This window comes from Devosia naphthalenivorans (assembly GCF_003056355.1).
Classification (GTDB): Bacteria; Pseudomonadota; Alphaproteobacteria; order Rhizobiales; family Devosiaceae; genus Devosia; species Devosia naphthalenivorans.
The window spans coordinates 224,324-279,637 of sequence record NZ_PYVW01000004.1; the positions used below are offsets into that span (position 1 = coordinate 224,324).

Annotated in this window: 59 protein-coding genes (2 of these 59 only partly in view); 28 read left to right on the forward strand and 31 right to left on the reverse strand. The window is 60.8% G+C overall.

Annotation, left to right across the window (positions count from 1 at the left end; all coding sequences use genetic code 11):
* Window positions 1-41, reverse strand: partial view of a hypothetical protein gene (locus C8264_RS08425; protein ID WP_108460527.1) — the start only. It extends 1,993 nt beyond the left edge of the window; only the first 41 of its 2,034 coding nucleotides appear in the window; the start codon lies at window positions 39-41; its stop codon lies beyond the left edge, outside the window.
* Between the two features lie 96 nt (window positions 42-137).
* Window positions 138-1,814, reverse strand: a complete 1,677-nt coding sequence (locus C8264_RS08430) for a hypothetical protein (protein ID WP_108460528.1) — start codon at window positions 1,812-1,814, stop codon at window positions 138-140.
* Between the two features lie 452 nt (window positions 1,815-2,266).
* Between C8264_RS08430 and C8264_RS08435 the strand changes: the two genes are divergently transcribed.
* The 3 genes from C8264_RS08435 (at window position 2,267) to C8264_RS08445 (ending at window position 4,407) form a co-directional block, all read left to right on the forward strand.
* Window positions 2,267-3,043, forward strand: coding sequence for a helix-turn-helix domain-containing protein (locus tag C8264_RS08435; RefSeq protein ID WP_108460529.1), 777 nt, complete (start codon window positions 2,267-2,269; stop codon window positions 3,041-3,043).
* Complete coding sequence (locus C8264_RS08440) at window positions 3,043-3,528, forward strand: hypothetical protein (protein ID WP_108460530.1); 486 nt, start codon at window positions 3,043-3,045, stop codon at window positions 3,526-3,528. Before C8264_RS08435 ends, C8264_RS08440 begins: the two co-directional genes overlap by 1 nt.
* A gap of 132 nt (window positions 3,529-3,660) precedes the next feature.
* Window positions 3,661-4,407 carry an AfsR/SARP family transcriptional regulator gene (locus tag C8264_RS08445; protein ID WP_108460531.1) on the forward strand — a complete coding sequence of 249 codons (747 nt, stop codon included), beginning with the start codon at window positions 3,661-3,663 and terminating at the stop codon, window positions 4,405-4,407.
* Between the two features lie 49 nt (window positions 4,408-4,456).
* Here the strand turns inward: C8264_RS08445 and C8264_RS08450 are convergent, their stop codons facing one another.
* Window positions 4,457-4,663, reverse strand: a complete 207-nt coding sequence (locus C8264_RS08450; RefSeq protein WP_108460532.1) for a hypothetical protein — start codon at window positions 4,661-4,663, stop codon at window positions 4,457-4,459.
* Window positions 4,664-5,252: 589 nt separating this feature from the next.
* Here C8264_RS08450 and C8264_RS08455 point away from each other — a divergent pair.
* A complete protein-coding gene (locus tag C8264_RS08455) occupies window positions 5,253-6,005 on the forward strand; it encodes an ABC transporter permease (protein ID WP_245892987.1) in 753 nt (250 codons plus the stop codon).
* On the opposite strand, the gene C8264_RS08460 is transcribed toward C8264_RS08455, so the two are convergent.
* From C8264_RS08460 to C8264_RS08470, 3 genes are all read right to left on the reverse strand, one after another.
* A complete protein-coding gene (locus C8264_RS08460) occupies window positions 6,002-6,808 on the reverse strand; it encodes an ABC transporter ATP-binding protein (RefSeq protein ID WP_108460534.1) in 807 nt (268 codons plus the stop codon). The genes C8264_RS08455 and C8264_RS08460 overlap by 4 nt on opposite strands.
* The gene (locus C8264_RS08465; RefSeq protein WP_245892988.1) at window positions 6,805-7,812 is read right to left on the reverse strand and encodes an ABC transporter substrate-binding protein; all 1,008 of its coding nucleotides are present in this window, start codon (window positions 7,810-7,812) and stop codon (window positions 6,805-6,807) included. Before C8264_RS08465 ends, C8264_RS08460 begins: the two co-directional genes overlap by 4 nt.
* A gap of 158 nt (window positions 7,813-7,970) precedes the next feature.
* Window positions 7,971-8,375 carry a pseudoazurin gene (locus tag C8264_RS08470; RefSeq protein ID WP_108460625.1) on the reverse strand — a complete coding sequence of 135 codons (405 nt, stop codon included), beginning with the start codon at window positions 8,373-8,375 and terminating at the stop codon, window positions 7,971-7,973.
* Window positions 8,376-8,642: 267 nt separating this feature from the next.
* Here C8264_RS08470 and C8264_RS08475 point away from each other — a divergent pair, with 267 nt between their 5' ends.
* The 6 genes from C8264_RS08475 to C8264_RS08500 all read left to right on the forward strand — a co-directional run bounded on the left by C8264_RS08475 (window position 8,643) and on the right by C8264_RS08500 (window position 14,714).
* On the forward strand, window positions 8,643-9,617 hold the full coding sequence (locus C8264_RS08475) for an ATP-binding cassette domain-containing protein (protein ID WP_108460536.1): 975 nt from the start codon (window positions 8,643-8,645) through the stop codon (window positions 9,615-9,617).
* Complete coding sequence (locus tag C8264_RS08480) at window positions 9,617-10,426, forward strand: ABC transporter permease (RefSeq protein WP_245892989.1); 810 nt, start codon at window positions 9,617-9,619, stop codon at window positions 10,424-10,426. Before C8264_RS08475 ends, C8264_RS08480 begins: the two co-directional genes overlap by 1 nt.
* Window positions 10,423-11,280, forward strand: coding sequence for a substrate-binding periplasmic protein (locus C8264_RS08485; protein ID WP_108460537.1), 858 nt, complete (start codon window positions 10,423-10,425; stop codon window positions 11,278-11,280). Before C8264_RS08480 ends, C8264_RS08485 begins: the two co-directional genes overlap by 4 nt.
* A gap of 142 nt (window positions 11,281-11,422) precedes the next feature.
* Window positions 11,423-12,031, forward strand: a complete 609-nt coding sequence (locus C8264_RS08490; RefSeq protein WP_162783519.1) for a c-type cytochrome — start codon at window positions 11,423-11,425, stop codon at window positions 12,029-12,031.
* Window positions 12,032-12,069: 38 nt separating this feature from the next.
* Window positions 12,070-13,833: a pyrroloquinoline quinone-dependent dehydrogenase gene (locus C8264_RS08495; RefSeq protein WP_108460539.1), complete on the forward strand. Its 1,764-nt coding sequence runs from the start codon at window positions 12,070-12,072 to the stop codon at window positions 13,831-13,833.
* Between the two features lie 59 nt (window positions 13,834-13,892).
* Window positions 13,893-14,714: a substrate-binding periplasmic protein gene (locus C8264_RS08500; protein ID WP_108460540.1), complete on the forward strand. Its 822-nt coding sequence runs from the start codon at window positions 13,893-13,895 to the stop codon at window positions 14,712-14,714.
* 235 nt (window positions 14,715-14,949) lie between these two features.
* On the opposite strand, the gene C8264_RS08505 is transcribed toward C8264_RS08500, so the two are convergent.
* A complete protein-coding gene (locus C8264_RS08505; protein WP_162783520.1) occupies window positions 14,950-15,555 on the reverse strand; it encodes a zinc metalloprotease in 606 nt (201 codons plus the stop codon).
* A gap of 145 nt (window positions 15,556-15,700) precedes the next feature.
* Here C8264_RS08505 and C8264_RS08510 point away from each other — a divergent pair, with 145 nt between their 5' ends.
* On the forward strand, window positions 15,701-16,018 hold the full coding sequence (locus tag C8264_RS08510; RefSeq protein WP_162783521.1) for a hypothetical protein: 318 nt from the start codon (window positions 15,701-15,703) through the stop codon (window positions 16,016-16,018).
* A gap of 195 nt (window positions 16,019-16,213) precedes the next feature.
* On the opposite strand, the gene C8264_RS08515 is transcribed toward C8264_RS08510, so the two are convergent.
* Window positions 16,214-16,564: a DUF2200 domain-containing protein gene (locus tag C8264_RS08515; RefSeq protein ID WP_108460543.1), complete on the reverse strand. Its 351-nt coding sequence runs from the start codon at window positions 16,562-16,564 to the stop codon at window positions 16,214-16,216.
* A gap of 238 nt (window positions 16,565-16,802) precedes the next feature.
* On the opposite strand from C8264_RS08515, the gene C8264_RS08520 reads away from it, so the two are divergent.
* The 3 genes from C8264_RS08520 (at window position 16,803) to C8264_RS08530 (ending at window position 19,078) form a co-directional block, all read left to right on the forward strand.
* Window positions 16,803-18,149, forward strand: coding sequence for an MFS transporter (locus C8264_RS08520; RefSeq protein ID WP_108460544.1), 1,347 nt, complete (start codon window positions 16,803-16,805; stop codon window positions 18,147-18,149).
* Window positions 18,130-18,603 carry a DUF983 domain-containing protein gene (locus C8264_RS08525; protein WP_108460545.1) on the forward strand — a complete coding sequence of 158 codons (474 nt, stop codon included), beginning with the start codon at window positions 18,130-18,132 and terminating at the stop codon, window positions 18,601-18,603. Before C8264_RS08520 ends, C8264_RS08525 begins: the two co-directional genes overlap by 20 nt.
* Window positions 18,604-18,727: 124 nt before the next feature.
* Complete coding sequence (locus C8264_RS08530) at window positions 18,728-19,078, forward strand: hypothetical protein (RefSeq protein WP_108460546.1); 351 nt, start codon at window positions 18,728-18,730, stop codon at window positions 19,076-19,078.
* A gap of 71 nt (window positions 19,079-19,149) precedes the next feature.
* Here C8264_RS08530 and C8264_RS08535 read toward each other — a convergent pair whose 3' ends face one another.
* Genes C8264_RS08535 through C8264_RS08545 form a run of 3 tightly spaced genes read right to left on the reverse strand, consistent with a single transcriptional unit; the run spans window position 19,150 to window position 20,676 of the window.
* Window positions 19,150-19,617, reverse strand: a complete 468-nt coding sequence (locus tag C8264_RS08535; RefSeq protein ID WP_108460547.1) for a hypothetical protein — start codon at window positions 19,615-19,617, stop codon at window positions 19,150-19,152.
* Window positions 19,598-20,443, reverse strand: coding sequence for a hypothetical protein (locus C8264_RS08540; RefSeq protein WP_108460548.1), 846 nt, complete (start codon window positions 20,441-20,443; stop codon window positions 19,598-19,600). The genes C8264_RS08535 and C8264_RS08540 overlap by 20 nt, the downstream gene beginning before the upstream one ends.
* Complete coding sequence (locus C8264_RS08545) at window positions 20,440-20,676, reverse strand: hypothetical protein (protein ID WP_108460549.1); 237 nt, start codon at window positions 20,674-20,676, stop codon at window positions 20,440-20,442. The genes C8264_RS08540 and C8264_RS08545 overlap by 4 nt, the downstream gene beginning before the upstream one ends.
* 224 nt (window positions 20,677-20,900) lie before the next feature.
* On the opposite strand from C8264_RS08545, the gene C8264_RS08550 reads away from it, so the two are divergent.
* A complete protein-coding gene (locus tag C8264_RS08550; RefSeq protein WP_162783522.1) occupies window positions 20,901-21,272 on the forward strand; it encodes a nuclear transport factor 2 family protein in 372 nt (123 codons plus the stop codon).
* 5 nt (window positions 21,273-21,277) lie between these two features.
* Here C8264_RS08550 and C8264_RS08555 read toward each other — a convergent pair whose 3' ends face one another.
* From C8264_RS08555 to C8264_RS08565, 3 genes are read right to left on the reverse strand one after another with little or no spacing between them, the layout of a single operon-like run.
* Window positions 21,278-22,240 carry an SDR family oxidoreductase gene (locus C8264_RS08555; protein WP_108460551.1) on the reverse strand — a complete coding sequence of 321 codons (963 nt, stop codon included), beginning with the start codon at window positions 22,238-22,240 and terminating at the stop codon, window positions 21,278-21,280.
* A 10-nt stretch (window positions 22,241-22,250) separates the two neighbouring features.
* Window positions 22,251-22,694 (reverse strand): DUF421 domain-containing protein, encoded by a 444-nt coding sequence (locus tag C8264_RS08560; RefSeq protein WP_108460552.1) that lies wholly within the window; start codon window positions 22,692-22,694, stop codon window positions 22,251-22,253.
* 9 nt (window positions 22,695-22,703) lie between these two features.
* Entirely contained in the window at window positions 22,704-23,219 is a 516-nt protein-coding gene (locus C8264_RS08565) for a hypothetical protein (protein ID WP_245892990.1), read from the reverse strand.
* 148 nt (window positions 23,220-23,367) lie between these two features.
* On the opposite strand from C8264_RS08565, the gene C8264_RS08570 reads away from it, so the two are divergent.
* The gene (locus C8264_RS08570) at window positions 23,368-25,872 is read left to right on the forward strand and encodes an NAD-dependent epimerase/dehydratase family protein (RefSeq protein ID WP_108460553.1); all 2,505 of its coding nucleotides are present in this window, start codon (window positions 23,368-23,370) and stop codon (window positions 25,870-25,872) included.
* 65 nt (window positions 25,873-25,937) lie between these two features.
* Here C8264_RS08570 and C8264_RS08575 read toward each other — a convergent pair whose 3' ends face one another.
* From C8264_RS08575 to C8264_RS08595, 5 genes are all read right to left on the reverse strand, one after another.
* Window positions 25,938-26,816 (reverse strand): manganese catalase, encoded by an 879-nt coding sequence (locus C8264_RS08575; RefSeq protein ID WP_108460554.1) that lies wholly within the window; start codon window positions 26,814-26,816, stop codon window positions 25,938-25,940.
* A gap of 137 nt (window positions 26,817-26,953) precedes the next feature.
* Window positions 26,954-27,682: an ATP-binding cassette domain-containing protein gene (locus C8264_RS08580; RefSeq protein WP_108460555.1), complete on the reverse strand. Its 729-nt coding sequence runs from the start codon at window positions 27,680-27,682 to the stop codon at window positions 26,954-26,956.
* Window positions 27,679-28,623 carry an ABC transporter permease gene (locus C8264_RS08585; protein WP_425430671.1) on the reverse strand — a complete coding sequence of 315 codons (945 nt, stop codon included), beginning with the start codon at window positions 28,621-28,623 and terminating at the stop codon, window positions 27,679-27,681. Before C8264_RS08585 ends, C8264_RS08580 begins: the two co-directional genes overlap by 4 nt.
* A gap of 131 nt (window positions 28,624-28,754) precedes the next feature.
* The gene (locus C8264_RS08590; protein ID WP_108460557.1) at window positions 28,755-29,711 is read right to left on the reverse strand and encodes a sugar ABC transporter substrate-binding protein; all 957 of its coding nucleotides are present in this window, start codon (window positions 29,709-29,711) and stop codon (window positions 28,755-28,757) included.
* 146 nt (window positions 29,712-29,857) lie between these two features.
* Entirely contained in the window at window positions 29,858-31,387 is a 1,530-nt protein-coding gene (locus C8264_RS08595; protein ID WP_245892991.1) for an aldehyde dehydrogenase family protein, read from the reverse strand.
* A 129-nt stretch (window positions 31,388-31,516) separates the two neighbouring features.
* Here C8264_RS08595 and C8264_RS08600 point away from each other — a divergent pair, with 129 nt between their 5' ends.
* Complete coding sequence (locus C8264_RS08600) at window positions 31,517-32,200, forward strand: GntR family transcriptional regulator (RefSeq protein ID WP_108460558.1); 684 nt, start codon at window positions 31,517-31,519, stop codon at window positions 32,198-32,200.
* Window positions 32,201-32,221: 21 nt separating this feature from the next.
* Here the strand turns inward: C8264_RS08600 and C8264_RS08605 are convergent, their stop codons facing one another.
* The 6 genes from C8264_RS08605 to C8264_RS08630 all read right to left on the reverse strand — a co-directional run bounded on the left by C8264_RS08605 (window position 32,222) and on the right by C8264_RS08630 (window position 38,790).
* The gene (locus C8264_RS08605; protein ID WP_108460559.1) at window positions 32,222-33,121 is read right to left on the reverse strand and encodes a carbohydrate kinase family protein; all 900 of its coding nucleotides are present in this window, start codon (window positions 33,119-33,121) and stop codon (window positions 32,222-32,224) included.
* Complete coding sequence (locus C8264_RS08610) at window positions 33,118-34,188, reverse strand: ABC transporter ATP-binding protein (RefSeq protein ID WP_108460560.1); 1,071 nt, start codon at window positions 34,186-34,188, stop codon at window positions 33,118-33,120. The genes C8264_RS08605 and C8264_RS08610 overlap by 4 nt, the downstream gene beginning before the upstream one ends.
* Window positions 34,188-35,696, reverse strand: a complete 1,509-nt coding sequence (gene argH, locus C8264_RS08615; RefSeq protein ID WP_108460561.1) for an argininosuccinate lyase — start codon at window positions 35,694-35,696, stop codon at window positions 34,188-34,190. The genes C8264_RS08610 and argH overlap by 1 nt, the downstream gene beginning before the upstream one ends.
* Window positions 35,697-35,700: 4 nt before the next feature.
* Window positions 35,701-36,555 (reverse strand): carbohydrate ABC transporter permease, encoded by an 855-nt coding sequence (locus tag C8264_RS08620; RefSeq protein WP_108460562.1) that lies wholly within the window; start codon window positions 36,553-36,555, stop codon window positions 35,701-35,703.
* Entirely contained in the window at window positions 36,552-37,484 is a 933-nt protein-coding gene (locus C8264_RS08625; RefSeq protein WP_108460563.1) for a carbohydrate ABC transporter permease, read from the reverse strand. The genes C8264_RS08620 and C8264_RS08625 overlap by 4 nt, the downstream gene beginning before the upstream one ends.
* A gap of 67 nt (window positions 37,485-37,551) precedes the next feature.
* A complete protein-coding gene (locus tag C8264_RS08630) occupies window positions 37,552-38,790 on the reverse strand; it encodes a sugar ABC transporter substrate-binding protein (RefSeq protein WP_108460564.1) in 1,239 nt (412 codons plus the stop codon).
* A gap of 191 nt (window positions 38,791-38,981) precedes the next feature.
* On the opposite strand from C8264_RS08630, the gene C8264_RS08635 reads away from it, so the two are divergent.
* From C8264_RS08635 to C8264_RS08645, 3 genes are read left to right on the forward strand one after another with little or no spacing between them, the layout of a single operon-like run.
* Window positions 38,982-40,205, forward strand: a complete 1,224-nt coding sequence (locus C8264_RS08635; protein ID WP_108460565.1) for an ROK family transcriptional regulator — start codon at window positions 38,982-38,984, stop codon at window positions 40,203-40,205.
* Window positions 40,206-40,230: 25 nt separating this feature from the next.
* Window positions 40,231-42,573 carry a PIG-L family deacetylase gene (locus C8264_RS08640; protein ID WP_108460566.1) on the forward strand — a complete coding sequence of 781 codons (2,343 nt, stop codon included), beginning with the start codon at window positions 40,231-40,233 and terminating at the stop codon, window positions 42,571-42,573.
* Between the two features lies 1 nt (window position 42,574).
* A complete protein-coding gene (locus C8264_RS08645) occupies window positions 42,575-43,060 on the forward strand; it encodes a DMT family transporter (protein ID WP_108460567.1) in 486 nt (161 codons plus the stop codon).
* Window positions 43,061-43,146: 86 nt separating this feature from the next.
* On the opposite strand, the gene C8264_RS08650 is transcribed toward C8264_RS08645, so the two are convergent.
* The 5 genes from C8264_RS08650 to C8264_RS08670 all read right to left on the reverse strand — a co-directional run bounded on the left by C8264_RS08650 (window position 43,147) and on the right by C8264_RS08670 (window position 46,543).
* Window positions 43,147-43,767 carry a dihydrofolate reductase family protein gene (locus C8264_RS08650; RefSeq protein WP_108460568.1) on the reverse strand — a complete coding sequence of 207 codons (621 nt, stop codon included), beginning with the start codon at window positions 43,765-43,767 and terminating at the stop codon, window positions 43,147-43,149.
* Between the two features lie 71 nt (window positions 43,768-43,838).
* Window positions 43,839-44,303 carry an SRPBCC domain-containing protein gene (locus C8264_RS08655; protein ID WP_108460569.1) on the reverse strand — a complete coding sequence of 155 codons (465 nt, stop codon included), beginning with the start codon at window positions 44,301-44,303 and terminating at the stop codon, window positions 43,839-43,841.
* Complete coding sequence (locus C8264_RS08660) at window positions 44,300-44,632, reverse strand: ArsR/SmtB family transcription factor (RefSeq protein ID WP_108460570.1); 333 nt, start codon at window positions 44,630-44,632, stop codon at window positions 44,300-44,302. The genes C8264_RS08655 and C8264_RS08660 overlap by 4 nt, the downstream gene beginning before the upstream one ends.
* 103 nt (window positions 44,633-44,735) lie before the next feature.
* Window positions 44,736-45,638, reverse strand: coding sequence for an AraC family transcriptional regulator (locus tag C8264_RS08665; RefSeq protein WP_205245641.1), 903 nt, complete (start codon window positions 45,636-45,638; stop codon window positions 44,736-44,738).
* A gap of 161 nt (window positions 45,639-45,799) precedes the next feature.
* The gene (locus tag C8264_RS08670) at window positions 45,800-46,543 is read right to left on the reverse strand and encodes an SDR family oxidoreductase (protein ID WP_108460571.1); all 744 of its coding nucleotides are present in this window, start codon (window positions 46,541-46,543) and stop codon (window positions 45,800-45,802) included.
* Window positions 46,544-46,875: 332 nt separating this feature from the next.
* On the opposite strand from C8264_RS08670, the gene C8264_RS08675 reads away from it, so the two are divergent.
* From C8264_RS08675 to C8264_RS08695, 5 genes are all read left to right on the forward strand, one after another.
* A complete protein-coding gene (locus tag C8264_RS08675) occupies window positions 46,876-47,247 on the forward strand; it encodes an ArsR/SmtB family transcription factor (protein WP_108460572.1) in 372 nt (123 codons plus the stop codon).
* Window positions 47,248-47,322: 75 nt separating this feature from the next.
* Entirely contained in the window at window positions 47,323-48,384 is a 1,062-nt protein-coding gene (arsB, locus tag C8264_RS08680; protein WP_108460573.1) for an ACR3 family arsenite efflux transporter, read from the forward strand.
* Window positions 48,381-48,803 carry an arsenate reductase (glutaredoxin) gene (gene arsC, locus C8264_RS08685; protein WP_108460574.1) on the forward strand — a complete coding sequence of 141 codons (423 nt, stop codon included), beginning with the start codon at window positions 48,381-48,383 and terminating at the stop codon, window positions 48,801-48,803. Before arsB ends, arsC begins: the two co-directional genes overlap by 4 nt.
* Window positions 48,804-48,983: 180 nt before the next feature.
* Window positions 48,984-50,207 (forward strand): MFS transporter, encoded by a 1,224-nt coding sequence (locus tag C8264_RS08690; RefSeq protein ID WP_108460575.1) that lies wholly within the window; start codon window positions 48,984-48,986, stop codon window positions 50,205-50,207.
* Between the two features lie 26 nt (window positions 50,208-50,233).
* Window positions 50,234-51,226 carry a serine hydrolase domain-containing protein gene (locus tag C8264_RS08695; RefSeq protein ID WP_108460576.1) on the forward strand — a complete coding sequence of 331 codons (993 nt, stop codon included), beginning with the start codon at window positions 50,234-50,236 and terminating at the stop codon, window positions 51,224-51,226.
* A gap of 9 nt (window positions 51,227-51,235) precedes the next feature.
* Here the strand turns inward: C8264_RS08695 and murQ are convergent, their stop codons facing one another.
* A complete protein-coding gene (murQ, locus tag C8264_RS08700; RefSeq protein WP_108460577.1) occupies window positions 51,236-52,171 on the reverse strand; it encodes an N-acetylmuramic acid 6-phosphate etherase in 936 nt (311 codons plus the stop codon).
* Between the two features lie 105 nt (window positions 52,172-52,276).
* On the opposite strand from murQ, the gene C8264_RS08705 reads away from it, so the two are divergent.
* From C8264_RS08705 to C8264_RS08715, 3 genes are all read left to right on the forward strand, one after another.
* Window positions 52,277-53,125, forward strand: coding sequence for a MurR/RpiR family transcriptional regulator (locus C8264_RS08705; RefSeq protein WP_108460578.1), 849 nt, complete (start codon window positions 52,277-52,279; stop codon window positions 53,123-53,125).
* A gap of 154 nt (window positions 53,126-53,279) precedes the next feature.
* Window positions 53,280-54,344: an ABC transporter ATP-binding protein gene (locus C8264_RS08710; RefSeq protein WP_108460579.1), complete on the forward strand. Its 1,065-nt coding sequence runs from the start codon at window positions 53,280-53,282 to the stop codon at window positions 54,342-54,344.
* A 51-nt stretch (window positions 54,345-54,395) separates the two neighbouring features.
* Window positions 54,396-55,314, forward strand: partial view of an extracellular solute-binding protein gene (locus tag C8264_RS08715; RefSeq protein WP_108460580.1) — the 5' portion only. The gene runs 323 nt beyond the window's last position; only the first 919 of its 1,242 coding nucleotides appear in the window; it begins with the start codon at window positions 54,396-54,398; the stop codon falls past the right edge of the window.

Genomic DNA, 55,314 nt, shown 5'->3' on the forward strand with positions numbered 1-55,314 from the left:
TGCGCAATGGCTTCTGAAACGCTGTCGCTGGGCAAGAACACCGCGACCCCTCCCTATTGCCGTTGGCGTTTGTGCGCTCAACGGTTGGTCTGCGCGCGGTGCGCGCAGACCGGATTTGCCGATTGGAGGACCGGAACCTAGTGGTTGTCGCCGCTGGAGTCGGTGCTGTCGTTGTCCATGTTGCCGCCGACCACAGTCATATCGACCGCATTCTGCTGCAGGTTGGCACCGAGCACGATATCCATGTTGAAGGCCGAACCCGTGACCGTGGCATCGGCATCGGCAGCGGCCGTAATGTCGCCGGCCACACCGTCCCAAGCGCCGCCGGCATTCATCGTCGCATCGCCAGCATCGGCGGTGAGCGTGAAGGTGCCATAGTTGTTCTGAGTCACGCCGCTCAGGGAGTCGTTGTCGACAATGTCGGCTACCTGGTTGATGGCGAAGCCCATGGCATCACCGTCGCCCGAGAAGGCACCGTTAAACACATTGTCGAAATCAACGTCCATCGTGCCGAAGTTGGTGCTGGAGTCGTTGAAGGCATCAGCAATGTCGTCGTCGCTCGAATTGAACGAATCCTCGATAGCAACGTCGAGATCAAGGTCGGTCGTGGTCGAGCTGTCATTGTTGGAGTCATTGACCGAGTTGTTCGAGTTGTCGTTGAAGGCGTTGTCGAAGCTCTGGTTGGTATTGTTCGAGTCGTTCGTCGAGCTGTCCTTGAAGGCGTCGGTGATGGCGACGTCAACATTGGTCGAATTGTCGGAGTTATCGGAATTGTCCGAGTTATCGGAGTTGTCCGAATTGTCCGAGTTGTCGTTGTAGCTGTCGTTGGTGGAGTTGTCGGAGTTGTCCGAATTATCGGAGTTGTCCGAATTGTCGGAATTGTCCGAGTTGTCCGAGTTATCATTGTAGCTATCGGTGATGTCGGTATCCGTATTGCCTGAATCGGCGACATCGGTGTTGAACGAGTCAGTTGCCGAAGCATCCCAGCTGAAAGTCTGCTGGTTGGTCCAGGTTCTGGAATTATCGGAGTTATCCGAGTTATCGGAATTGTCCGTATTGAGGCTGTCGGCGATATCGACATCAACATCGGTCGAGTTATCGGAATTGTCGGAATTGTCCGAGTTATCGGAATTATCCGAATTGTCCGAGTTATCCGTGTTCAGGCTGTCTTCGATATCGACGTCCACGTCGGTGTCGGTGTTAGTTGAATTGTCGGAGTTATCCGAGTTGTCAGTGTTGAGGCTATCCTCGATATCGACATCAACATCGGTCTCTGTCGAATTATCGGAATTGTCCGAGTTATCGGAATTATCCGAGTTGTCCGAGTTATCGGAGTTGTCGGTGTTGAGGCTGTCTTCGATATCGACATCCAGGTCGGTCTCGGTCGAATTATCCGAGTTGTCAGAGTTGTCCGTGTTCAGACTATCCTCGACATCGACGTCTACATCGGTGTCGGCCGAATTATCGGAATTATTCGAATTGTCCGAGTTATCCGAATTGTCGGTGTTCAGGCTGTCTTCGACATCGACATCCACGTCGGTCTCGGTCGAATTATCCGAGTTATCCGAGTTGTCCGTGTTCAGGCTGTCTTCGACATCGACATCCACGTCCGTCTCGGTGGAATTATCGGAGTTGTCGGAGTTGTCCGTGTTCAGGCTATCCTCGACGTCGAGGTCCACATCGGTGTCGGTCGAGTTGTCGGTGTTGCCGCTATCCTCGACGACCAGGGTGTTGTCGTCGATGGAATAGTCTTCCTGGTTGGAACTCGAGCCAAAGGCGTTGAGGGCCTGGTTGCCGGAATTCTTTTCGCTCATGTCGTGCACTCCTGTTTGAAGGAGGCGAAAGCTGCCGGCCTCTATACATTTCCAACGAGGCAAGTGGCTGCTTCGCCAAGACTTCCCGCAATCGGGGAAGCTCGCATGACACTGCTGCCGGCGGCGGCGAGAAATAAGACAGCAGTTCGAGCTAATTCCTGCTTACGAATTAATTCCTTGGGCAATAGCGGGCGACGATGCCGGCGCGGGATTCTGACTATTCAAACAAGAAAGCACCGCATCAACAGCCGGTTAGCGAAAGTCCGGCAGGACCAATGAGTAACGCGGCAACGGCAACCACGAGATGCACCTACCTCTTTTGATCCCACGAAGTGGTAGCGCTGGGGGCTCGATGTAACGGCACCGTAACGCCCCGGTCACGCCCATAGTGCTAACGTTTCGTTAACACACAGGCCACCTATCCACAGAACTGGCCGAATCGGGAGGGTGAAATGATCAACTCAGGAAATGGTGCGGCCGTTGCAGGCGATGACCCGGGCTCCAGTGCCAATGCGATTGTTTTCTGCGCCAGCCATGGCGCCATGTACCAAGGCCTCGTGCAAGCCATACAGGCGCATTTTCCGGACCATGAAGTGGTTCTTCTGGAGCACCTGCCGGAGCCGGATATTTTCGGCTCGAAGGTACGCCTGCTATTGCTCGATCATAAATCTGCGGGAGCTTTCGCGAGCACCGTCGCGTCTTGCCGGGAGCATTTTCCCCATACCGCCATTGGCGTGGTGATGCGCGATGCGGAACAGGGTTCTGCCGAATGCGAGGGCCTGTTCGATAGTGGTGAGATACAAGGGCTTTTGCCGCTCGACCTGAAGCTGGAAGTCTGGCTTGCGGCGATGTCTCTTCTATTGCAGGGGGGTGAATATTGTCCGCCGGCACTGGCGCGCCGCGCGCACCACAAGCGGCCGGTGTCGCATAGCGCGTTCGATCAGATGGCGGCGTTCCGGATTCCCGTTGCAGAGGCTATCCATCTGACAAGGCGGGAGCGGCAGGTGCTTGAGCTGCTGTCGGAGGGGTACCAGAACAAGCTGATCGCCGATCGCATGGCCCTCTCCGAGCACACGGTCAAGGTTCACGTGCACAACCTCATTACCAAGATGCGCGTCAGCAACCGCACCCAGGCGGCTGCCGCCTACCGGTCCGGACGGTACGCCACGCCGATGCCTCTCAACGGTCAATCGCTACTTGGCGCCTACCAATTTCGTGGCCGGCACTGATGGGCCGGATCGATGTCCTGCTGCCCTTGATCGGCAAGCTGAACTATTGCTGGACCAATACCGAGAGCCTGCTGATCTACCTGATCGTTCACATGATGGACTGCAGCAAGGAAGCGGCCATAGTGGTCTTTCTGACCCTGAACACGACGAGGGCACGGCTCGATCTCGTCGAACGGCTCGCCAAGATGAACGCGACCCTGCCCGCGGACCGCAATGAGGTGCTCGACATAACGGGGCGGATGAAGCGTGAAGCAAAGGTGCGGAACAAGTATAATCATTCCGTCTATGACTTCGATGAAAACGGGGAGCTTGAAAGCACCCAGTTGTTGCGCATTGCGGAGTTCGGGAACGAGCTGAAATACGGCAAGGTCGAAGAAATCGACAATTCGGAGTTTCAGCGGCTCGCGGACACAATCGAAAACATCATTGGGATCAATGAAGACATGTGGCGTTTCATTCGCGCCAAAGGCATCAAGGATCTGTGATGCAGTTGCTAGACCTTTGGAGCCATGACCCCGAACCGGAATTGTCCGCATAACTCTGCCCTAGTCTGCACCAGTTGCCCGTTTCACCTATGAGCGGGTCGACGTCAGGTGCTTTGATGGGCGAGTGAGCAGATGAGGCCGGCCAGTATCAGCATCCTGGGCAGTTGCAGCGTAAGCGTTGCCGGCGAAATACTGCCTGGTGCGCCGTCCAGCCTGTTCCGCATCGCAGCTTTCCTCGCCTTGTCGGGTCACAGCTTCTCGGCCTCCCGGCAGCGGCTTGGAGCCCTGCTCTGGCCTGACAGCGTCGCTGCCAAATCAGCGGGGAATTTGCGCCAGGCACTCTCGCGCATCCGCCATTTTCAGGCCGATCACAACTTTACCTTGCTTGATGGCAATGCCGTTGCCGTCTTCATCGATGCCAGCAGATCGGTCCAATTCGATGTGCTGGTTTTGCTGGACCGATTGTCCGATCCGGCACCGCGTGCGGCACTGGACCTCTGCACCATTTATGCGGGCGAATTCCTAGCGGATCTGCCCTATTCCGGGAGCGAATTCGAAGACTGGCTGGCGCTGCAGCGGGCGCAATTGCGCGACCGGTGCGCCGATCGGCTTTCCGCGGCACTTGCTGAAACCAGCGGCCTGTCGGACACCGAGCGCGTGACCTGCGCCCAGAAGCTGCTGGAACTCGATCCCTGCAATGAAGAGGCCTATTGCTGCCTGATGCTGTACGCTGCCGAGCACGGGCACCGGTCCCGCATCCATGCGCTGTTCGACAGTTGCCAGCGACAGCTGATGCGTGAGCTGGGGGTGCGGCCGTCCGCACGAACCGTGCATGCTTTCCAGGATCTGCTCGACCGCCTGAATGCCATGACGGCGTAGCGGCATTTGCCGCCGGCCCCAGTGGAGTCCGGCGGCGGCGCCTATAGTGCTAAGGCCTGACCTCGGCGAGCTTCTGGAGGAGGCTCTGCCGATCATCGAGCGACTTAAGGCGGATCGTCATCGTCTCGGTCTTGATCGGGGTCTGTGGGGGTAGGCTGAACTCTACGCCCGGCGCGTGTTCGGAGGCCCATTTTTCGAAGCGCTGCAGTTTGTGGCTGCCGCTGATCGGGATGGTAAAGCTGTATTTGAAGGTCATTTGATTGGTCCAGGAATTGACCGGCAGTCAGGCGGCGCAAAGAAGCGCGGCGCTCGCCGGTGCATGCATGCTGTCATGTTGTGAAAAATCGTCCCTGGTGCAGCTTTGCTACGGCAAGTGCTACACCAGGCAATCAGCCTATGAGGAGGCTGCCCTTGCGAACTGGACTTATGGCAAAGGAAAATGCTTGCATGCCCGATATGTCGGACAGTGTAGCGACTTTGTCAAGGCGGACACCCAAAGACCCGCGATGAAACGCCGAAACTTACGAGAAAATACGCCATAAAACGGGAACACTCGTCGTTGTAATTTTAGTTACTAACGAAACTCACGTCGTGATTATTGATATCTAGATATTCCCCATGGCTCGCTAGATCTCCATTTTTACTATTTCCCCCGACATCAATCTTTCGGAAAATCTAGCCATTTAGATCCAGCGTCAGCAAAATCTTGCCGAACGCTATCCTCGGGCGCGTCGATACAATCGCCATTGAACAGACGGCCCATGCAGCGCCGCGGCTGGCTCATTGATACCGGTGGCCGCTATGCTCTATGACCTTGGCCATGACCTCCACGAAAAGGCTGAGCCGTGAGTGAGCGCAAATTGGTGTGGTTGTATCGCGCCGTAGCGGTTGTGGTCCTGGTTTGTGCATGGTGGCTCGCCGCCTCGGTCATTGGCCGCAACCTGATCCCCACCCCGCTGGCGACTTGGCAATCAGCCACGACGCTCTTTGCCGAGCCAGAGATCTACGAGGCCGTCTGGAACTCGCTTTACGTGTATCTGGGCGGCATGCTCATCGCGGTGACCATTGGCTTGCCGCTCGGCCTGCTTGCCGGTGGCATTCCGATCGTCGGCAAGACGTTGGACCCGTTCTTCAACGCCCTGATGGCGACGCCGCGGGTCGCTTTCATACCGCTCATCATCGTGCTGCTCGGCCTGGGCTTTCAGGCCAAGATCAGCATCGTGGCGCTGGGCGCGGTGATGCCCATTCTGATCAACACCTATGCCGGCGTGCGCAATGGTGACGCCGAACTGGTGGAAATGGCTCGCTCCGCCGGAGCGACGCCCATGCAGGTGTTCATCAAGATCCTGATGCCCGGCGCGGCGCCGTTTATTGTGGTTGGGCTGCGGCTGGGCGCAACGATCGGGCTCATCAATACCGTGGTTGCCGAACTCTATACGGCGGTGCAAGGGCTGGGCGGCCTGCTCGCCACCTACGGAAACACGTTCCGGATGGGTCCTTATTTCGTCGTGGTGCTGACGCTGGCGGTGCTGGGCGTCAGCGTGACCGAGTTGCTGCGGCTGTTCGAAAGGCGGCTTGACCGCTGGCGGCGGCCCTAGGCGCGATTGAAGAATGGCGAGTTGGGGTCCTGCGTGATCATCTCGCGGATCGTGCCGGTCAGATAGGTTCGCAATTCGATGAATTGCGGGCTGGTCCGGACCTCATCCAGGCGCGGTCGCGGCAGATCGATCGGAACGATCTCGCGCAGCGAACGCGGCGCCGGGCCCATCACGACCACGCGGTCGGCGAGAAGAATCGCTTCCTCCACGCTATGAGTCACGAACAGTGCCGTGAGCTTGCGCCGCTCCCAGAGCCGCAGCAGTTCCAGTTGCATGATCTCTCGGGTTTGTGCATCCAGGCTGGCGAATGGCTCGTCGAGCAGCAGGATATCGGGGTCCGTCGCCAGCGCCCGCGCCAGCGCCACGCGCTGTTTCATTCCGCCAGATAGTTCGGCCGGATAGCTATCTGCAAAGCGCAAAAGGCCGACGCGATCCAGCCAGAGGCGGACCGTCTCTTCTACCTGCGCCCGGCCGACCCCCTGGAGTTCAAGACCGAAGCCTATATTGCCAGCAACGGTTGCCCAGGGGATCAGGCGGAACGATTGAAACACAAAACCGATGTTCGGTCCGGGAACCGGTGGGTGGCCGCCGATGCTGACGCCGCCTGCATCGGCGGCCAGCAGGCCATCGACCAGGCGAAGCAATGTCGTCTTGCCGCAACCGGACGGTCCAAGGATGGTGACAAACTCGCCCGGCGCAATGTCGAGCGAGAAGTTCTCTATGATGGGTTGGCTGCCGGCTGGACCAAATGCCTTGGTTACGCCGCGCAGCCGGATGCCGGTGTCGTCACTTGCCTGGCTCACCGATCGGCAGGATCCATGCCGGGCTCGGTGCCGATCGCTTCCAGCATCTCATCGGTGACGGAGAAATCGATCCAGCGGTCGAGAGCGACAGGCTCCAGATCCGCAAAGTCGGGGCCCTCGAAATTCCACTCGGCGGTGAAGGCAAGGTCCTTGGCGCTCAGGCCGCCATTGACGCTCCAGCTTTGCCCATAGGCCTCGGCAAGGCTTTCGAGGTCGGCGCGCGCCAGATCGGGGCGCGCCTCGGTCATCGCGTCGACCCAGATCCTGGGGTCATCGGCGATGTCACGGGCCAGCTTGGTCAGGGCGGTGACCACGGCGACAACTTCCGGGCGCCGCGCCTCGAGAACCTCGGGGGTAACCACGTTGACCTTGCTCACCACCGGAGCCGCGGCAAAATACTCGTTCTGGTCGACCAAGACGTGCATGCCGGTTTTGTCCGGCAACGTCGTCCACGTTCCCAGCGACATGGTGGTCGCATCGATCTGGTCGGCAGCAAGGGCCTGTGCCCGCGCGGAAGGCTGGCCCAGCGCAACTTGTTCGAGGCTCTCGAAATCGACATCGAGGCCAGCCAGCACCTGGCGGCTGAGGCCCTGGTCGACACTGCCGACCCGGCCAATGCCGAAACTGTGTCCGGCAAGGTCGGCGACATCAGCGATATCGTCGCGGGCGACGATCATGAACGACAGGGACTTGCTCGGGGAGGTCACCGCCTTGAGCTCCATCTGCTCGCTTGCAACCAGCTGCAACAGGCTATCGATGCCGATATTGGCCATCTCCCCTTCCCCTGCCCGCAAGGCCGTGACGGCAAGCGGGGTCTGCTGCACGCGAACCAGCTCGACGTCCACGTTCTCGCGCTCGAAATAGCCAAGGTTCACGGCCAGATCCATGACCGAGTTGGGCACCAGGGGGGGCTCAAGATCGGTGACGATCAGCCGGAACGGTTCAGCGCTCGCCCCACTCATGAGTGCGGCAACGAACGCCAGGCTTGCAACGAACTTGATCACTTGGGGGAGCCCTCCTGCTGGTGCCATGCCTGAGCGGCAGGGCAATATGGTTCTCGCGGTCGCGTGCCCGCCGAGACATCCAACCACAAAGAAGCCGACGCAGCTACTAGCACCGCGTCAGCTGTAAATCACGCGCCTTACAAAGGCGTCGAAACTGCTTACTGGCCAACCATGGCGGCGAGTTCGTCGAACTTGGCTTGAGCCTTCGGCGGGCCCTTGGCGTCTTCGATGGCGGCAAGGTTTGCAGGATCATCACCCACGACGATCAAGCCGACCATGCCCATGCCGAAGTGCGGCAGGCACTTGTAGCCGTAGGCGCCCGCCACGTCGAAGGTCACGCTGATCTCCTCGTTGATCTTGCCCTTGAACTCGGTGCCGCCCTCGGGCAACAGACCCTTGATCACCTCGGCATTGTGACCTTTGTCGGTCGGCACGAAGGTGACGGTATCACCGACTTCGATCTGCAGGAACGCAGGCTCGAACACCATCGCCTGACCGTCCGCGCCCTTGTTCAGCATCTTGACTTCATGCTCGGCGGCGGACAGGGAAACGCTCGTTGCCATGATGATGGCAGCCGAGGTCAATATGGTACGAATCTTCAAGATACTCTCCTGATTTAGAGAATTGAGCGGCAAGCCCACTCGAGCGGCGCCGCCAGTTATGAAACAATGCCTTGAGCGCTGGATGGTTCGCTGCAATAGCTTGTGAGGCCACTACATATACCGGTCATTCCAAGGTTCATAGGCTTGCTGGCCTGAAATGGCACAAGAGCGGGGACGAATACACTGTCGTCGAAGAGCGAACAGCACTGGCCGAGGGCCTCTGAAAGCATGAATGAAACTGCCATCACCGTACATGACGTGACCGCGCATTACGGGAGCAAGAAGGCCCTAGACCAGGTGAACCTTACCGTGCCGACAGGGGCTCATTTTGCCCTGCTCGGCCCTAACGGCGCGGGCAAGACCACACTGGTGAACATCCTCTGCACCCTGCGGCGGCCCGATGGCGGAACTGCCGTAGTTGCCGGGGCAGACGTGATCGCGCGGCCAACCCAGGCGCGGCGATCCATCGGCGTGGTGTTTCAGGACTCCAGCCTCGACGACCGGCTGACCGCATGGGAAAACCTGGAGTTCCACGGTCTCGTCTACGGCATGGCGGCCAAACCCCGGCGGGCCATGATCAGCACGGTGCTGGAACTCGTTGAATTGGGGGACTGGACGCATGAGATCGTCCGGACCTTTTCGGGCGGGATGCGGCGGCGGCTGGAGATCGCCCGCGCGCTTTTGCATCGACCCAAAATCCTGTTTCTCGATGAGCCGACGGTGGGGCTGGATGCCCAGACGCGCCAGCGGATCTGGCAATATCTGGATCGCCTGCGGCGTGAAAGTGGCCTGACGGTGCTCACCACCACCCACTACATCGAGGAGGTCGAGAACGCCGATATCGTGTGCATCATCGATCATGGCAGGATCATCGCCGAGGCGCCGCCGGAGCAGCTCAAGAAGGACCACGGTATTCGTTGGCTTCATGTGGTGCCGCAGGATGCCACAGCGGCCGAAGCTATAGTGCAGCGGTTCCCCCAAGCCCAACGCCTCTCCGGAACCGGCCTCGCCCTTCCGGCCGGTGACGATGACCGCACCGACGCCTTTCTCGCGGAATTCCGCGACCGATTGTCGGAAATCCGGTTCCACCCGCCAACGCTCGAGAGCGTTTTCCTGTCCCTGACCGGCCGGGAATTGCGCGACCGTGCCGATGGCCAGCGCGATGCCGATCGGGCGGCCGGACGACGTGGAGGCCGCCGCTGATGGAAGCCATGATGCTGCTGCGGGGTCTTTATGCCATTTGGCTGCGCGAAATCACGCGCGCTACCCGTGATCGGGCCCAGTTGATTGGCGGTGTCAGCCGGCCGCTGATCTGGCTGCTGATCCTGGGAGTCGGGCTCAATCCATATTTCCGCGGCGAGATTTATGGCGAAGTGCGCTTCGTCATTCCCTACACTTACCTGCAGTTCCTGTTCCCTGCCGTTATCGTCCTCAACATCATGTACACCTCGATCCAGTTCGCGGTGTCGGTGATCTGGGATCGGGAATTCGGCTTTTTGCGCGAAATCCTGGTCTCGCCCATGCCGCGGCCGCTGATCCTGCTGGGGAAGGTATTGGGCGGCAGCACCATTGCCACGATCCATGGCGGGCTGGTGCTGATTCTGGCACGCTTTGCCGATGTGACCCTTTCGTTGCAGCAGATGTTCACCGCGCTGGGGTTGATGTTCGTGCTTGCGTTCGGGTTGACCAGTTTCGGCGTGATCCTGGCGGCTCGGGTGCGAAGCTTCGAGGGGTTTGGAGTCTTTTCCAACACCATCATCCTGCCGCTCTATTTCACGTCATCGTCGGTGTTTCCGCTCGACCCGGCCCTCACGCGAACCCAGATGGTTACCGCCTACCCCGAGTGGCTGGTGTTCCTGGTGCAGGTCAATCCCATCACCTACGCGGTCGATGCGCTGCGCGGCGTCATCATCGGGTTCAACCAGTTTCCGCCCACCTATGGACTGGCCGTGATCTTTGGCATGGCGGCAGTTTTCTTTGTCGTGGCGCTGATCGATTTCAGCCGCTCATGAGTACGCGCCCCAAGCATCGTTGGCGGGCCACCGCCATCAATCTGGGGATCGTTGCGGCGCTTCTGACAGGTCTCAGTTTCCTGCCGCCCGATACTTCGCTCGCCGATCGGCAAAGCGCCGGTGTTCTCAAGCTTTGCGTGCCGCCGAGCTTCCCCCCGCTGGTCACGGGCGAGGAGGGAGCGCCCGGCTATGACGTCGAACTCGCCGGAGCCATTGCGGCCGCACTGGACCTGAAGTTGTCGCTCAATGTCCTGCCCTCCATCGGCCAGGACTATAATCCCCGCAATTGGTTCCTGACGCGCGCTCAATGCGACATTGTTGGCGGCGGCGTTGCCGATACCGCCCAGACCCGCAGCTTCATGCAGACGGTTCCGACCCAGGCCCGGACCGGCTGGATCGGCATATCGCCCACCGGAACGATGCCGCCTCCAGGCAGTGTGGTCGCGGTCCTGCCGGGCACGTCGGGGCTGAACCGGTTGGCACTTTCCGGCTGGCTGCGGCAGCAGCAATTGCGTGCACAACTGGTGCGCAGTCCGGCCGAGTTGAGCCGCGCCTTGACCTCGGGAGCGGCAGCGGCAGCAGTAACCGAGCGCTTTCTGGCGGACGGCATCGATCTTGACCAGACCGGCTTCGTACCGTTCTGGCTGGAGGGCGAAGGTTTTACGAGCTTCCCGATGGCGCTGGGCGTGTGGAAAGGCGATCAGACGCTGAAGCGCGCTATCGATGCTGCGGTCTCGGACCTTGAAGAATCAGGCGCCATGGAAAGGCTGCGCGAACGCTATGGCGTCGATGCGGATTTGGCGCCTGCATCGACGAACCAGACGCCTCCTTCTGCGGTCTCGCCCCTGGAATAAGGGGTAAAACGCATATAGAGGGAAAGTGTCATTGCACTGCCATGAGGTGTGTGGAATACTAACATGCTAGCCTGCCAGCGGCAGTTAAGCCGCTGACCGGACACCATAAATACGACATCTCTATATAATGGGAGGATTAACGGTGCCCCTAAGATCCCCGCGGATCGCCCGCTTCGTTGTTCCACTGATTGCAGGCATGATGACCGCCGGCCCCTCCATGGCCGCCGGCTTCACGGCTGAACAGGCGGCAGCTGGCGAAACCGCCTACAACTCACAGTGCGCGCAATGCCACGGCCGCCAGCTCGAAGGCCCAGAGGCCCCAGGATTGGCTGGCCAGGACGTCATGCAGAACTGGCACAGCGCCGGCGGCCTGTACGACTTCATCTCCGTTGCCATGCCCCCCTCCGCTCCAGGCCAGTTGGGCGAAGAGACCTACCTCAACATCATAGCCTACATCATGGAGTTCAACGGCGCCGCACCCGGCGATGAGCCGCTGACCGCCGATCCTGATCTGCTCTATTCAGTTTTGCTTGCCGAAGAAACCGCGGCAGGTGCAGCAGCCGCTCCTGCTGCCTCCGACGCGACTCCTGCCGCAGAGGCAACATCGGTGCCGCAGGCCTTCACCTGGGGCAAGCAATTGCCCGGCAGCCCAGCGTCTGCCCAACCTGCCGCTCCCACTGCTGCAGCGGAGCCTTCCGTTCCTCAGGCATTCACCTGGGGTCAACAACTGCCGACTGCCGGCGCCAACTAGAGTGTAGCGCGCTTGCGACGCGCACCGAGGAGACAACAATGAAAATCGGACTGATCAATACCCTATTGGTCGCTAGCACAGCCCTGGTGGCACTTTCGACCCCGACCTTTGCCCAGGGCGTGCGGGAAAACTACGCGCCCGTGACCGCCGAAATGCTCGCCAATCCGCCGGCCGAAGATTGGCTGATGTTCCGCGGCGCCTACAACAACCAGGGCTATAGTGCGCTGGACATGATCAACAAGGACACTGTTGGCGATCTGGAGCTTGCCTGGGCCTGGCCCATGGCCGAGGCAGGCATCCAGGAAACAGCCCCGCTCGTCCATGACGGCGTCATGTTCCTGCAGACCAACAACAACATCGTCGAGGCGCTCGACGCCAAGACGGGTGACCTGATCTGGCAGTACCGTCACGTCCTGCCTGAGATTCCGGCAAGCTGGAGCTACCAGGCAAACCAAGCGCGCCGCCAGAAGAACTCCATCGCGCTGTTCGAAGACAAGGTGATCCTGACCACCGTGGACGCCAAGATCGTCGTGCTCAACGCGGCGGACGGCAAGGTTGCCTGGGAGAAGCAGGTCCTCGACTATAATCTGGGCTATAGCTACACGGTTGGCCCGCTGATCGCCGACGGCAAGATCATCTCCGCCATTTCGGGCTGCTCGATCGCTGGCACGGCCGGCGGTTGCTATATCCTCGCCCATGATGTGAATACCGGTGACGAACTCTGGCGCTTCAATACCATCGATGACCCCAACAATCCCGAACAGCAGGAAAGCTGGGGCGGCGTTCCTCCAGAAAACCGCTGGGGCGGCACGCCGTGGACGACAGGTTCCTACGACCCTGAAACCAATACGACCTTCTGGGGTATCGGGATGCCTGGCCCTTATGCGGAACTGATCCGCGGCTCAGGTGACGGTTCGGTGCTCTACACCAACTCGACCCTGGCGCTCGATGTCGCCACGGGCGAACTCAAGTGGTACTACCAGCACCTGCCGCGCGATAACTGGGACCTCGACAGCCCGTTCGAGCGTATCCTGGTCGATCAGGAAATCGACGGCGAGACGCACAAGATGCTGATCTCGGTGCCCGGCAAGAACGGTATTGCCTTCGGTCTCGATCGTGAGACCGGCGAATACCTGTGGTCCAAGGAAACCGTAGTCCAGAACGTTGTCGAGAGCATCGATGAGGACGGCACCGTCAATATCAACGAAGATCTCGTCTTCAACGCCGTGGGCGAAGAATTCCTGGTTTGTACGTCCGTTTCCGGTGGCAAGCTGTGGCAGGCGGGTGCTTACAGCCCGTTGACCGAGACTTTCTTCGTGCCGCTGACAGAAGCATGCAACACGGTTGCTCCCACCCAGACCGAGTTTACTGCGGGTAATGCTGTGGGTTCGGTCAAGTTTGGCCCGCGCGTGCTGCCCGAAGGCATCACCGATGCCGGGCTGATCCAGGCGCTGGACATCAATCCCGAACAGGCCGAATCCAAGTGGCAGTACCGCTACCGCCCAAGCCCCACCAGCTCGGTGCTGGCCACGGCCGGTGGCCTGGTGTTCGGTGGTGACGCCGCACGCGAGATCAAGGCCTGGGATCAGGAAACCGGCGAAGTGCTCTGGTCGCAGCGTCTCAACGCTCCGGTCGGCGGCTATCCGATGACTTATGCTCTGGATGGCGAGCAGTATCTGGTGATCCCCACCGGTTACTCGAACTCGGCAAGCTCGATCTCTTCGGCCTTCCCGGAAATCCCGCTGCCAACCGGTTCGGGTAACTCCATCTTCGTCTTCAAGCTGCCAAAAGCCGACAGCTAAGAGACCAGCACAGAATATGGAAAGGGGCTTCGGCCCCTTTCTCATTTGAGGAGACTGCAATGTTTCGCTTTTTCGGTGTGGGACTGGCGCTGCTTGCATCCAGCGCTGCCTTTGCGCAAACCTCAGGCATACCGCCAGAGGAAATGAACAATACGAGGCGCCTTGCGGGCGACTCGATCAACGTCTGCTTCGACATGACCAGCCTCGGCCGCCCCTTCGACGAGGACGTGGCAAAAGCCATCGGCGATGCCTTGTTTCTGCAAGTCAATGTCGTGGAAGGGTTCGGCGGCTTCCCCGTCAATGGCGATGGGTTCATGGATGAGCTGACCCTGGCCATGAACAACACCTGTGACATGTTCATGGGCGTGTCCGTCTCGGCGAACTCCCCGTTCTCGGAAGCTTTCGCGCTGACACGTCCCTATGCGACCATTCCTTTCGTGCTCGCCGTCACCGACCCTGAGTGGCAGAGCCTTGCCGAGATCCCCAAGGACCGGAAGCTGGGCACCGCCATGTCGAGCCTGGGCGAGATGAACTACATCACATGGTCCCAGCAGCAACCTGAAGCCGAGCGCTGGGTGCGCTTCCCTTATGCCGACTACAACAAGATGGCGACGCGGGTCCTCGACGGCACCATCGCCGGCATGATCCTTTGGCAACCGGCAATGGCGCAACTGCAGGCGGAGCGCCCGGAGGCGGCCGCATTGCGCGTTATCGCCAACGATCCCCTGCCCCCGGCCAGTGTTCGAGTCGGTGCGCTCGTCTCCAGCCGCAATGCGTTCCTGCGCAGCCAGGTGGATCAGGCTATCGACGCCCTGGCCGCTGACGGCACGATCGACGCGCTGATGGAAAAACACCGCTATCAGGGGAATGCAGGCGAGTAGCCGGAGCGCGTCAGAGTGGATTCACTTGGTAGACCTCGGTCTCCTGTAAGTTCCCATCCACTGTGTCATTCCCGCGAAAGCGGGAACCCCTGTTTTGAAACGGAGGTTCCCGCTTTCGCGGGAATGACGCTGTGGTTACTGGGAAACCGGTAAGTGCCGGAAATGAACACTTCGCCTTTCGCGGGACAGGCTCAGGATGAGGTCTACTGGGTAGGTCCTATTATTGCGACACGCTCTAGCCGATACTCAATAGGGGCAGACCCATCGTCGTCGGGTCCGGGAAACCGAGGGCGACGATTACGGCCATGACAATGGCGATGCAAATCGGTTCGGCCTGCCGGAGCCGGCGCTCCGCGTTGGGCCATAGCGCCTGGAGAAACCCGCCACCGACCAGCCCTGGAACGGGCAGGAGGTTCAGCAGCACAGATGAGATGGCGATAAGCTGCAATTGGTCCAGGACATAGAGAACCGCGTAACTGCCCGTGCGAGGCAGAAGCAGCACCAGCGGCTGCAGCAAATCGATCAGGGGCACCAGCACAACCATCGCTGCAAGCCCCAGAAAGGTGACGAGCGCAGCGCCGTATCGCCCAAAGCGGCTTTGGGCTGCATCATACCAGATGCTGCGAACCCAGCTGACAGCGAACAGCGCGGCGAACGCCGCACCCCACACCGACAGATGTACAAAGGGATTGAGGCTCAGCCGTCCGTCATGCTGCGGCCGCCGGTCTCCCATGGCGCGCGCCAATGCAGCCAGCAGGAAGCCTTGCAGTGCAGCATAGAGCAAGAAAGCCGCCAAACGCGACACGATCTCGCCCATGCTGAGCTCTCGAAGAAATTGCACGTTCTGTCTCGCTGGTTGGCCCGCGCGACCATAGGTGTTTCGGTGCGCCCAAGGCAACAAACCTCCGCCGTCGACGCACTATACCTGAGTGGCACCAACACGCCCGTTGGGCGTTGAATTCCTCATCAACCACGAGGAGACCATCATGACCGCATCCAAGACCCTATGGATTCTGGCGCCTGCTGCCGGGCTTTTCATGCTCAGTTCCGCTGCTGCACAGGATAATATGATCGGTGGCAAGGCCATTCCTGCCGATCAGGTGCAGGCCGTCGAAGACTGGTGCGACGAGTTGCAGGCCCAACAAGGGTTAACTGGCACCCAGGAGCCTGAAACAACCATGACCGAGGAGCAGACCGAAGCCGCCGTCGGTAGCGAGAGCGCTGACAGCACCGGCTTCGACGTCAGCACGGTGACGCTCGAGATGTGCCAGGAGGGTGGATTTACCGAGCAGGACGAAGAGTAACGTAGCGGCCCACAAGCCGAAGTGTTTACTTCGGCACCGGCCAGTTCCATTCACGGTGTCATTCTGCAGAAGCGGGCAACCTCAGTTTCGAAGGGAGGTTCCCGCTTTCGCGGGAATGACACCGTGATCATTGAAAAGTCGGTGGATGCCGGAGACCAATACTCCCCACCAAGTCGACGCGAGAGCCTAACAGCGCTATTTTCGGAAGATCTTGTCCAGTGCCTTTCCCCTGGCAAGCTCATCGATGAGCTTATCCAGGTAGCGGATCTCGCGCATGGTGGGCTCTTCGATTTCTTCAACGCGGATGCCGCAAATCAGGCCCTTGATCAGCGCACGTGAAGGGTTCATCTGAGGCGCCTGCGCGAAGAAATCTTCAAAATTGGTGTTCTTCGCCAACTGCTCCTCAAGTGCCTTCTGGTCATACCCGGTCAACCAGCGGGTGATTTCGTCGACCTCGGCTTTCGTGCGGCCCTTCTTCTCCGCTTTGGCGATATAGTGCGGATAGACGCTGGCAACGCTCATTGAATAAATCCGATGCTTGGCCATGCGTCCTCCGGTCTTTCAATGGCTTGTCCCGAACTTACCCAATGGCCGCGGCGCGAGCAAACCCTGAACACTTTGCCCCGCGACGCTGCGCCGCTCCCCCCTTGAATGCACGAGCGCCAAGGGATTAAGGATGAGCCGGCCCCGCTCCTCCCCCCAGCACGAGCCGAACAAGTCCAAGCTTTCTTGCCGCGATCGGACCCCTTGCAGGGTCCGTCGCGTCATTCCGGAGATACACCAAATGCCTTCAGCCGCCGCGGATGCTTCCGCCAAGCCAGCAAACTCGCGCTCTCGCGTCCTTCTTGCGAGCCTGGTCGGAACGACCATCGAGTTTTATGACTTCTACGTCTATGCCACTGCGGCAGTGCTGGTTTTTCCGCATCTGTTCTTTCCCGCTGGTGACGAGACCACGGCGCTGTTGTCGTCCTTTGCGGTGTTCGGCGCGGCGATGGTGGCCCGGCCGCTCGGTGCGGTGTTTTTCGGCCATCTTGGGGACCGGCGCGGCCGCAAGACCACGCTGGTTGCAGCACTGCTGACCATGGGGCTGGCGACGTTCCTGATCGGCGTACTCCCCACCTATGCCGTCGCTGGCTGGTTTGCTCCCGCACTTTTGGTGATCCTCCGGCTGGCACAGGGCTTTGCCTTGGGCGGCGAATGGAGTGGGGCAGCCCTGGTGGCGACGGAAAACGCACCGAAGGGCAAGCGGGCCCTGTTCGGCACGTTTCCTCAATTGGGCGCCCCAATCGGCTTCATCATAGCCAATGGTCTCTTCCTCATCATTGCGGCGCTGATGCCCTCGGAAGATCCATCCCGCCCCTCCACGGCATTCCTCGAGTGGGGTTGGCGCATCCCATTCCTGTTCTCGGCAGTGATGGTGATCGTCGGTCTCTGGGTGCGGCTCAACCTGGTGGAAAGCAGTGCATTCGCCAAAACCGTCAAAACGGGACAGGTCCGCAAGATGCCGCTCGCCACCGTGTTGCAGCAGAACCTGCGCGAGCTGGTGCTCGGCACCTTCTACATGCTCGCGACCTATGTTCTGTTCTACCTGATGACGACGTTCTCGCTCAGCTATGGCCGCGCCGCCATCGACGCGGGCCTTCCGGGGCTGGGCTACGAATACACCAACTTCGTGCTGATGATGATCGTCGGGGTGGTGTTCTTCGGCGTATTCACACTGGTCTCCGGGCCATGGGCGGACCGCTTCGGCCGCCGCAAGACCTTGATCTGGGTCACGCTGGGTATTGCGGTGTTCGGGCTCAGCTGGGTGCCGCTGCTCGCTGGCGGATTCGTGGGCGTCATGGCCTGGCTGATCATCGGCTTCACGCTGATGGGCCTGACATTCGGACCGATGGGAGCGCTGCTGCCCGAGCTGTTCCCGGCCAATGTGCGCTATACCGGCTCCGGCATTTCCTACAATGTCTCATCCATTCTGGGCGCGGCAGTTGCGCCTTTCGTCGCCGTGGCGCTCTGGAGCTGGGGCGGCGGCAGTCCGTTCTGGGTCGGGGTCTATCTTACGGCAATGGCGGCAATTACCCTCGTGGCGTTGTTGCTCGGGCGTGAAACCAAGGATGTCGATATCGAGGCGTGAGATCGAAGCCGGCGGGCGGGCAATCACCTGCCCCCGGCGATTGTGCCATTGCCTGCCCGCTGCTACGGTCGAGGCCATGAGCGGCGAAAAAGAAAGCGCCAACGTTTGGCAATCTATCTGGCGCGGCGTGAAATGTAGGTGTCCACGTTGCGGTAAGGGCTGGCTGTTCCACCACTATGTCGAGCAGGTGGCTCATTGCGCCAACTGCAAGGAGCCACTCGCCCGCTACAAGGTCGGACTGCTGCTTCCCCTGGTGGTCATTACAATCATGATTCACATCCTGGCGTTCGTGATGCTTGAGATGGAATTGAATGGATATGGCAATCCGCTGATCTATCTCTACGTCCTGGTTCCTCTTTCGGTCATCGTTCCCATCGCCATCCTGCCTTCAAGCAAGGGCGCGATCATTGGCCTCCTCTGGGCCAAGGGCTGGAGCGACGAGTTGGATCGCTGAGGCTGGATGACGGCCGGCCAACGCGCTGTGAAGCTGACGGGGAACGCAGAAATATCGCCGCGCAATGTTGGGGTAATGGTGGCGGGTCAAATGACCGGGGTGTTCAAAAGAAAGGAACATCCAAATGAAAAAGCACCTCCTCTTCCTCGCCGCCGTAATCGCAATGGCGCCAGTCGCCTCGTTCGCTGAGGAGTACGAGCATGATCTCACCATCCACGGCCGCTCGCCTGAAAGCCTGATCGCCAGCCTGGCAGAGACGGGCATCGACGCTGAGCGTGTCGAAGAATGGGGCAGCATGATCCGCGTGGACGCTCGCGATCCTGACAGTGGGTCCCACTACTATGTGCTGCTCGACAAGGACACCCTGCGGCCCCGCCAGACCGCCTCGAACACGGCTCGCCAGGCAAGTGCCCAGTCGTCCGGCTCCGGCTGGACTGCAGAGACATTCAACCCGGCGCGCAGCCTGATTGAATAGCAGTTTTCAGGCCAGCCGCCGAGGTCACACCTCGGGGCTGGCCCGAACGGCAGGGCACCATCGTGGAGCCGCTATTGCAGATGCAGTGCAAGACGTTCGATAGATGGTCCGGCGCAGGCATCCGAACTGACTACGGCAAACACGGGCGGCTGCTGGGATGAATGAAAATAGTTCACCAGCCTATGCCAATAATGGTCGAGCTTGGTGAGCATCACAGGCTGCTCGCCGTAAATCCTGCCGCTGTAGACATAGGCGAGCAACTGCCCCCGAGCGCGCGCGTCGATGGCCGACTGATGCCAGCCAAGCGGAGACACAGCGGTAATCTCGATGCGGCAAGCGTCCCTGCTGACAACCCAGGACGTTCCTTCAAGACCCTCTCCCGGCGACAATGCGAAGCCCTCTCCAGCCAGCGTGTCGACAAGAATGGTTCCGGCAGCCTGCTGGTGCGGCTGATCGGCAGCGTTGCTGCGCCAGGTCTTGAGCCCAAGGCTTAGGACCAGCAGGGTGATGAGCGCGACTTTAGTCCAGGCTGATGGCATCGCTACGCACCGCCAACCATCCGATGGCGACTATGGCCAATGTCGCCAGCCATCCGGCAATGCCGGCGCCCGTCTCGCCATGGATGAGTTCAAAATGCTCGGGATAATAGCCGATGAGGCTGATGCGGGTGACGTTGATCAGCATGACCGCGGCACATGCCAGCAGGCCCAGGCCAAGTTTCGCGCTGGACCACTTGCCGGAGGTGATGTTCACCAGGCCGACAAAAGCGAGGATAACGAGGGAAATATTGGTGAAGGAGGAACATCCAGGAGCGATCCACAAAGCGCCGGAGCCATCGGCGAAAGGGACTAGATTGCCATTTCGCGCCGACCCGACAGCCAAGGAAACCAGGAAGGCATCGACGGCAAGGACCGTCTCATTGAAGACGCTCATCACGAGCCGCGCCCAAAAGACCGGGATGGTGGCTGCCAACAGGATTATTGCGCCGCGCCGCAGCATGCTGCCCGGCGCCGACCGGATGAGCAGTGACAGCGACAGTCCGGTTACGACAAGCCAACTCAGGGCGGGAACCGGCAGCAGTACGCCTATGCCGGCACCGGCGGCCAGGGCCCAGTCGCTCCCATGGATTTCCTCCGGAGCCGAGCGGTAAACCAGCAGAAGACCTGCGCCAAGGGCCAGCCAGACGAAGACACTGACGTCAAACGTGTTGAGTGCCGCGCCGAGGAAACCCTCAAGGCTCACGGAGGTGAGAACTTTTTCCGAAAGACCATTGGCGCTGCCGATCGCGATGAGACTTCCGAACAGCAAGGGTTTCGAAACGGCTTCCCCCAGCGCAATCGGGAAAGTGGCTTTCAGGCTGCTCACCCGTCGGCCTTGTCCAGGCGCCGCTTGCGGGATTTGATCCAGAAGATCCCACCCGCCACGGCCAGAATGGGCAAGCCCACCCCTGCTACCGGCCCAGGAGCCCCAACCTGCTTGCCACCCTTACCCCAGCCCAAACCGGGAGTGTCTCCCCTGTCGGCGGGCTTTTCAGCCATGGCTGCCGGGACTGTGGAGAAGGCGATCGCGAGTACAATTGCAATGGTTTTGAGGAACATGGCAATTCTCCATTCAGCAGGAATACTCCGCCTTCGCGCCATGGTTCGCCATAGACTATTGTGGCTAGCGGCTCCCTGCACTCAGGGGGCCGATAGCTGGGTAGCTGTCCGATGTTATGCTCAATATCATTGCATTCATCCGCCAATCTATTTCGATTGTGCGATGGATGGCGCCTTCTATGATGGGTGAGAGGGCACGGCGGTGCTCGGCAGGAGGTCGAAGGATGCGGACGCCAGAGGATGTCTTCGAGGACCATCTGCGTCTCCGCATCGAGGGGCGCCTGGAGGACGATCTCAGCCGCAACTACGCTGACGACGTCGTGCTTCTCACTTCCAATTCCCAGATGGTGGGGCACGATGCCATCCGGACCTCTGCCACGCGCCTGGGGGAGCAACTGCCCGAGGCGCGCTTCAAGTTCCTGTCCAAACGCGTCCACGGGCCTTATGCGTTTCTGGTGTGGGAAGGGCGATCATCCAATTTCAACGCCGTTTCAGGAGCGGATAGTTTTGTCATTCGAGACGGTAAGATCGTCTTCCAATCGATCCATTACCTGCTCGTCGACGATGAGGCGCTAGCCGGGATTAAGCGCGGGTAGATAGTTCAGCGCCGCCGACGCAACAAGGTGATGGCCGCAACCGACAAAGCGGCGCCTGCGAGCACCAGCAGCAGTCTGTCTCCGCCGGCACTTGCGGTATGCTGCCAGCCGCCGCTGACCTTGAGATCATCATGGATCGGCTCAAACACATTGCCCGCAGACGCAGCGGCCTTGTCTTTGTGGATCTGCATGATCAAGGCCGCCCGTCGGATAATTCGGGTGGTCAGCACCGGCGCAATTGCAGCCGGCCATGGCACCAGGGCCGCCAGACCGCCGGCAAAGGTTTCCGGTCGCGGGCGGCGCGCGAGCTTGACGATCGCCTTGGCGACAATCTCCGCAGAATAGCGCGGATGGATAGGGGTGACTTTGTGCCCGGTAAAGTTCGCTGCGTGCTGGTAGATCGGCGTGTCTATGGCGAATGGAAAAACGGTGCAGACGTGAATGTCCGGCGCATCGTGGACCTCTTGCCTTATGCTGTCTGTGAGGCCTCGGATGGCGAACTTGCTGGCGGAATAGGCCGAGGAATAGGCTTCTGCCGCGAGGCCCAGAACAGAGGACACATTGATAAGGATGCCCGATCCTTGTCGGCGGAACTGGCGTATCGCGGCCTGCGAGCCGTACAGATAGCCCACGACATTGGTCATGATGACCCGTTCCAGCACAGCGGGCGGCACCTCCTCGACCCGGCCGAATTGCAGCACGGCTGCGCAATTGACCCAGATGTCGATGCGGCCGAATTTCGCCAGCGCCTGTTGAGCGATCATTGCCACGACCGATGCATCTGCAACATCAGCAGGCACCGCAACGGCTACCCCGCCCAAGGTCTCGCATTCGCGTACGACCTCATCGAGTGCGTTGCGGCGCCGTGCCACAAGCACCAGATGCGCACCGTGGCGGGCAAATTCATGTGCGGTGGCGCGGCCATTGCCGCTCGAAGCACCGGTGATGACGACCGTATGCCTGTCCATCGCAACGGCTTTATTGTTCCGGCACAATGCTGATGTCGCCGCCGACCTCAAGCACCGCGAACTTGATCTGATCGAGACGCTCGACGCCATGCTTCGAACGGGCCGATTCCAGCACGTCTTCTATATCCACGCGCGCCCGCTTGAGAGCTCGAGCATCGGGTTTGCCCAGGCTGATCAGCACGGTGGGCACACCGTCGAGCAGTTTTTCAGCTCGCGGTGAGTGTTCCTTGAGGTAGGACATCAGGATATCGAGCGTGAACAGCGTGATGATCAGGATCACGGCATTGATGATTGAGAAGTCATCCCCCAGCAGCGCTTGCTGCGTTGTTTCGGCGACGATCAGCACCAGGACGAGATCGAAGGCTGTCATCTGGGCTAACGTGCGCCGGCCGGAGAGACGAATGATCACCAGCAGAACGATGAAAACGACGGCGCCACGAATGACGGTCTCCATGGTGATCTCCTATGGAAAAATGAACGTCGAAATGGAAACCGACGCACCATCGTCTATAGCCGCGCGGAAGTCGGCCATGCCCGGATTTTGCGCGCGCAAGTGAAGGGTGACTTGGGCCGCCGACTGGGGGTCTACGCGGAAGATCATGACCTCTCCGTCCGCACTTGTCTCGCTGCGGTCCGGTTGCGGCTGCACGCTCTCCAGTTGGAACGTCTCGGCGAAGTCGGACGACAGGGTCAAACGGCGCTCGGCGCCTCCCGGCTCGAATTCGACCAGGATTTCATCGGGTGCTTCCCAGCGGGTGAAGCGGGGATAGTCGATCGAAGCACCCTCTAGCGAGGCGCTGGTGCGGGCCAGCGGCCCTCCAGAGCCGGTCAGCCCCAATAACGCCAGGATGATTATGGCTCCGAAGCCCACCCAGACCCAGCGTTCGACGGTCCAGAAGCGCTCCTGAAAACGGCGGTGCTCTTCGAGTTGCAGCCCATCCTCTCTTATCGAGGGAAACTTGATTTCCTTGTCGCTCATGACTTCCCACCTGTTCACGGAAGGAACGGCAGGCGATGTCTAAAGTTCCTGATGGGCTACCCGGCAGATGAGGTGCATCGAATGGCAGCCAAACTCGTTGGGTTGCATGGAACACCGCGATCCACGGCGCCCGAACCTGAGGAACACGATGGAGCAGCAGCCACCGGAATCTGAAGTGGGGGCAAGCAAGCCTGTCGTCATCATCACAGGCGCCACCGGTAATCTCGGCAGTTCGATCGCCAAAGCCCTGGCAGGGCAGTATCGAATTGTCGGGATCGATCGCTCAGCCAAGAACACCGATTTTCCAGTTTTCGAGGCAGACTTTACATCCGACGCTTCCGTTGAATTTGCTTTGCATCGGCTCGCAGATGCGGTGGGTCGCCGCATTGCCAGTGTCATCCATCTCGTCGCCTATTTTGATTTCTCCGGGCAAGAGAACCCGCTCTACCAATCCGTGAATGTCGAAGGAACGGGTCGCCTGTTGCGCGGACTGCAGTCGTTCGAAGTGGAGCAGTTCGTCTATGCGAGCACGATGCTGGTGCACGAGCCTTGCCGCCCCGGCGAGCGGATCGATGAAAGCCAACCTCTTGGGCCACGTTGGGCCTACCCGATATCCAAGCTCGCGGCGGAGGACATGATCAGGGCCGAGCGAGGACAGATACCTTGCGCCATATTGCGCCTCGCGGGCGTCTATGACGAGCACTCGACCGTGCCCACCATGGCCCAGCAGATGACCAGGATCTACGAGCGCGAATTCGAGAGCCTGCTTTATTCGGGAAGCCCGCTGGTGGGCCAGACCATGCTTCACCGGGAGGATCTGCTCGACGCCATTACGCGCACCGTTGAGCGGCGAAACACCCTGCCACCGGAATGCGCCATGCTGATCGGAGAGGCGGACGCCATGGGATATGACGCATTGCAGGACGAGATCGGGTACATCCTCTATGGTCAGAAGGATTGGCCGACCATACGCGTGCCGAAGCCGATTGCGGCCGCAGGTTCCTGGGTCCAGGAAAAGCTGGAGCCGATTATTCCCGATGCGGTGGATGAAGGAGAGGCGCCGTTCATCAAGCCTTTCATGGTCGCACTCGCCGATGATCACTACGCCCTCGACACCAGCAAGGCCCGGCGCCTGCTTGGCTGGGAGCCTCGGCATCGCCTCAGGGACGAACTTGCCAAACTTGCCGGCGCACTGAAGACCGACCCGATGGGTTGGTATGAGCGACACAGGATCGAGCCGCCCAAATGGGTGGAAACGGCGGTAGATTTGGGCGAGGACCCCAGAGAGCTTCTGACCCGGCATCGGGAGCAGGTGAGCCAGCAGCATCGCAGCAACCGGTGGGCGCACTTCCTCAATATCGGCCTCGGGACCTGGCTTGTTACCCAGCCTGTGCTGGTCGGCGTGGCGGAGCCGTTGCTACGCTGGAGCGAAATGATCCTGGGTATCGCGCTCATGGTCAGCGCGGCGATCGCGCTGTCGCAACGAATGCCATGGGCTCGCTGGATATCTGCTGGCATCGGCGCCCTGGTGATGGCAGCACCGATCCTGTTTTCCACCAGCAATAGTGCAGCCTACCTGTCCGACACGCTGGTCGGAGCGCTGATCTTCGGCTTCGCGGTCTGCCTCAAGCCCGAACCGGGATCAACGGCTCTGGCCACCCTGACGGGCCCCGACGTGCCGCCGGGTTGGAGCTACAACCCCTCGGCCTGGACACAGCGCATCCCCATCATCATCCTGGCCATTGTCGGGCTCTATGTGTCCCGATATCTCGCCGGCTATCAGCTCGGACACATTCCCCATGTGTGGGAGCCGTTTTTCGCCGGGTCGCTCAGTGATCCGCGCAATGGCACCGAGGAAATCATCACCTCATCGGTGTCAAAGGCTTGGCCGGTCTCCGACGCCGCTGTGGGAGCCTACACCTACCTACTGGAGATCCTTACCGGGCTTGTCGGTTCGCGCATGCGCTGGCGCACCATGCCGTGGTTAGTGGTGCTGTTCGGGTTGATGATCGCGCCACTCGGCATCATCTCGATTTACTTCATCATCATCCAGCCAATCGTCATCGGGACATGGAGCACCCTCGCGCTGATCGGCGCGGCGGCGGTTCTGGTGCAAATTCCATACTCATTGGACGAAATCCTGGCGACGCTGCAGTTCGTGCGCCGCCGGGTCCAACTGGGCCAGAACGGGTTGGCCGTGCTCCTGCTCGGCGATGGCGAAGAGGCGCCGGATGCCGACGGAACGGCGCCGGCCAAGGACGAGTTCGACCGCCCACCGGGTGCGATAATTCGAGACGTGTTTTCCGGCGGCGTCAGTCTGCCGTGGAATCTCGCGCTGTCTGCCGCAATCGGCGTGTGGCTGATGTGCACGCGGCTGACGCTGGGAACCGAAGGAGCCATGGCGAATGCGGATCATTTGATCGGCTCTCTCGTGCTCACGGTGGTTTCCGTGTCGGCGGCCGAGGTGGCGCGACCGGTTCGCTATCTCAACACGCTGCTGGGTGCTGCGCTTGTGGTAGCGCCGTTCCTTTATGGTGCACCGCTCCTGTCCGGTGCCCTGAGTGCCGCGGCCGGCGTCGCGTTGATATTGCTCAGCCTGCGCCGGGGGCCGATCCGGGAACAGTATGCAGGCTGGAGCCGCTTTATTCGTTGATCAGCGCGTTCCCGCCACAGGCGCGCTGGCCAATCATTGCCAGCGCGCGCCGTGGAAAGTCGGTGCTATGAGGAGACCGGAGGCATTGGCTTTTTTGGAGTGTTGTGCAGCCGTGGATCGACTGGGGGAAGTTCATCAACCCGTTCGCCGAGTGGCTGAGGCTTGGAAAGGAACTCGATCTCTCCTTTTCCATCCTGGGAGGGTCCGCTTGCCCATTGGCCTTCCTGGCTCGCATTACCGTCAGAGCATTTCCAGTACTGGTAAGCTACCTCGGACTTTTCCTGTTCCTGCGGGAAGCTCATGGGCACCGGGGTTTGCCCGAGGCCATCCATCTCAAGTTCTTTGATGGCAGCCAGCCATTGGTTCTGGTGCATGGTGTCGCGGGCAATGAGGAAGGACAGCATGTCGCGAACGCCGGGATCATCGGTCATTTCATAGAGGCGCGAGACCTGCAGCCGGCCCTGCGATTCAGCCGTAACATTGAACCGGAAATCCGCCATGAGGTTGCCCGAGGCAATGGTGTAGCGAGAGGTCCAGGGAAAGCCGACGCTGTCGTTGGGGGTGGCTCCTCCACCCGAAACAATTGCGTGTTGCGGGTTCATGCCTGCTACGATCACATCCTCAACCCTGGCGCCGCCCATTACTGCGCCGACCACGGAATTCTTCGCAGCATTTTCCCGTGCCTCGACTGGGGAGTTTTCCAGCAGGCGGGCGATCATTGTCGCCAGCATCTCCACATGCGCGATTTCTTCGGTACCGATGTCCAGGATCATGTCCCGGTACTTGGCTGGCGCACGGCAGTTCCACCCCTGGAAGAGGTAGGTCATCATTACGCTGATTTCGCCCCATTGCCCTCCAAGCACTTCTTGAAGCTTGTTGGCATAGACCGGGTCCGATCGTTCCGGACGAGCGTTGTATTGGAATTGGCTGGTTCTGAAGAACATTGAAATATCCTTTTCGAGGCTAGATCAGCGCCTAACCAGCGGGGCGCTGCGGTGTTCCGCAAATCACCCAAGTCAATACTCCTCGTGAGAAAATGCACGCCGTCCTGCCGGGCGGCGGCATGGCTCCATACGGTCGCCTAGGTCAGAACGACATGCTGAGTCAGTTCTTCGATCGTGGTGTCGGCTTTGGCCACATCAAAGACCTTGGTGCCGTGGCTCATGATCACGAAGCGGTCGCAGACCTGGTAGGCGTGATAGAGGTTATGGGTGACCAATACGCTCGAAACGCCCTCCGACTTGAGCTTGAGCACCTGGTGCAGGAGAGCTTCGGTCTCGCGCACCGACAGAGCGGACGTGGGCTCGTCCAGCAGCAGCACGCGACGCTTGAAGAAGACGGCGCGGGCGATGGCGACGGCCTGTTTCTGGCCACCGGAGAGGTCTCCGACCAGTTTGTCGGGACTATTGATGCCAGAGATGTGGACAGCGCTTTCAAGCACCTGCATGGCGATCTCGCGCATCTGCTTGAGGTCGAGAAAGCCGAAGCGGTCGGTCAGTTCGCGGCCCAGGAAGATATTGCGCGAGATGGAGAGGCAATCGACCAGGGCAGTGTTCTGATAGATCGTCTCGATGCCGGCTTCGGCGGAGTCGCGGCGATTGGCGAAATCCTGCCGCTGGCCATCCACCGAGATATAGCCCGAACTGGGCCGGTGGATGCCGGAGATCATGTTGACCGTGGTGGATTTGCCAGCGCCATTGTCGCCGAGCAGGCCCACGACTTCGCTATGGCCGACCTCGAAGCTGAGATCGGTCAGCGCTTTAAGCGGCCCAAAGGTTTTGTTGATGTTGTGCAGAGCGAGCAGGCTCATGTGGATGCTCCCCGGCGGTCGAGGCCATGGTTGAAGATCGAGGCCACCACGATCAGCGAGGCGATGAACATGTCGAGATAGAAGCCGGGCGCGCGCAGAAGTAGCAGCACGTCAGTGATGGTGAAGATCAGCATCACGCCAAGGAAGACGCCAAGGATCGAGCCGCGGCCGCCGCGCAGCGACAGCCCGCCGATGACACAGGCGGCGATGGCCTGGAGTTCGAGGCCGGTCCCCTGCCCCGGCTGGACGGAGCCGACGCGCGTGGTGGCGAGAATACCGGCAAAGGCGGCCATGAAACCGGCAATGGCGAAGGCCATCAGCTTGATGCGGTTGGTATTGACCCCGATGGCGGTGGCCGCAGAACGATTGCCGCCGGTGGCAAAGACGTGATTGCCGAAACGGTGGCGGTGCAGCAGCGCATAAAACACCAGACACAGGGCGATGAACCAGATGAAGGCTGCGTTGATGCCGAGGATCGTGCCGGAAAAGAGTTCGTTGAACACCGGGTTGGGATCGAAGCGGACCTGAATCGCGCCATTGAGCAGCAGTACCGCCCCGCGCCAGAACAGCAGGCCGCCAAGCGTAACGATGAAGCTGGGCAGGTTGAAGCGCAGCGTCAAAGCGCCGTTGAGCAGGCCGATAGCGGCGCCGATCAACAGTCCTGCCGGTGCAGCAAGAAAGGCATCGACGCCATTTCCTACCAGCATGGCCATGACGACGGCGGTGAAGGTGTAAACCGAGCCAATGGAGAGATCGAATTCGCCGGCGATCATCAACATGCCGGCGCCGAGCGCCAGACACCCGAGCACCGGGACCGACCGCATCATGATGCCCATATTGGCGGGCGAGAGATAGCGGAAGTCATCGGGGAACAAGAGGCCGCCGGCAATGCAGGCGATCTGTACCAGGACGAAGACCAGCAGGATGGCGCCCGCCGGCATGGAAAGAAGGTCATGGAGCCGCTGGGCTGCCGTTCGCCTGGGCGTGGCGGCGCGATCGTGGGTCATCTCGGTCACGGTCATATCCGGTTCGTAAGAGGGTTGCCCCGGCGCAGAACGCCGGGGCTCTCAGATCAGCGATAGGTGCCGATGAAGGGCTTCACGACGCCAATGCGTTCCTGATTGAGGAATGCACCCTGGCCGGTATCGACGTCCGTCGGGGTCAGGCCATAGCGTGCGGCCATGGCGATCTGGGCGATCGGATAGTAGCCCTGCAGGTAGGGTTGCTGGTCCATGGTGGCGAACATCTCGCCCGATTCCACCGCATTGACGATTTCAACGGCAAGGTCGAAGCCGCCGAAGGGCACGTCGACGCCTGCGTCCTTAATCGCGCCCGCGCCAACGGTCGAAGTGACCGAGCCGGTGCCGAAGACGGCCTTGATGTACGGGTTGGCGATCAATGCCTGGGCCATGATGTTTTGCGCTTCAGCCGGATCGAGACCGGCACGCACGGTTTCAACCTTGATGCCGTGTTCCGTCATTGCGCGTTCAATGCCGCCGCCACGGGCCACGGCGAAGCTGGCTTCGGGGATTTCCCGCGGGTTGAAGACGGTATCGCCTTCCTTGAGATCGAATTCTTCGATCATGCGGATACCCAGCTCGTACCCCGAGGCTTCCTCGTCCATGCCGACATAGGCTTGGCGGCAATTGCCGTCGGCGCCCTCGAGGTCGTCATTGTTGAAGCCGATGACTACGATACCGGCCTCCACTGCCGCGCAGATGCTTTCGTCGAAAGCGTCCGAGCTGGAGATGGCGACAGCGATGCCGTCGACACCGGTTGCCATGGCGCTCTCGATCAGGTCGTTCTGGCGGACCGGATCGTTGTTGGCATATTGCACGTCGAGATCGACATTGAAGGCGGCTGCGGCGTCCTGGGCGCCCTTCACCACCGGATTGAAGAACTGCACGCTGGGGTCGAGATAGATGATCATGGTGGCTTTCACCGCATCATCCTGCGCCATGGCGCCCCCGGCAGAGGCAAGCATGGTGCAGCCGGCCAGCAGGCCCGCTGTCAGTTTGGTCAATTTCATTGTAGTCCTCCCTTTGGGTGAAACGGGCCCTCCTCAGGTCCCGCTGGTGGCGACACGCTTTGGGTCAAGCGCAGCGCCAGACTCCTCCTTGTCCACCGCGTCATTCCCGCGAAAGCGGGAATGACGCGGTGGATTGAAATTCTTCCTCATACCGCGAACCACGGCGTGGGCTTGCCAAGCGTCATGTGCAGGCCCTTGAACTGGGAATATTCATCAAAGCCGAAGCGGCCGAGTTCGCGGCCCGTGCCGCTTTTCTTGTAGCCGCCGATGGGCAGTTCCGGCGTGCCGTCGATCACCGAATTGATCCAGCAGCGACCGGCGCGGATCTTTCGCGTGGTCTGGATGGCGTTTTCGAGATTGCGCGACCAGACGCTGGCCGACAAGCCGAAGGGCGTGCCGTTGGCGAGAGCCACCGCTTCATCGGGCGTGTCGAACCCGATGGTGGCCAGCACCGGCCCGAAGATTTCCTCCTGGGCGATGCGCATGTCGGGCCGCACTTTGTCAAAGACGGTAGGGGCGAAGAAATTGCCCGATTTGGCATCGACCATATCGCCGCCGAGCAGTAGTTCGGCGCCTTCTTCGACGCCGGCCGCCACGTAGCTGGCAACCTTTTCCAGATGCGGCTGCGAGACCATGGCGCCAAAGCGCGTGCCCGCCCCCAGCGGATCGCCGAAGGGCAGCTTGCGTGACAGATGGAGCAGGCGTTCGAGCAGCGCCGGGCGAATGGAATTCTCGACGATCAGGCGGCTGCCGGAAATGCAGCACTGGCCGGCATTATGATAGACGCCATAGGCGATGCCATCGGCGGCCGCTTCGAGATCGGCGTCGGCAAAGACGATCTGCGGCCCCTTGCCGCCAAGCTCGAGGCCAACCCGCTTGACGCCGGCAGCCGCAATGCCCGCCAATTGCGTGCCTACGCGGACAGAACCGGTAAAGGCCAGCACATCGACGCGCGGGTCTTCGGCCAACACCTGGCCCACGGCTGGGCCATAACCGGTGATGACGTTGAACACGCCCGCGGGAAGGCCCGCTTCGAGCGCCAGTTCAGCGAGGCGAATGGTGGTGCCGGAGGTGAATTCGCTGGGCTTGACCACGACCGTGCAGCCCGCCCCCAATGCCCACGGCACACGCTCGGAAACGATGATGAATGGGAAATTCCATGGCGTGATGATGCCGACGACGCCGGCAGGTTCGCGCAGCACGAGCCCCAGGCGGTTTTCGCCGATATTGTTGTGCGTCGAGCCTTCGAGACCGCGCGACTGGCCGGCGGCGTAGTTCCACAGGTCGGCGCAATAGCCGATCTCGCCCTTAGCCTGTTCCAGCGGCTTGCCGGTTTCCAGGCACTCGATCAGACCCAGCTCATCGACATGATCGAGAATTTTGGCGGCAACCGCGTGGAGAATGGTCGAGCGTTCGGCGCCGCTCATCTTGGACCAAGGGCCATTGTCGAACGCCTGGCGCGCAGCGGAAATGGCCAGAAACGCATCAGCCGTGCTTCCAGCGGGCCATTCGCCGACCACCTTGCCGCGATGACCCGGGCTTTCGCGCGTCACCGTTTCGCCCGATTGCGCATCGACCGACTTGCCGTTGATCAGCATACGATAGGCGCGTTTACTCGCCAGCCGCGGATCACTAAGGTTCGGCGCAACGAAATTGTCCTGAAAGCGTGACTGCATGACCATCGCAATGGTGGGCTGATCCCACCCTCCCCGAGCATATCGGACGTTTTACACGCCCTGTATGGAATTGTATGGTACCGTATGGCGCATCGACTCTAGATGTCAATGCCATGGACGAGATGTAATATGACTATTGAAATGCAGACGGCCGAGAGCGGCGAAAGTGCCGCCGCGTCGATCGAAAAAGACCTTCGACGCGCTATTATCGAGCTGGAACTGTTACCCGGATCGCGCTTGAGCGAGCAGGAAATCGCCACCCGATTGGGCGTGTCACGGCAACCGGTGCGCGAGGCGCTGATTCGACTGGCCAATTCGCGGCTGATCGAAATCCGGCCGCATCGCGGCACGGTGGTGGCGCGCATTTCGGCCAAGGAGATGACCGAGGCGCTCTTCGTGCGGCAATCGGTGGAGATTGCCGTCGTGGCCAAGGCCGCGGAAAACTTCGATGCCTGGCAGCGCAAGCGGATCGCGAGCCTAATGGCCAAGCAGGAAGAAGCGGCCGAAAAGCTCGACCATGCCGGGTTCCGCGAGCATGACGAAGCGTTTCATTTCGCCGTGGCGCAGGGGGCGGGCGTCAGCATCGCCTGGATCGCGATTGCCGACATGAAAACGCACATGGACCGGGTCTGCAACATGACGCTGCAAAGCGAGGCCGACATGAGGCGCCGCGTGCGCGAGCATCGTGCCATCATGGCGGCGATCGACGAGCATGACGTGGAAGGCGCCAAGCGTGCCATGGCAGACCATCTGGGCAGTATTCTCGACGATCTGCCCGAGCTGGAAACGAGGCACGCCAGCCTGTTCATCTAGGCCGGCTAAACGCGATGCTCTCTAGCTTGAACGCCGGAGGCTCCCCGTGCCGCCCGAGGCCTGAACCGAGCGGGTGCCGGCATCGATCGCTCTAGCGAGGCATGTTCGAACATCTCCGCCGTCGAGCCAGGCATGAAGAAAACCGGCATTGAAGGCGTCGCCGGCCCCGGTGGTGTCGATCACATCAACACTCGGGCTTGGCAGATGCAAGGTCTCGCCGGAAGCAGTGACCATGCCGCCATCGCCACCGCATTTGAGTGCCACGACGGGAAAGTGCCTGGACAGCACCATCAGCGCTGCTGCGGGATCCTTGAGGCCGGTCAGAGCTTCGGCCTCTTCCATGTTGGGCATGAAGATGTCGGTTCCGGCCGCCCTTTCAAAGAACATTGGGTCGCGGATCAATTCGTCGTCCCAGCTTGGGTCCAGAGACACCGACAATCCCTGGTGTTTTGCCGCCGTGATCGCATCGGTCATTTCGTGTAGCGTCGCATATTCGGCGATGTGAAGATGGGCAGCATCGACCCAGCCGAGGCTGGCCTCGAAACTGGCCGGACGCGCATGGCCCGCACGCCGGGACAGGAACGCCCGGTCGCCGTTCTGCACCATGACTACGGTCAGCTGCGGCCCTGCCGTCTCGTGGCGATCAAGGAATTGCAGGTCCAGTCCAAGGTCTTCGATCTTGCCGGCCAGCGATTGCGAGAGGTCATCGGTGCCGAACCGCGCCAACAGCGCCGCGGGCCTTCCGAGCGCTGCCAGATGCGCGGCCGTAATCAGGGCGCCACCGCCCGGCGTCAGCGCGAACTCATCGGCAAAGAGCTCGCGCCCCAGTTGCGGCATGCCGCCAAGGCCGCGAAACACCATGTCGCAATAGATGCGACCAAGGCTCAGCACCGCCCCGGCCTTCGGTCTGGTCGATGTCATGCGTGGCCCAGCGCCTTTTCACTCGCCGCATCGAAGAGGTAGAGGGAGCCCGGTTCCGCCTGCACCGAAACCGTGCTGCCGATTGCCGGCACAACGCGGCCCGGTGCCGTCGCGATGACGAGATTGTTTCCCAGGCGCAAATGCACCAGCGTTTCCGATCCCAGAGGCTCCACCGCCTCGACCATGCCCGAGCCGCTTAGCCCGGCGCCGCCCGTCCCCTCCGCCACTATCAGATCGTGCGGACGGATGCCGATGAGCGCCTTGCCCTGGTGCGGCGGAAGCGTCAGCCCGCTGATTTGAACGCCTTCGACCGTCAGAACGCCGCCGGCAACCTGGCCTTCGACCATATTCATCGAGGGGCTGCCGATAAAGCGGGCGGTAAAGACGTCTACCGGGTTCTCGTAGAGGTCCGTAGGCGTACCCACTTGCAGGATATCACCATCGCGCATGACCACGATCTTGTCGGCCATGGTCATGGCTTCCACCTGGTCGTGCGTCACGTAGACGATGGTGGTGCCCAGACGACGATGGAGGCTCTTGATCTCCATGCGCATTTGCGACCGCAGTTGCGCGTCGAGGTTGGAGAGCGGCTCATCGAAAAGGAAGGCCACGGGATCGCGCACCATGGCACGGCCAATGGCCACGCGCTGCCGCTGCCCGCCCGAAAGCGCTGCCGGCCGGCGATCGAGCAGCTTTTCCAGCCCCAGGATCTTGCCGGTTTCGGCGATCCGCTGCTGCTTTTCTGCCTTGGATAGCTTGGACGTATAGAGCCCGAAGCCGATATTCTGGCCAACTGTCATATGCGGATAAATGGCGTAGTTCTGGAACACCATGGCGATGTTGCGCTGCTTGGGCGCGCGCTGGTTCACCACCTCGTCGCCGATCAGCAGCTTGCCGCCCGAAATGTCCTCCAGTCCCGCAATCATGCGCAGCGTCGTGGACTTGCCGCATCCGGACGGTCCGACAAAAACCACGAACTCACCGTCCTCGATGGTGAGATCGATGCCATGGACGGCGCGGGTCTTGCCGTATTCCTTTACGAGGCCCTGTAGTTCAATCTTGGCCATCAAGCAGTTCCCTTCAGTGCGCCGAAGCGCTCGTTGAGCATGCGCGCGGCGTCAGCCTGGCGGCGCAAAATGGTTTGGTGTTTCCCCGCGAGGTTGGTCGCATCCTTCCGGTAGCCGGCGATTGCGGCTCCGAGCGGCTCCGGCGCTGGGCCGCCGAAGCGGTTGCGCACCGACACGAAATATTCAGGCGAAACGATCTCGGCAAAGGCGGCTCGGTCGAGCGCGCTCTGGCGGCCCACTGCCTTTTGGAATGCCTTGGCGAAAGGCTCGAAGCCATCGGTGACCAGGTCACCGTTCATCGCCACAACGGACTTGGCGACGGCAGCCGCGATCTCGTGCCCCTCGCGGAAGGACAGCCCCTCGCGCCGCACCAAGCTATCGGCCAGTTCGGTAATGGTGATGCAGGAGCGGCTGATATTGGCCCGCACCCGTGCTGGATCGATGCGGATCTGCGCCACCAGCGCGGCAAGCAGATCGAGCACGCGATAGGCGCTCTCGAAGGCCTGATAGCCCATGGACTGCGTCTCGCCCTCGCTGTCGTTCATGTCGGTGAAGGGCGTGTTGTGCATCACGCTCAGCATGGCCTGCGCCCGGCCATAGGTCTGGCTCGCCAGATGCCGCAAATGCTCGATCGGCACCGGATTGCGTTTTTGCGGCATGATCGAGGAAATCTGCACAAGGCTGTTGGGCACGTAAATCTGCCCCACCTCAAAACTGGTCCACACCTGGAAGTCCTGGATGGGACGGCCAAGATGGAGGAACATCAACTCGATAGCGCTGTAGGTGGCGGTGATGTAATCGACGCCGGCAATGCAGGAATAGGAATTCTGCAAGGGCGCGGCAAAGCCGAGCAGTTCAGCCACAAGTGCCCGATCGGTGGGGAAACCGGTGGTGGTGATCGCCGCGGCGCCCATGGGCGAAAGATCGACAATCCGGTAGGCGTCAAACAGCCGCTCGATATCGCGACCGACGAATTCTATGATCGCTGAAAGATAATGCCCAAAGGTCGTCGGCTGCGCCGGCTGGCCGTGGGTATAGGCAACGACCAGCGTGGCCTTCTCGCGCTCGGCCGCTTCGATCAGCGCGGCGTGCAGCTTGAGTGCCTTGTCGATCAGCAGATTGAGCCGCTCACGCAGGCCCAGCTTGAACAATGTATGGTCGATATCGTTGCGCGAGCGCGCCGTATGGAGCCGCCCGCCGAGATCGGGACCGATGCGCTTTTTCAGTTCTTTCTCGATGAGGAAGAAAAAATCCTCCACCTCGCCGGTATAGACGAGTTCCGATGGCTCGATCTCGGCATCGATGCTGTCCAGCGCCCCGGCGATCTCGCGCGCCTGTTCGGCGTCGAGAATGCCGGTTTCGGCCAGCATCACCAGATGGGCCCGGTCGATGGCGCGAAAGCCTGCCACATGATGGTCCTTGGCGCCGTCAAACAGCGGGCGCAGCACGGTTTCCTTGTAGACCGGATCGGGAAATACGGAAATGTCGGCTGAACGGGGATCGGTCATCGGATTAACCCTTGAGCCCGGCCAGCATGACGCCACGAACGATGTAGCGCTGCAGCAGCAGGAAGACGAGGAGCGTCGGAATGGTGCCGATGGCCGCGCCGGTCATGATCAGCTCCCACTGAATGGATGATTCAGCCGAGAAGCTCGAAATGCCCACGGGCAGGGTATAGAGCTCCTTGGAGGTGGTCACGATCAGCGGCCAGAAGAAGGCAGTCCAGTTGCCGAGGAAGGTGAAGATGGCGAGCGCCGAGATGGCAGGCACCACCATCGGCATGGCAATCTTCCACCAGATGGTGAATTCGTTCAGCCCGTCCACCCGCGCGGCCTCGAGGAAATCGTTCGGCACGCCCTCGAAGAACTGCTTCATCAGGAAGGTCCCGAAGGCCGTCATCATGCCGGGGAACATGATGCCCCAATAGGAATTGAGCCACCCCAGCTGGCTGGACATTAGATACCACGGGATCACCAGCATTTCGGTGGGGATCATCAGGGTCGACAGGATCGCCAGGAATATGAAGTAGCGGCCGCGGAACTGAAACTTGGCCAGCGTATAGCCGACCAGGCTGTCGAAAAATACGTTCGAGGCCGTGACGGTCAGCGCAATGAAGGTGGAATTGAAGAACCACTGCATGAAGCGGCCGTCACCCAGAACCTTGATGTAGTTATCGAGAGTAGGAGCCGCCGGCACCAGCCGCAGGTCATAGACCTGGGCCGAGGTCTTGAGTGACGTCGAGAACATGTAGAGCAGCGGCGTGATCATGATGAGGCCGCCAATGAACAGCAGGCTCCAGACAATGATGCGGCCGGGGCGAATGTCGCGGCGGTTGGCTGCCAACTCGGTGGTTGTGATGGCGGTCATTTCTTTTCCCTCAGCACATAGAGCTGGAGCAGGGAGACGACGAGCAGGATGGTGAACAGCACCACGGTCTGCGCGGCGGCATAGCCCATTTGATAGGACGAAAAGGCGGTCTGATAGATCATGAGCACGAGGGGCTTAGTCGAGTTCAGCGGACCGCCCGGATCATTGGTGGTCATGTTGTAGACCTGGTCGAAAATGCGCAGGAAGCCTATCGAAGAGAACACGACCAGAAACACCGTGGTTGGCTTGAGCAGCGGAATAGTGATCTTCCTCAGGATTGCCCATTCGCCCAGCCCGTCGATGCGAGCAGCTTCGTAGAATGTGCCAGGGATGGCGCGTAGCCCTGCCATGAAAATGATGACCTGGAAGCCGAGCCCCGCCCAGATCGCCGGGACAAGGACCGAAATCAGCGCCTGGTCAACCGAACGCAGGAATGGCTGCTGCGCAATGCCTATGGTGCTCAGGAACCCGTTGATTACCCCGATCGGAACCGGCTGGTAGAACCAGCGCCAGACCCAGCCCATGGCTGCTGCAGTGGTCAGGAAGGGCAGGAAATACAGCGCGCGAATGAAGCTGTGCATGAAGCGCACGCGGTCAAGATAAAAGGCGATCACGAAGGAGGTCACCAGGCTCACCGGCGTGCCGATGATGAGATAAAGGAAGGTGTTGTTGAACACTTTCCAGAAGATCGGGTCTGCGAACATCTTCTGGTAGTTTGCAAGACCGATAAACTGTGCCGGACGCAACAGGTCCCAATTGGTCAGCGACAGCCAGAACGCCTGAAACGTCGGATAAAAGCGGATTCCTGCGTAGAACAGGATGGGCAGGGTCAGGAACGTCCAGGCCCAGATGACGCGTTTGGTGCCGATGCTGAGGCGATCCGAGAAGCGAGCCGGGTTTGTTTGTGAAGTTGCGTTTGCCGACGGCATGTTCGCTCCTGCGTGTTCTTTTAGGCCGGCGGCAGGAACCGCCACCGGCCATGTTGGATGGCTCTAACTACTGGCGAGCCTGGTCGATGATCGCCTGCTCGGCCTGTGCAGCCTGGCTCAGTGAATCCTCGATAGACTGATTTTCCAGCAGCACGCGGTTGACCATGTCGATCGCGGTCTGACGCTGGGCAGCTTCATCGTAGAACTGGGTGGTCTGCGCATATTCCAGACCCTTGAGGAACGGCCCGAGGATCGGGTCCTCCAGGTTCTTGTCGGTCAGGGCTACATCACGGCGGGCGGGGAGTTCACCCACGACATCGAGCCAGATCTCCATGGCTTCGGGCGAGGAGATGTACTGAAGGAACTTCTGGGCAGCTTCGAGTTCTTCGCCCTCGGCCGTGGCGCCGATCGCATTGGCAAAATAGCTCGAATAGTTCGAGCGCATGCCATTGGCGTCGGCCGGCAATTCCACCACGCCCCACTCGAACGGATTGCTTTCGAAAGCACCCAGGCGGAACGTACCGTCGATGGTCATCGCGGCCATGCCGGCGCGGAAGGCCGCCTGGCCTTCATCCATGAAGCCCACGAGACCCACTTTGTGTTCGGTCTGGAGGTCGGTGTAGAACTTGAGCGCTGCGGCACCGGCTTCACTGTCGTAGGCCACATTGCCTTCGGCATCATAGGGCTCGCCGCCGTTCTGGCGCACCAGCACTTCGCGCCACCAATGGTGGTCCTGGCCCGCCATGTCCAGCGTGATACCTGCAGAGGTGATGTTACCGCCGCCATCGCGTTTGGTGGTCGCTTCGGCTGCAGCGACCAGTTCTTCGAGATTTTGCGGCGGCTGCAGACCGGCCTCATCGAACAGGGCCTTGTTGTAGAACAGGGCGAGCGAGCGCACTGCAGTCGGCAGGCCGTAATAGCTATCGCCGCGCTTCATTGCGGAAACGATCGGGAAGAAATCGGATTCGATTTCCGCATGGGGGAACACAGCCGGGTCGAGCGGCTGGATAAGTCCGCCATTCACGAACTGGTCGGTCCAGCCATAGAACAGCTGCACCACGTCCGGACCCTGGCCAGCAACCTTGGCGGCGACGACGCGTGTCTGGTAGTCGGCATAAGGGAAAGTGGTCTGCTTGACCGTGATGTCCGGGTTGGCTTCCTGGAACTTGGCGATCAGTTGGTCCATCGCCTGCACGCGACTGTCGAACACATACTGCCAATATTCGATTTCGACCGCCTGGGCGGAGCCCATGGCCAGCAGGCTGACGCCAGCGGCCAGCCCGGCCAGTTTTGCCTTGGTGAGCATAGATACAATCCTCCATTCGGCTATCGATCCTCCGACAGCCTTCTCCATGAGCCGAGGCGGAAAGCCCCCTCTAGCGCATGCTAGCGTCGGATATCCGAAGTTGGCTTGTCAATAAAATAATCTAGTTGAGTTATTCTGCTCCCCGGATAGTTTAGCCACAACGAGGTATCTGGGGCTTGGAGGAAGCTGGGATGAACGGCTTCGATAAGAAAGATCTGCGCCAGCGAGTTGCCATCGGGTCCAACCCCGAGCGGAACCGTGCGCACAATCGCCGCGTCGTCCTGGAAGTAATCCGGATGCACGAGCACCTCGGCCGCACCGAGATTGCCCGCAAGGCCCATCTCACGCCGCAGGCCGTTGCCAACATCGTCGATGAGCTGCTCGGAGAAGGTCTCCTTATTGACCTTGGCCGGCTCCGTTCGGGACGAGGCCAACCGCCCATCCAGTTCGCCGTCAACCCAGACGGCCCGCTGACAGCGGGCGTTGAAATTGCCGCCGATCATATGGTCACCGCGTTACTCGACCTGTCCGGCGGGGTACGGGGCCATTCCATCATCAGGCTCGAGGAAGCCGGACCCGACACTGTTCCCGGCCGCGTGGCCGAGGAAGTCGCCCGCCTCGAAGTTAGTCTTGGAGCCCACCGCAGCAAGCTTCTCGGCATCGGCGTCGTCATGCCGGGTCCTTTCGAGATTGAGGGCATGAGTTCGGTCGGTCCGGCCACTCTGCCCGGCTGGACCGGCGTCGATCCCACGGCTCTTTTTGCCAAGGCAACTGGCCAGTCGGTCATCGTCGAAAACGACGCCACCGCGGCCGTAGTCGGCGAGCGCCTGTACGGGGCCGGGCGGCAATTGGGGAATTTCTGTTACCTTTACTTCGGCGTCGGCCTCGGTCTTGGCGTCATCCAGGATGGCCGCCCCCTTCGCGGCGCCTTCGGCAATGCCGGTGAAATTGGCCATGTCGGCCTTGTTCCGCGCAACGGCACCCCGCGATACGGCCCTGCCGGCGCTTTGGAGCGCTTTGTATCCGTCTTTGCCCTGCGCGAGCGCCTTGCGATGGCCGGCATCTATGCCGCGACGGTCGACGACATCCAGGCGCTTCACGACGATGACAATCCGACGCTGCGTGACTGGATCGGCATGGCTGCCGATTATCTGGCGCCCACCGTCGCCATGCTCGAGAACATCTTTGACCCCGAAACCGTGATCTTCGGCGGCGGCCTGCCCGATTCGGTGCTCGAAGCCGTTATCGCCGCGCTCGAGCCCCTCCCCGTCTCTGTCGCCACGCGGCCAAAACGCTCCCTGCCCCGCGTCCTGCGCGGCCAGACCGGCCAACTCACCGCCGCGCTGGGCGCCGCCGCCCTGCCGCTCCTTGATACGGTTTCGCCCCATCTCAGTGTCGCCAACCCGACCGGCTGACCGCTCCCAAACCCGGATGACTGCCATGCTGCCTGATCGTGAACGCCTGCGCCGCCGTGCGGCTTCGCCCCGCCTCGTCGCGCTGCATCGTGCGCTGGGGCGCCTGCGCTCGACTGTTACGGTGATGAACACCGGCGCTCATCCCGACGACGAACACAACGACATGCTGGCAACCCTGCGCCACCAGCACGGCATGCGCATCGTCGTCGCCTGCTCCACCCGCGGCGAAGGCGGCCAGAACACGCTTGGCCCGGAGCGCCTCGGCGCACTGGGCGTCGTGCGCACCCGCGAAATGGAAGAGGCCGCCCGCATCATCGATGCCGATATTGCCTGGCTTGGCCATGGTCCCGACGATCCCGTCCATGACTTCGGCTTTTCCAAATCGGGCCCGGACACCCTTGCCCGCTGGGGCGAGGAGATGATCCTGGACCGTCTCGTCCGCGCCTATCGGCAGTTCCGCCCCGACATCGTCATAACCACGTTTCTCGATGTCGGCGGCCAACACGGCCACCACCGCGCCATGACTCAGGCGGCCAAGACGGCTCTCAATCTAGCCGCCGATTCCGCTTACGTGACCGAAGGGCTCGCGCCATGGCGCGTGGCGAAGTTCTACTTGCCCGCATGGTCCGGCGGCGGCGACACCTATGACGACGAGCTTCCTCCGCCACCCGCAACTACCCATATCCGAGCCAACGGCCCGGATGCCGCAACCGGCATGAGCTACGACCGGCTCGGCGAAGTGTCCCGTGCCTACCACGCCAGCCAAAATATGGGCTTCTGGCACCATCCGGCCCAAACCGAGTGGCCTTTGCATCTTCTGGACGGCTCCCAGGAAGCCAGCATTTTCGACGGTTTGCCCGCGCGACTGGCCGACTTGGGCGACTCGCCCCTGTTGGCCAAAGCCGACGCCGCGATCGACCGGGCGCTGGTACATTTTCCCGATAGCCCCGCCATCCTGAGGGCCTTGAGCGAAGCTCGCCAAGCCATCGCAGGCGCACTAGGCCAAGTAGCAACCGAGCATGCACACCGTCTCGACCGCAAGCTGCGCGAGATCGACGCTGCCATGGCGCTTGCTGCCGGCATCGACATTTCGGCCGCTGTTTCGTCCGACAGCGTCATTCCTGGGGGTAGCATCGAGGTGTCGATCGAAGCCGATCCCGGGAGCGCGGAAGCGCTCACAGCCATGGTGATGACCAGCCCCGCGTTCGCGCCCGTTCCCGCAGTGATGCCTCTCACGGGCGGTGGCTCCACGATCACCCTGCAAGCGCAGCCCGACGCTCCGATCACCAACGCCTTCCACCCCGACTGGCAAAGTCTGGGCGGCAACGGCATTGTTTTTCTGCAGATCGAAGCGGTGATTGGCGACGACACCATCATCTTCGCCATCGATACCGATGAGCCGGTGCAACTGGCGCCCACTCATCCACTGTCCATCGAACCTGACGCGCTGATCCTGCCTTCCGGCCTCGCTGCGCCCCGCATGGTAGCCGTGAAGGCAAATAGCCCCACAGAGCGAATTGGCATCGAGCCCTTGCCCGGCCTCAGCATCACAACCAACCCCGGCCAGCTCACCGTCACGCCCTCCCCCGAACTGCCAGCGGGCCGTCACAGCCTGCCCCTCAGCGTTGCCGGCACGCCCGCCTACGCCGTTGCCCGCATCGCCTATTCTCATATTGGCCGCACGCGCTTTGCCCGTCCGCTGACCCTGGATGTGCTGGCGCTGGATCTTGTCGTGCCGGAAACCCGCATCGGCTATATCGGCGGCGGCGCTGACCGGGTCGGCCTGTGGCTACACCGCATGGGTGCGGAAGTATTGGAGCTCGGTGCCGACGCTCTCGCCGGCGACCTCTCCGGCTTCGACACCATCGTTATCGGCATTTTCGCATTCGGCACGCGTCCCGATCTTGCCGCCGCGACCACGAGGCTCCATGCCTGGGTACGTGGGGGCGGTCATCTGGTCACCCTCTATCATCGGCCCAGCGACGGCTGGAGCCCCCAATCGACGCCGCCCCTGCCGCTGACCATCGGCAGCCCATCGCTGCGCTGGCGCGTCACCAATCCGGCCGCTGAAGTGAAATTCCTCGCTCCGGACCATCCGCTTTTTGCCGGTCCCAATCGCATCACTGCCGCCGATTTCGAAGGCTGGGACAAGGAGCGCGGCCTGTACTTTGCTTCCGCCTGGGATGAAGCCTATCAGCCGCTTCTCGCCATGAGCGATGCAGGCGAAGCCCCACTTGCCGGTTCACTCTTGTCCGCCCGCCTTGAGCTTGGACGCCATACGCACACCAGCCTCGTACTCCACCACCAGATGGATCGATTGGTCCCCGGCGCCTTCCGGCTGATGGCAAACCTGCTGCAAGCCGCCTGACATGCTGCCCACCGGCCCTTCGCGCGCCGGCGTCGCCTGGCTCATGAGCGACATGCTGCTCGTTACCGTCATGACCGTGCTGGTCAAACTGGGCGGCGCGAGCTACCCGGCCGTGCAGATGGTGTTCATCCGCTCACTGATCGGTCTGTTGAGCGTATTGCCCTTGTCCTGGCGCCAGCGGCAGGCCTTGCGGAAGACCCGGCAATGGGGGCGTCATGGCTTTCGAGTGCTGTGCAGCACCATCGCGCTAAACGCCAACTTCGCGGCGCTGACCGCGCTGCCGCTGGCGCTGGTCATTGCTATCAGTTTCATGCGTCCTCTGGCGGTGCTGGCGCTTGCCACCTGGCTCCTGGGCGAACGCTCAGGGCCCTGGCGCTGGATCGGTGCCGCCATTGGCTTTGCCGGCGTGCTCGTGATGGCGGGGCCCGGTCAATGGAGCTGGAACTACGGGCTCGTTGCGGCGCTCGCCATGGTGGTTTTCGGGTAAACCGATTTTCTGCGTAGCCTGAAGCGCTGTTCCGGTGCGGCCGCATGATTCTCGTGCGGCGAAATTCCGAGGCGCCCCGGGCTCGGTCAGTTGCTCAGCAACTCGGTGAAACGGCTCGGTTCATCACGTTGGACTTGCGGCTTCAGCCGATAGGAGAGTTCGACCACCCCGTTCCGGAACGAATTGGTCTCAACCAATTCGAGGTTCAGGCCATCCAACTCATCGAACCAGGGTGGTCCGGCAGAGACGGTCGGGTAGACAAAGAAGCGGAAGACATCAACCAGATCAAGCGCAATTGCCCGCCGCGCAAGGCTGGACCCGCCGGACAAGAGAATTGCCTTACCCTCTTCGCCCTTGAGTTGGTTGATCGTTCCTAACAAGCCCGTGTCGTCGGCCGCGGTTCGCTGCTCCATGTTGTTCCAGCGTTGTAACTGCCGCTCTTCACGCGAGATCACCACCTTTCGGTAATCATGCATGTGCTGAGCCATGCGCTGGTTGCTGGCGCTGCCTTCGCCACTTTCAAGCGCAGAGGGCCAATAAGAAACCATCTCGTCATACGTGGAATGGCCCACCAGGATCGTATCGTAATCGGCGTAGTGCGCCACGATCGCCTCGTACTGGTCTTCGGTGACTGAGGCTACCCAGGCATAAGGCGCATCGAGGCGCCCGTTCAAGGTCGTCATCATCTGCAATACGAGTTCGCGCATGTTCTCTCTCTAATTGAGTTATCTATTTGGCTAAGTTTCATGGCGCGGATCGCTATAAGGATTGCGGTTGTTTAGTTTTCGACTAAACGAGCGAGTTGGCTCGTGACCGTCCCCCAGCCATCGTAGAACCCCATGTCCTTGTGCATGTCACGATCAGCGCCGTTACGGTGCATCACCAACGCCCGGTAGGCGGTTCCCTGTTCATGCTCATCCAAAGTGATGATAGCCGTCATGAACGGTTGCTCAGCCGGGCGCCAGCCAACCACCAGAGCATTGGTGAAGACAATTCGGCGCTGCGGCTGAACCTCAAGGTAGCAGGCGTCGATATGCGGGCCGAATGGCGCGCCGCCTTCGCTGATCCTGGTCACCAAAGCGCCGCCGGGCCGCACATCCATTGCCTCAACGCGACAGCGTGCGGGGGCCGGCACCCACCACTGCTCGAAACTGGCTGGATTGGTCCAGGCGGCCCACACTGCAGCAGGCGGTGCCTTGATGATGCGGCTGATCTCAAGGTCTCGTTCAACGTCCAGTGTCATACCCTATCCTTTCCGGTGACGAAGCGCTCCAACCGGTCTGTCCGGCCTTCCCAAATCTGCTTCTGCTGCTCGAGCCAGTCTTCCACTTCGTGGAAGGTTCGCTGGTCGATCTCGCAGGTGCGAACACGACCTTCCTTGTGGGTGCGGATCAGCCCGCTCTTTTCCAGAAGCCGGATGTGCTTGAGAAAGGAGGGCAGCGCCATATCGAATGGCTGGGCCAGATCACCCACGCTGGCCGGCCCACGGCCAAGCCGGCTCACGACCGCCCGCCGCGTTGGATCAGCCAGTGCCTGAAAGAGGCCATCGAGGTTGTCCGATTGGTTTTCCATTTGGCTAACTTACATCTCCCAATACTTAGCGCAAGGGATAAGTTTGTATTGCCAGTCACCACGGCTGCGATCAGGGCACTCTGCCGCAGAAGCGGCGTTCCACTCAGATGTTCATCGGTGCGGTTGCGATGCCACGCAGGTTCAGGGCGTCCTGGCTCGGCGCAGTACCGAAGTGGCGGCGGTACTCGCGGCTGAACTGGGAAGCGCTCTCGTAGCCGACCCTGAACCCCACTCCCGTAACATCGTTGGGATGGGTCGCCAGCAATAACCGCGCCTCCTGCAGCCTGATCTGCTTTTGGAACTGAATGGGGCTCATGGCGGTGACCGCCTGGAAGTTACGATAGAAGGCGGAGATACTCATACCGGCGAACTCTGCCACATCTTCGACTTTAAACGATTTCGCATAATGCTCGCGGATCCAACCCACGGCCCGAGCGACATGGCTAAGGTGGCTGTCGGCAAGGCCCAATTGACGGACGACGCTGCCTTGCTCTCCCACACTGAGCCGCCAAAGGATTTCCCGTTTGATCAGCGGCGCCAGTACTGCGATATCGCGCGGAGTTTCGAGTAGGCGGAGCAGACGCAGTACCGCATCCATCATCGCCATAGGCGCGTCGCTGACCAGCATGCTGGATGGCGGCGGTCCGTATCCCCGCCGCAGGCCGTCGGAACCCGCTTGAAGCAGCAGTTCAGCCACGGTCATGGGATCAAGCACAAATCCAAACCCAAGCGCGGGATGATCTGGACTGGCATCCAGGAACTGGCCGGATACCGGCAAATCGATAGATGCTACCAGGTACTGTCCTGGGCGGTATTCATATACACGGTCGCCGAGTGCGATGCGTTTTGTACCCTGCGCAACAAGCGCCATTACCGTTCCGGACATGGTTTGTTCGTGAGCGGACACATCGTGTCGCGCAATCATGATGCCGGGAATAGGCGTGCTCGTATCAGGCCTGGCGTGACGGTCGATCAGGTCCCGAAGTTCCGCGATACGCATGTCCATGGTTCGACTTTCAGTCACATCACATCTAATCCTGAGCGGAGTTTCTTCCTGACAGTAGCATCGTGCAAGGCGATTTCAGGAGGAGACATCTGCGAGAACTTGCCCCTGGCGGCACTCAGGTACCCCTCGAGCACCTGAGCAGTTTGTGTGGAGACCCGTGTTTAGCCCGCTTTGGCAAGCTCAACGGCGTCTGGCCCGGCAGGGAAACGAAGCTGGCCTGACACGTCATTGGCCGCTGCCCAGACAGCCTCCGCAACATCGCTCTCCTTTGTGGTGAGAGCGGGCTTTGCATACGCCGCAAATATGGGTTGCGCAAAGGACTGATAGGCTGGAGGGATCAGATCGTCGATGTTCAGCGCCGAGTTGTGCGAGAAGCGCGTCGTAGGAGCGTAGCCAGGTTCGACGAGCTTGACCCGGATGTTGAATGCGGCAAGTTCGTGCGCCAAGGAGCCCGTGAAGCCCTCTATAGCCATCTTGCTGGCTGTGTAGGCTGCGGCCAGGGGCATTGGTGCAAGTGTAGCGCTTGACGTCACGTTCACGACGACGCCCGAGTTCTGCTCCCTGAACAATGGCAGGACCGCTTGCGTCATTGCCATCGCTCCGAAGGTATTGGTGTCGAATACCTTGCGGATATGGCTCATCGGGGTTGCCTCGAACGCCCCGACGACGCCGATACCCGCATTGTTGACCAACACGTCGATCGGGCCGCTTGCTTCCAGCGCTGCTGCAATGCTCTGTTCGTCGGTAACATCGAGTGCAACAACCCGGAGGCGCTCTGAGCGAGGCAAGACCTCTGCATCGGGTTTGCGCATCGTGGCGATGACGTTCCAGCCCTGCGCAAGAAAGTGGCGGGCCGTTTCCAGCCCATAGCCTGACGAACTGCCGGTGATCATGACGGTCTTCATGGTGTTTGTCCTTTTGGTACAACGGCGATCCCCTTGATCGCCTGACACCAACTAAGCACCACGGGTCATCCAGGCGTTATCATCAAACTCCCAGGTTATTGCACGATCCTACCTTGCTTAAGAAAAAAGCGAACCGAAGTGTCGTGACTCGTAAGCGGGAGGCTGAAGCGTGTGGCGGGCCCAACGGAGGCTGCTCCACCCGCTGCAGCAGGTGGTTCGAAGGAGCCAGTAATAACTTCCAAAAATATGGTGATAGAGATTTTAGTGTGGGATGGTTGATTAGTTTGTCGTAGTCAGCTATTTGATCCTTCAATAATCGTTGAGATATTGAAATGAGGCTTGAAGAACCGCAGGCGCTGGATGCATTCGGGGCGCTGAGTCAGGAGACACGGCTCAGAATGGTTCAAACGCTGGTGCAAGCCGGGCCGGACGGCATGTCAGCAGGTGCTATTGGCGAGAGCGTTGGCGCATCCTCCTCGGCCGGTTCGTTTCATTTGGCTCATCTCGAGCGCGCCGGCTTGATCAAGTCGCGCCGGGAATCCCGATCCATCATCTACACCGCCAATTTTGAAGGGCTTGCTGCCTTGGTCGAGTTCCTGATGCGGGACTGCTGCTCGGGTCACCCCGAGATCTGCGCCCCGGCTGCGGTTGTTGCCGCCGAATGCGGCGGCCGTTCCGGCAAGGAGATGACCGCGAACTGCTGAAGCTCACATCGAGCGCAAGCACCTCGGCGCCAAGCATGGCGTTTCTCTCAAATTTCCCGTACCTGGCGTAGATCCATGTCCATATTCGAACGGTACCTGACCCTCTGGGTGGCAATCTGCATCGTCATCGGCATTACGGCCGGTCATTTCCTGCCCGGGTTTTTCCAGGGGCTCGGGGGCATTGAGATCGCCCAGGTGAACATCCCCATGGCGGCGCTGATCTGGCTGATGATCATTCCGATGCTGGTGCGGATAGACTTCATGAGCCTGGCGCAGGTCGGCAATTACTGGCGCGGCATCGGCGTAACCGTCTTCATCAACTGGGCCATCAAACCATTCTCAATGGCGCTGCTGGGCTGGGTGTTCATCGGCTGGCTGTTCCGGCCATTGCTGCCCGAAACACAGATCGATAGCTATATCGCCGGGCTGATCATCCTGGCCGCGGCGCCATGCACCGCAATGGTGTTCGTCTGGTCCAACCTGGTGAAAGGGGAACCCCACTTCACCCTGAGCCAGGTGGCGCTCAACGACGCCATCATGGTGATCGCCTTCGCCCCCATCGTCGGCCTGTTGCTCGGGCTATCCGCCATCACCGTGCCTTGGGACACGCTGCTGCTTTCCGTGGGCCTCTACATCGTCGTGCCGGTGGTCGCGGCGCAGCTTTATCGGCGTTGGCTGCTGGCCAATGGCGGCACCGATGCCATGAACCGTGTGCTCTCTATCCTGCAGCCAGTCTCGATCGCCTCGCTGCTCCTGACGCTGGTCATGCTGTTCGGTTTTCAGGGCGAGCAGATCGTGGCCCAACCCACAATCATTCTGCTCCTGGCCGTGCCAATCCTGATCCAGGTCTATCTGAACTCCGGGCTGGCCTATTTTCTCAACCGTGTTTCCGGCGAACAGCATTGCGTTGCCGGCCCGTCCGCCCTGATCGGCGCGTCCAATTTCTTCGAACTTGCCGTAGCTGCTGCGATTGCCCTGTTCGGCTTCAACTCCGGCGCCGCCCTGGCGACCGTTGTGGGCGTGCTGGTCGAGGTGCCGGTCATGTTGTCGGTGGTCTGGATCGTGAACAGGTCGAAGGGCTGGTATGAGCGCGGCGCGGCTGTCCGCCACAACATCCAAACGAAGGCAGCAGAATGAGTGTCACCATCTATCACAACCCTGGATGCGGCACCTCGCGCAACACGCTGGCCATGATCCGGCAGTCCGGTGTCGAGCCCATCGTCATCGAATACCTCAAGACCCCGCCGTCACGGTCCAGGATCGTGGAACTGGTTGCAGCCGCTGGCATGTCGCTGCGGGATGCGCTGCGGAAGAAGGATACGCCCTATGAGGCACTTGGTCTGGCTGATCCTGCCAAGACCGATGACGAGCTTCTCGATGCTATCGAGGCGCACCCGATCCTGTTGAACCGGCCTTTTGTCGAAACCTCGATCGGCACCCGCCTGTGCCGGCCATCCGAAGTCGTGCTCGACATTCTGGAGAACCCCGATATTGGGCCCTTCGCCAAGGAAGATGGCGAGGTCATCATCGATGCCGAAGGAAAGCGGGTTGTCTGATCTGCCGATATGGACGCAGGAGTTAGCCGCACGGTCGCATGAAGCCGCCGAGCGGCTTAGATTGTGGCTACACGTATCACCCGGGGCCTTTCCGAGTATCGGACCTTGCGCTAGAGCAAACGCAAGGAAGCTGCAGTCAAACTCGAGGAGCGGGTCGGCCCCAGGTTGATCCAAAATGACATGACCGAGATCGCAGCGCCGGCACCCCTTTCGGGCCGCTCATGGTTCATTACCGGCCTTGGCGTAGCCCAGATCTCCTCCTGGGGTTCGCTCTACTATTCGTTTCCGCTCATCGCTGCGGCCATGGAACCGGAACTCGGCTGGTCCAAGACCGAGATCTATGGGGCTTCCACCATCGGCGTGCTGCTTTCAGCAGTGCTTTCCATCCCCGTCGGCGCCGCCATCGACCGGGGGCACGGACGCTGGGTGATGGCGGGTGCGTCCATTTTTGCGGGAGCCCTGCTGGCACTCTGGGGCATGATGGACAGCATCCTGCTGTTCTATCTGGCGGCTGCCGGCGTGGGTGCACTGCAGGCGGCGACCTTGTATGAACCGGCCTTTGCAGTGATCGCGCGGCGTACCGGCCCTACGGCGGCCAGAGGCGGTATCACGGCTCTCACGCTTTGGGGTGGTTTCGCCAGCACGATCTTCGTTCCCCTGGTCCAGTTGCTTCTGGACCTCTATGGCTGGCGACAGGCGCTTGGGGTACTCGCCGGTATAAACATCCTGCTGTGCGCCTCCATCTACTTTCTGGTGATCGACCCAGCACTGGACGCGCCGAAGCTGAGCCAGCCGCCGGGTACGCAGCGTCGACCTCATCTGCGGGAGGCACTGCGAAATCCAGTCTTCTGGTGGCTCGCCGTGAGCTTCACGGCCTACGCCGCCAGTTTCTCTGCGCTTCTCATGCATTTCTATCCGATGCTCGTCGAACGTGGCTTCAGCCAACATATGGTGGTGGCGGCCATGGCGCTGATCGGCCCCGCACAGGTGGCCGGCCGCGTCTTCATCATGGCGTTCGGCAAGGGGGCATCCGGTCGGCTGATCGGCTCAGTCGTCGTTCTCGGCTTCCCTATCGCGATGGCTGTGTTTGCCTGGGGTCCCGCCGAATTCCTGATGGTTGCCGGCGCAGCTGTCCTTTATGGCGCCGCGAACGGCATGATGACCATCGTTCGGGGCATCATCATCCCCGAGCTTGTGTCCAAGGAAGACTACGGCGCCATCAACGGAGCACTGGTGATGCCCATGACAATCGCAAGGGCACTGGCACCGCTTGGTGCCGCGGCACTATGGTCATGGAGCGGCAGCTATGCCGGGACCATGGCTGCGGTGGTCGCAGCCGCGGCACTGATGACCCTGACGTTCTGGTTGGCGGCGGCCATTTCGGTCAACTCCCGCCATAGTTAGTTACGCCCGCGCTCACAGGACGTCTCATGCAACAGATATTGGATCGTGCATCTGTCCCTCTGGTGAGTGCGGTTGCGGAGCGCAGGATTCCGGGCGGTGTATTGGGGGTTGTGGATGCTGCGGGGCACAGGGAGGTGCGGGCGTTCGGCAAGGCGCAGCTTGTGCCTGTTGCCCGGGCAATGAAGGTAGAGACGTGGTTCGATCTCGCCTCCCTGACGAAGGTGATCTTCACCACCACGCGTATATTGCAACTGTCGGTGACGGGGGTGATCGACCTCGATGCGCCGCTGACCACCGTCATTCCGGACTTTGTGCAGCACTATCCGGATAGCTGGTTGCGGAACGTGACGTTTCGGCAGTGCCTAGGGCACCAGACCGGTTTTCCAGGAGTGTTTCCGCTTTATACCTACGGGAATGACCCTGATTTGTTGCGGCAGTTCGTGCTGCACCGGGACTGGCAGGCAGGTGCTCCGGTCTATTCCGATATAAATTTCATGCTCTTAGGCATCGTCCTGGAACGCCTTGAGGGTAAGTCCATCCGGGAGATGGACCCGGGACCTGGCTTTGCCTGGGCGGCCGATCCGGCTCACGCTGCGGCCACAGAACACTGCCCCTGGCGGCGGCGGGTGCTGGTGGGAGAGGTGCATGACGAGAACTGCGCGGCCCTGCAGGGGGCTGGGCATGCGGGGCTTTTCGGTACGGCTTCGGCAGTGCTGGACTACGCGCTGGATGTCCTAAACGTTAGCAGAGTGTTACCCGCGACAGTGTCATTAATGCGCGAACCGCTAAGCGACCGGCGAACGCACGGGTGGGAGCGACGCCATACGGGATGGTCGGGTGGCGATGGTTGCTCGGACGAGACGATCGGGCATACCGGTTTTACCGGCACGGGATTGTGGATCGACTTTGCCAAGGGCCGCGCCTGGACGCTGCTGACCAATCGTGTTCATCCATCACGGCACTTCGACAGCGGCATTGTTGCACTGCGTCACGCCGTCGGAGATCTGGTCAGCCAATAGGCAAGCGGGTCAGCTTGCTGCAGCCGGTCGGGATTGGGCGGCGGCACGGCGGAGGAAGCCGTCGGCGCGCGCAAGGGCGCCTTCGGCATCAGAGACTTCAAGGCCGGTTAGCGCCATGAGGATGGCAAGCTTTACGTTGTTGCGGCTGGCCGCAAGATGGCGCTCAGCCTCTTCGGGAGTGCAGCCGCTCGCTTCAACGAGAATGCGAATGGCGCGGGCGGCGAGCTTCTCGTTGCTGACAGACAGGTCAACCATGAGGTTTTCATAGGTCTTGCCAATGCGGATCATGCTGGCGGTGGTCAGCATATTGAGGACCAGCTTCTGGGCCGTGCCGGATTTAAGCCGGGTGGAGCCGGTGAGGGCTTCGGGGCCGACCACCGGCGAGATGGCGATATCGGCAAGGCGCGCAATGGTGGAACCAGGATTGCAGGACAGGGCCACCGTGGTTGCACCGATGCTCCTGGCATATTCCAGCGCGCCGATGACATAGGGCGTGCGGCCGCTGACAGCGATACCGACGATGACGTCGTTGGCGGAAGCGTTGGCGCGCTCGAGATCGCGGCGGCCTTCCTCGGGATCGTCTTCGGCGCCTTCGACGGGATTGCGCAGCGCGGTGTCGCCGCCAGCAATGATGCCCACCACCATGGTATTGGGCACGCCAAAGGTGGGTGGGCATTCCGAAGCGTCGAGGACACCGAGCCTGCCGCTGGTGCCGGCACCGAGATAGATCAGCCGCCCGCCATTGCGAAAGGCGTCGACCGTGCGGTCCACCGCTGCGGCAATTGCCGGCAGTTCAGCCTTGACCGCTTCGGCCACCCGAGCGTCTTCAGCATTCATTGCCGCCAGGATTTGCGGCGTCGTCATGAGGTCGATCTGCAGGGTTTGAGGGTTGCGGGCCTCTGACACCAGGTTCCCGAGTTCCGCGATCAGGGTGTTTTTTGCCATCGTGCCTTCACTCAAATTCTGACAGGATGCTAGGAGCGATTATTCCAGCTGTCAACGAAACCTGGAATTATGTATTCCTGTGTCGAACGCGGATTGGGGAAAGACATGTCGGTTCTGAAGGTCCTCGCGGCACAACTCGAAACCATGACCCAGGCTGACCGGCAGATCGCCGGGTTCATCATCGACCATCCGGAAAAAATGCTGACGCTCTCATCGGCCGGGCTCGCGGAGGCGACCGGACGCAGCCAGTCGAGCGTCGTCAAGTTCAGCCAGAAGCTCGGCTACTCGGGATACCAGCAGCTCAAGCTGGCGGTGAACAAGGCCAAGGCCATCGAGTGGCAGACGCCGGGCGGCGTGATCCACGGCACCATCGAAGCAAGCGACAGCTATATGACGATTCTGCAGAAGCTGATCGGCAGCAAGCTTCTTTCCATGCGGGAAACTTCGGCGGCCAATAGCGAGCCCACGATCGATCTGGCACTGGCGGCACTGACCGATGCAAGGCGCATCCAACTCGCCGGGGTAGGCGCTTCATCCCTGGTCGCCAAGGACTTTTCCTATAAGCTGCTGAAGCTGGGGCGGGCGGTGCTGCTGGACAGCGACACCCACATCCAGATCTCCAACGCCTCGGTGCTCAATGGCTCCGACGTGCTGATGGCGCTGTCTCATTCAGGGCGCAGCCTCGAAACCTTGCGCATCGCCGAACTGGCGAAAAAGCGCGGCGCCAAGATCATCTCCATCACCAGCCTGCAGCCCAACCCCTTGCTCGACCTGGCGGATATCAGTCTGTTCACCGTTGGTGATGAAGAGCGGGTGCGGTCCTCAGCGATTACCTCTCGGGATGCCCAACTCATGCTCACCGACATGCTGTTCATCCTGCTGCTCCGCCGCCAGCCGGATGCCTACGACTACATCCATGACAGCGAAACCGCGGTGAAGATACTCAAGGTCTAGGGCGAGCCAGAGCATGGCACCGTCATCGAACTGATGTAATATTCTATTCTTGACACTGCCGCACTTCAGGAATTTACTATTCCTAAGGCTGGTGTGCTGGGAAGGCTGCCGGGAGAGGACCGCCATAGGTGGTGGAATAGTCGGAGACGCCAACTTGGCTCAACTTTCGCTGCGTGGCATCAAGAAGAGCTTCCGGAACGTCGACGTGCTCCATGGCATCGATCTGGAGATCGGCGACCGCGAGTTCGTGGTGTTCGTGGGCCCGTCGGGCTGCGGAAAATCGACCCTGTTGCGGCTGATTGCCGGGCTTGACCCCATGAGTGGCGGGGATTTCCTGCTGAACGGCAAGCGCATGAACGATGTGCCGCCATCCCGCCGAGGCATCGCCATGGTGTTTCAATCCTATGCGCTTTACCCGCATATGGACGTCTACGAGAACATGGCGTTCGGCGCCCGGCTGATGGGTTTGGACAAAGCAGAGGTGGAAGCACGCATCGCGGAAGCTGCGCGCATGCTTCGGCTTGAGCCATTATTGCTGCGCAAACCACGCGAGCTTTCTGGCGGTCAGCGGCAGCGCGTTGCCATTGGCCGCGCATTGGTGCGCAAGCCGCAGGTGTTCCTGCTCGATGAGCCCCTATCCAACCTCGATGCTGCGCTCCGATCGGACGTTCGCCTGGAAATTGCGCGGCTGCATCGCCAGATCGGCGGCACCATGATTTACGTGACCCACGACCAGGTCGAGGCGATGACGCTGGCCGACAAGATCGTGGTGATGAATGCCGGGCGCATCGAACAGGTCGGCTCCCCGCGCGATCTCTACGAAACGCCGGCGAACACATTCGTCGCGACCTTCATTGGATCTCCGCGCATGACGCTGGTGGATGTGAAGTGCGAAGGCGGCCGGCTGGTGCTGCCGGAGGGCGGTTCGGTTCATGTTGGCGCTCTGCCCCAGGTGAGCGAACTCAAGCTGGGTCTGCGTTCGGACGCGGTGAAACTCGATCGGGAAGCCGGCGGCGAGGGATTTGCCGGCCAAGTCGTCTACACCGAATATCTGGGCGATAATGCCTATGTCTATGTCCGGCTGGCCGATGGAACGCTGCTGGCGGCCCGCACCGGGCCGGATGATCTGTTCGAGCCCGATCACATGGTGACCGTTTCGGTCGAGCCGGGGTCGGTGCATCTGTTTTCCGCCGAGGATGGCCGACGACTAGTGCCATAGGCGCGGAGGGAAGTGCCTGCACGTGCTCATTTGCATCAAGAGAGGGAACACATGAAAACCAATATCATCCGTATCGGATCTGCCCTGGCGGCGGTGCTCGTTGCCGCACCGGCGCTGGCGCAGGACCTGACATTCTGGAGCTGGCGCCAGGAAGACCGCGCTGCCTACGAGCAGTTCATCGAGACTTTCGAAGCGGCCAATCCAGGCATCACCGTCAACTTCGAGACCTTCGAAGCCACCAATTACAACACCATCCTCTCCACCGCTCTGGCCGGTGGCACCGGTCCGGATGTGATGATGGTGCGTGCCTATGGTGGGCTCGAGAACGTGGCGTCGGCCGGCTACCTGGAGCCGCTTTCCACCGAGACAATTCCGGCGCTGGCCGACTTCTCCGAGGCTTCGCTGGCGGCTGAAAGCATGCGGTCAGACGACACAATCTATGCCGTGCCGTTCGCCAGCCAGACCCAGCTCGTGATCTATAACAAGGCCCTGTTCGACGCCAATGGCATTGCCGAGCCACAGAGCTGGGAAGAGCTGGAAGCAGCGAGCCAGACACTGCTCGACGCCGGCATCATTCCGTTTGCCAATGGCACCGCTACCGCCTGGCAGAACGAGACAGTGACGTTCGGTCTTGGGTCCTCCCTTATGGGCAAGGATTTCTACGACGAGCTGATGGCCGGCACTGCCGACTTCACCGATGAGCGTTTCACCAGCGCCCTGGGGGAGATCGCCGAGCTTGCCGCCACGTACTTCCCCGATGGTTTCATCGGCCTCGACTATGCGTCGGCTCAACAGCTTTTCGGTTCCGGCATGGCCGGCATGTTCGTTGGCGGCTCCTATGAGCTGGCAACTTTCAGGAGCATGAATCCCGATATCGAACTGGGTGTCTTCGCCGCACCTGGCGCAGCGGCCGAGGACGAAAAGCTGGTCGGTCTTTATTTCGATGGCGGCTATGCGGCCAATGCCGCGG

Coding starts and splice junctions, on each gene's coding strand:
- C8264_RS08430 (WP_108460528.1), bottom strand. CDS start 1,814: ATGAGCGAAAAGAATTCCGGCAACCAGGCCCTCAACGCCTTTGGCTCG.
- C8264_RS08435 (WP_108460529.1), top strand. CDS start 2,267: ATGATCAACTCAGGAAATGGTGCGGCCGTTGCAGGCGATGACCCGGGC.
- C8264_RS08440 (WP_108460530.1), top strand. CDS start 3,043: ATGGGCCGGATCGATGTCCTGCTGCCCTTGATCGGCAAGCTGAACTAT.
- C8264_RS08445 (WP_108460531.1), top strand. CDS start 3,661: ATGAGGCCGGCCAGTATCAGCATCCTGGGCAGTTGCAGCGTAAGCGTT.
- C8264_RS08450 (WP_108460532.1), bottom strand. CDS start 4,663: ATGACCTTCAAATACAGCTTTACCATCCCGATCAGCGGCAGCCACAAA.
- C8264_RS08470 (WP_108460625.1), bottom strand. CDS start 8,375: ATGGCAACGAGCGTTTCCCTGTCCGCCGCCGAGCATGAAGTCAAGATG.
- C8264_RS08475 (WP_108460536.1), top strand. CDS start 8,643: ATGAATGAAACTGCCATCACCGTACATGACGTGACCGCGCATTACGGG.
- C8264_RS08480 (WP_245892989.1), top strand. CDS start 9,617: ATGGAAGCCATGATGCTGCTGCGGGGTCTTTATGCCATTTGGCTGCGC.
- C8264_RS08485 (WP_108460537.1), top strand. CDS start 10,423: ATGAGTACGCGCCCCAAGCATCGTTGGCGGGCCACCGCCATCAATCTG.
- C8264_RS08495 (WP_108460539.1), top strand. CDS start 12,070: ATGAAAATCGGACTGATCAATACCCTATTGGTCGCTAGCACAGCCCTG.
- C8264_RS08500 (WP_108460540.1), top strand. CDS start 13,893: ATGTTTCGCTTTTTCGGTGTGGGACTGGCGCTGCTTGCATCCAGCGCT.
- C8264_RS08510 (WP_162783521.1), top strand. CDS start 15,701: ATGACCGCATCCAAGACCCTATGGATTCTGGCGCCTGCTGCCGGGCTT.
- C8264_RS08515 (WP_108460543.1), bottom strand. CDS start 16,564: ATGGCCAAGCATCGGATTTATTCAATGAGCGTTGCCAGCGTCTATCCG.
- C8264_RS08520 (WP_108460544.1), top strand. CDS start 16,803: ATGCCTTCAGCCGCCGCGGATGCTTCCGCCAAGCCAGCAAACTCGCGC.
- C8264_RS08525 (WP_108460545.1), top strand. CDS start 18,130: ATGTCGATATCGAGGCGTGAGATCGAAGCCGGCGGGCGGGCAATCACC.
- C8264_RS08530 (WP_108460546.1), top strand. CDS start 18,728: ATGAAAAAGCACCTCCTCTTCCTCGCCGCCGTAATCGCAATGGCGCCA.
- C8264_RS08535 (WP_108460547.1), bottom strand. CDS start 19,617: ATGCCATCAGCCTGGACTAAAGTCGCGCTCATCACCCTGCTGGTCCTA.
- C8264_RS08545 (WP_108460549.1), bottom strand. CDS start 20,676: ATGTTCCTCAAAACCATTGCAATTGTACTCGCGATCGCCTTCTCCACA.
- C8264_RS08550 (WP_162783522.1), top strand. CDS start 20,901: ATGCGGACGCCAGAGGATGTCTTCGAGGACCATCTGCGTCTCCGCATC.
- C8264_RS08555 (WP_108460551.1), bottom strand. CDS start 22,240: ATGGACAGGCATACGGTCGTCATCACCGGTGCTTCGAGCGGCAATGGC.
- C8264_RS08560 (WP_108460552.1), bottom strand. CDS start 22,694: ATGGAGACCGTCATTCGTGGCGCCGTCGTTTTCATCGTTCTGCTGGTG.
- C8264_RS08565 (WP_245892990.1), bottom strand. CDS start 23,219: ATGAGCGACAAGGAAATCAAGTTTCCCTCGATAAGAGAGGATGGGCTG.
- C8264_RS08570 (WP_108460553.1), top strand. CDS start 23,368: ATGGAGCAGCAGCCACCGGAATCTGAAGTGGGGGCAAGCAAGCCTGTC.
- C8264_RS08575 (WP_108460554.1), bottom strand. CDS start 26,816: ATGTTCTTCAGAACCAGCCAATTCCAATACAACGCTCGTCCGGAACGA.
- C8264_RS08580 (WP_108460555.1), bottom strand. CDS start 27,682: ATGAGCCTGCTCGCTCTGCACAACATCAACAAAACCTTTGGGCCGCTT.
- C8264_RS08585 (WP_425430671.1), bottom strand. CDS start 28,623: ATGCCGGCGGGCGCCATCCTGCTGGTCTTCGTCCTGGTACAGATCGCC.
- C8264_RS08590 (WP_108460557.1), bottom strand. CDS start 29,711: ATGAAATTGACCAAACTGACAGCGGGCCTGCTGGCCGGCTGCACCATG.
- C8264_RS08595 (WP_245892991.1), bottom strand. CDS start 31,387: ATGCAGTCACGCTTTCAGGACAATTTCGTTGCGCCGAACCTTAGTGAT.
- C8264_RS08600 (WP_108460558.1), top strand. CDS start 31,517: ATGACTATTGAAATGCAGACGGCCGAGAGCGGCGAAAGTGCCGCCGCG.
- C8264_RS08605 (WP_108460559.1), bottom strand. CDS start 33,121: ATGACATCGACCAGACCGAAGGCCGGGGCGGTGCTGAGCCTTGGTCGC.
- C8264_RS08610 (WP_108460560.1), bottom strand. CDS start 34,188: ATGGCCAAGATTGAACTACAGGGCCTCGTAAAGGAATACGGCAAGACC.
- argH (WP_108460561.1), bottom strand. CDS start 35,696: ATGACCGATCCCCGTTCAGCCGACATTTCCGTATTTCCCGATCCGGTC.
- C8264_RS08620 (WP_108460562.1), bottom strand. CDS start 36,555: ATGACCGCCATCACAACCACCGAGTTGGCAGCCAACCGCCGCGACATT.
- C8264_RS08625 (WP_108460563.1), bottom strand. CDS start 37,484: ATGCCGTCGGCAAACGCAACTTCACAAACAAACCCGGCTCGCTTCTCG.
- C8264_RS08630 (WP_108460564.1), bottom strand. CDS start 38,790: ATGCTCACCAAGGCAAAACTGGCCGGGCTGGCCGCTGGCGTCAGCCTG.
- C8264_RS08635 (WP_108460565.1), top strand. CDS start 38,982: ATGAACGGCTTCGATAAGAAAGATCTGCGCCAGCGAGTTGCCATCGGG.
- C8264_RS08640 (WP_108460566.1), top strand. CDS start 40,231: ATGCTGCCTGATCGTGAACGCCTGCGCCGCCGTGCGGCTTCGCCCCGC.
- C8264_RS08645 (WP_108460567.1), top strand. CDS start 42,575: ATGCTGCCCACCGGCCCTTCGCGCGCCGGCGTCGCCTGGCTCATGAGC.
- C8264_RS08650 (WP_108460568.1), bottom strand. CDS start 43,767: ATGCGCGAACTCGTATTGCAGATGATGACGACCTTGAACGGGCGCCTC.
- C8264_RS08655 (WP_108460569.1), bottom strand. CDS start 44,303: ATGACACTGGACGTTGAACGAGACCTTGAGATCAGCCGCATCATCAAG.
- C8264_RS08660 (WP_108460570.1), bottom strand. CDS start 44,632: ATGGAAAACCAATCGGACAACCTCGATGGCCTCTTTCAGGCACTGGCT.
- C8264_RS08665 (WP_205245641.1), bottom strand. CDS start 45,638: ATGGACATGCGTATCGCGGAACTTCGGGACCTGATCGACCGTCACGCC.
- C8264_RS08670 (WP_108460571.1), bottom strand. CDS start 46,543: ATGAAGACCGTCATGATCACCGGCAGTTCGTCAGGCTATGGGCTGGAA.
- C8264_RS08675 (WP_108460572.1), top strand. CDS start 46,876: ATGAGGCTTGAAGAACCGCAGGCGCTGGATGCATTCGGGGCGCTGAGT.
- arsB (WP_108460573.1), top strand. CDS start 47,323: ATGTCCATATTCGAACGGTACCTGACCCTCTGGGTGGCAATCTGCATC.
- arsC (WP_108460574.1), top strand. CDS start 48,381: ATGAGTGTCACCATCTATCACAACCCTGGATGCGGCACCTCGCGCAAC.
- C8264_RS08690 (WP_108460575.1), top strand. CDS start 48,984: ATGACCGAGATCGCAGCGCCGGCACCCCTTTCGGGCCGCTCATGGTTC.
- C8264_RS08695 (WP_108460576.1), top strand. CDS start 50,234: ATGCAACAGATATTGGATCGTGCATCTGTCCCTCTGGTGAGTGCGGTT.
- murQ (WP_108460577.1), bottom strand. CDS start 52,171: ATGGCAAAAAACACCCTGATCGCGGAACTCGGGAACCTGGTGTCAGAG.
- C8264_RS08705 (WP_108460578.1), top strand. CDS start 52,277: ATGTCGGTTCTGAAGGTCCTCGCGGCACAACTCGAAACCATGACCCAG.